The sequence below is a fragment of the Rathayibacter sp. AY1A5 genome (assembly GCF_002930875.1).
In the GTDB taxonomy this organism is placed as follows: domain Bacteria; phylum Actinomycetota; class Actinomycetes; order Actinomycetales; family Microbacteriaceae; genus Rathayibacter.
This window is the reverse complement of sequence record NZ_PSTM01000001.1, coordinates 1-54063: the sequence shown is the minus strand read 5'-3', so window position 1 is coordinate 54063 and position 54063 is coordinate 1. Positions and strand designations below refer to the sequence as shown.

Below are 54063 nucleotides of genomic sequence, written 5' to 3'. Positions count from 1 at the left end.
GGAGAGCTCGTCGATGCTGTCGGAGGAGGAGGCGGTCGCCACGGAGGCGGGGGCGAGGGCGAGGGTCGCGATCGTCATGACTGAGAAGCTACTCAGTCCGCCGCGCGCGCACCTGGGAATCCGGCGACCCGCTCAGGGGCGGCCGGTGAGCACGACGGTGTCCGATCCCTGCAGCCGCACCTCGACCGAGGCGATCTCGGACAGCGGGAGCCCGGTGGCGAGGCTGGGCTCCATCGTCGTCCCCGGCGCGCTCGTCCACGATCCGACGGCCTCGGTGCCGCCCGAGGTGTCCGTGACGTAGAGGACGTAGCCGGCCGAGCCCGCGTACTGCTCGGCCGTGTCGGCCCAGCTGCAGTCCATGTCGATCCGCGTGCCCCACTGCTGCGGCACGAACCGCACGGAGGCCTCGACGGGGACGCCCGGAGCCGCGGCGAGCGAGACGGTCGAGCCGACGGTCTCGACGGGGGCGAGGGACGGGCCGATCGCGAGCGGCAGGGCGACGGCGGCGGCGGCCGAGACGCCCGCGGCGGCGAGCACCAGGCCCGCGATGCGCAGCCGCGTCCGGCGGCGGACGGAGTCGGTGGCCGCGGCGAGGCGGGTCAGCAGTGCCGCCGGAGCCGGATCGCCGGCCGCCTCCGGCTCCTCGACCAGGCGCATCGCCTCGTCCTGGGGCAGGTGGGCCAGCAGGCCCGGCAGCGGGACGAACTCGGCGAGGGACTCGCGGCAGCCGGGGCAGGCGCGCAGGTGCAGCTCGTACTCGCGGCGGTCGGCGGCGGTCAGGGATCCGAGGAGGTACGCGGCGTCCCAGTCGCGGAAGGGGTCGTCGTGCCGGTCGTCGGAGGAGGGGTCGCGGTTCACAGCTCCGTCACCCCCCGCTCCTGCAGTGCGAGCTTGAGGGCCCGCATCCCGTAGTGCATCCGCGACTTGACGGTGCCCGGGGCGATCCCCAGCAGCGCGGCGATCTCGGTGACCGTGCGGCCGCCGTAGTAGGCGTGCACGATGACGGCGCGGTGGTCGTGGCTCAGTCCGCTGAGCGCGTCCGAGAGCAGCCAGGCGTCGAGCACCTGGTCGGTGCGGTCGGCGGTCGGGCGCTCGGGGACCTCGTCCGTGCCCAGCTCCCGGGCGTAGCGGGCGCTGCGGCGGTCGTCGATGACGAGGTTCCGGGCCACGGTGTAGAGCCAGGAGCGGACGGCGGCCTCGCCCTGGGCGAGGATCTCGGGGTGCTTCCAGGCGCGCAGCAGCGCCTCCTGCACGACGTCCTCCGCCATCTGGCGGTCGCCGGTCAGGCGCAGCACGAACCGCCAGAGCGCGCTGGCGTGCTCGTCGTGCAGCGCACGCAGCATCTGGGCCTGATCCTCGGACATCTCCACCTCTTCCTGCACCAACGTAACGGGGGCCCGAACGGTTCAGCCGGTTCGCGCGAGCGGCCGCACTCTGGTACTCCGGAGTCGATGACCTTCCCCGATGCCGACGACGCCGCCCGCGTGCGCTCCTTCCTCCGCGACAACCGCTCGCGGATGCTCGACGACGTCCGGCACCTCGTGATGATCGAGAGCCCCAGCGACTCCCTCGAGGCGCTCGGCGAGCTGCACGCCTTCCTGGTGCACTGGGTGGGAGAGCGGCTCGGGCACGACGCCGACGTGCAGCACCGGCGTGCGCAGGACGCGCCGACCGCGACCAGCTGGACCGTCCCGGCGAGCGGCGGCGCGAGACCGCACCGGGGCACGCGTCCGTTCGTGGCGCTGCTCGGCCACTACGACACGGTGTGGCCCCTGGGCACGACCCGCTCCTGGCCCTTCGCCGTCGACGGCGACCGCCTGAGCGGCCCGGGCAGCTACGACATGAAGGCCGGGCTGGTGCAGATGGTGTGGCTGGTGGCCGCGCTCCGCCACGCCGGCGTCCCGCATCCGGCCGTCCGCCTGGTGATGAGCGGGGACGAGGAGATCGGCAGCGCCGCCTCCCGCCCGTTCCTGGAGCGGCAGTGCGCGGGCGCCGACGCGGTCCTGGTGTTCGAGGGCGCGATCGGCGACGCGGTCAAGACGGCGCGCAAGGGCATCGGGCGCTTCGTGATCGACGTGGTCGGCGTCGAGGCGCACGCCGGGGTCGAACCGGAGAAGGGGGCGAGCGCGATCCACGAGCTCGGCTCGCTGATCCCGCGGGTGCTGGCGATCGCGCGGGAGGAGGAGGGCACCTCGGTCAACATCGGAGTGGTCTCCGGCGGCTCGCGGGTCAACGTGACGACGGCCCGCGTGCGCCTGGAGCTGGAGGCGCGGATCCGCGGATCCGCCGAGGCCGCCCGCGTCGAGGCCGAGCTCGACGCGCTCGCCGCCGCCGACCCGCGCATCCGGCTGGAGGTGCGCGGCTCCTGGGAGCGGCCCGTCTTCGAGCGGACCGCCTCCGTCGCCGCGCTCTACCGCAGGGCCGAGCGGGTCGCGAAGCGGATCGACGTCCCCCTCCGCGAGATCGCGGTCGGCGGGGCGAGCGACGGCAACCTCGTCGCCGCGCTGGGCCTGCCGGTCCTCGACGGGCTCGGCGCCCCGGGCGAGGGGGCGCACGCGCGCAGCGAGGCGATCGGCATCGAGGGCATGCTGGAGCGGACGGCGCTGGCCGCGCTGCTGGTCGCCAGCTTCGGCGACGAGCACTGACCGGCTGCAGAGGAAGGACGAGCGGATGACCCTGTACGAATCGCGCCCCGTGGGCGTCGTGATCGAGGCTCCGGCCGCGGAGGTGTACGCCTTCGTCTCCGACCCGGCGAACCTCCCGCGGTGGGCCGCGGGCCTCGCCTCCTCCGCGCTCGAGCAGGTCGACGGACGCTGGTTCGCCGACTCGCCGATGGGCCGGGTCGAGGTGCGCTTCGCCCCGCAGAACCCGTTCGGCGTCGCGGACCACGAGGTCACGCTCCCCGACGGGACGGTGGTGGACAATCCGCTCCGGGTGCTCGTGAACGGGGACGGCGCCGAAGTGGCCTTCACCGTGCGGCGGCGCCCCGGGATGAGCCTCGACGACTGGGACGAGGACTGCGCGCGGGTCGCGGACGACCTCGAATCGCTCCGGCTGCTGTTCGAGCGCGGGGCGCTGTAGGTTCGTCACAGCTCCGGCGCAGGGCCGGCACCCGTGAGAACGAGGACGCGATGACCTCCCCCGATCGTCCGAGCACCCGCCCCGCAAGCGGCATCGAGCTCAACGGCCTCGACACGATCCAGGAGTCGGAGCGGCACGGCCGCACTCGCGACCTCTTCTGGCCGTGGTTCGCCGCGAACGTGTCCGTGCTCGGGCTGAGCTACGGCTCCTTCCTCCTCGGCTTCGGCCTCTCCTTCGGGCAGGCGACGCTCGTCAGCGTGATCGGGATCGTCGTCTCGTTCCTCTTCTGCGGTCTGGTCGCCGTCGCCGGCAAGCGCGGCTCCGCCCCGACGATGGTGCTCAGCCGGGCGGCCTTCGGGGTCGACGGCAACCGCCTCGTCTCGGTGATCTCCTGGCTGCTCACGGTGGGCTGGGAGACGGTGCTGGCCTCCCTCGCGGTGCTCGCGACGGCGACGGTGTTCGAGGAGTTCGGCTGGGACGGGGGCGTGCTCACCAAGGTGGTCGCGCTGATCGTGGTCGCCGCGCTCATCGTGATCGCCGGGATCGCGGGCTTCCGCCTGATCATGCGGCTCCAGCTCGCGATCACCGTCGCGACCGCCGTGCTGACCGTGGTCTACGTCGTGCTCGTCCTCGACCGGATCGACCTCGCCGCCGTCGGCGCCCTGCCCGCGGGCTCGGCCGCCGCGGTCATCGGCGGGCTCGTGTTCATGATGACCGGCTTCGGGCTGGGCTGGGTGAACGCCGCGGCCGACTACTCCCGCTACCTCCCCCGCGGTGCCCGCACGAGCGGAGTGATCGCGTGGACGACGATCGGCGGAGCGGTCGCGCCCGTCGTGCTGGTGGTCGTCGGCCTGCTGCTGGCTGGCTCCTCGCAGGAGCTCTCGGACGCGATCGCCGCGGACCCGATCGGAGCGCTCGCCGGGATCCTGCCGACCTGGTTCCTGCTCCCCTTCATCGTCGTCGCGCTGCTCGGCCTGATAGGCGGGGCCGTGATGGACATCTACTCCTCGGGCCTGGCGCTGCTCAGCACGGGGCTCAAGGTCTCGCGGCCGGTGGCCGCCGGGATCGACGGCGTGCTGATGGTCCTCGGAGCGGTCTACGTCGTGTTCGTCGCGGGCGACTTCCTCGGCCCGTTCCAGGGCTTCCTGATCACCCTCGGCGTGCCGATCGCGGCCTGGCTCGGCGTCTTCCTCGCGGACCTCCTCCTCCGTCGGCGCGACTACGACCAGGAGGCTCTGTACGACTCCCGCGGCCGCTACGGCAGCGTCTCGGCGGTCCCCGTGGCCCTCGTGCTGATCGGCGCGGTCGTCGGCTGGGGCCTGGTGGTCAACTACTCCCCCGGGTTCGAGTGGGAGGGCTACCTCCTCGGCCCGCTCGGCGGCCGCGACGGCGACTGGGCCGGCGCCAACCTCGGCGTCCTCGTGGCGCTCGTGATCGGCTTCGCGGGAACGCTCGCCCTCTCGCGCGGGGCCGTCCGCCGCCAGGAGGCCTCGGCGTGAGCCTGCTCGTCGCGATCGACCTGCAGCACGTCTTCGCCGACGCCGAGTCGCCGTGGGGATCCGGCGGATTCGAGCGCGCGGCCGAGGGGACCCGTCGGCTCCTCCCGGCGTTCGGCGAGCGGGTCGTGACCACCCGCTTCGTCGCCCCGGAGCGGCCCGCCGGCGCGTGGATCCCCTACTACCGCGAGTGGCCGTTCGCGCTCGTCCCCGAGAGCGACCGGCTCTACGAGCTCGTGGCCGGGTTCGAGGGCCACCGCACGATCACCGCCACGACCTTCGGCAAGTGGGGGCCCGAGCTCGAGGCCGAGCTCGACGACTCCCGCGAGGTCGTGCTCACCGGCGTCTCGACCGACTGCTGCGTGCTCTCGACGGCGCTGGCGGCCGCGGACGCCGGAGTACGCGTCAGGGTCGCCGCGGACGCCTGCGCCGGCGCCTCCGAGGCCGACCACCAGCGCGCGCTCGACGCCATGTCCCTGTACGCGCCGCTGATCGAGATCACGACCGTGGACGCGGTGCTGGCGGACCTGCGCGACCGGGTCTGAGACCGCGGGCGGGACGCGAGCCGCTCGCGCCGGTCGGCCCCGCGCGTCGCGGGGCGACCCCGTCACCCGGCATGATGTCGGCATGTCCTCCACCGACGAGCGCGTCAGCCCGGCTTCCCGCACCCTGGTCATCGGCGAGGCGCTGATCGACATCGTCGAGCGCGACGGCAGCGCCACGGAGCACGTCGGCGGCTCCCCGGCCAACGTCGCCCTCACGCTCGCCCGACTCGGGCGACCCGCGACCCTCGTCACCGACATCGCCGACGACGAGCGCGGCCGCCGCATCAGCGCCCACCTCGAGGCCTCCGGAGTGGAGGTCCGGCACGGCGACTCGGAGCGCACCAGCACCGCTCGGGCGGTCCTCGCCGCGGACGGGTCGGCCCGCTACGTCTTCGACCTCTCCTGGAACCCGCCGGCGGCGGACCCGGAGGGCGCCTCCCACGTCCACACCGGCTCCATCGCGATCTTCCTCGAGCCGGGCGGATCCGCCGTGCTCGAGCTCCTCGAGGCTCTGCCCGCCGGAGTGACGGCGAGCGTCGACGCGAACATCCGCCCGGCTCTGGTCGGCGCGCACGCCGAGGCGCTCGCGCGCTTCGAGCGGATCGCCGCCGCGTGCGAGGTCGTGAAGCTCAGCGACGAGGACGCGGAGTGGCTCTACCCGACGATGCAGCTCGACGAGGTCCTCAGCCGGCTGCTCTCCCTCGGGTCGCAGCTCGCGGTCGTCACACGCGGCGCGGAGGGACTTCTGCTGGCCTCGGCCGTCACGCGGGTGACCGTGCCCGCCGCCCGGATCGTGGTGGCGGACACGATCGGCGCCGGCGACTCCGCGATGGGCGCGATCCTCGACGAGGCGTTCCGCCAGGGCCTCGGCGCCGCGAACGGGATGCTCCTCGACGGCCCCGCCCTTCACGCGATCGGCCGTCACGCCGCGCACGTCGCCGGCATCACGACCTCCCGCTCCGGCGCGAACCCGCCCACCCGCGACGAGCTCTGAGGGCCGGGGGCGGGCCTTCTGCAGGACGCCCCTGGTGCTCGCGTCGGGACGCGGAGATACTGGGCGCACCTCGACGGAAAGGCGTGCCGTGCCCACTTCACTGAGCCCCTACATCGGCTTCGACGGCTCCGCGCAGGAGGCGATGGAGTTCTACCGGGACGTCCTCGGCGGCGAGCTCAGCTCCAGCCGCTTCGGCGACTTCGGGATGAGCGCGGATCCGGCCGACCAGGACCGGATCATGCACGCCCAGCTCGTCACGCCGAGCGGGATGATCCTGATGGGCTCCGACTCCCCCTCCTCGAGCCCGGCCGAGAGCGGCGCCCGCATCACGATCGCGCTCTTCGGCGACGACGACGCCGAGCTGAGCGGCTACTGGGACGGCCTGGCCGAGGGCGGCACGGTCGTCGAGCCGCTGGTCGCCTCGCCCTGGGGCGACCGCTTCGGGATGCTGGTCGACCGCTACGGCGTCGGCTGGATGGTGAACATCGCCGCTCCGCCGGCCTGACGCTCCTCCCCAGCACGGGATCGGGGTACGCCTCCCCCGGGTGCGTCCACCCGTCCCGCCGGACGCCGCGGCGGGCGCAGAATGGAGGGGCCGCTCCCGCTCCGGGGGCCGTCCCACCTCTCACGAAGGCTGCAGATGACGATCACGCTCGGGTACAAGGCATCGGCGGAGCAGTTCGGCGCCCGGGAGCTCGTCGAGCTCGCGGTCGGCGCCGAGCGGCACGGCTTCGAGACCGCGGTCGTCTCGGACCACTTCCAGCCGTGGCGGCACACGGGCGGGCACGCGCCGTTCTCCCTCGCCTGGCTCGCCGCGGCCGGTGAGCGCACCTCCACCATCACCCTCGGCACCTCCGTGATGACCCCGCACTACCGCTACAACCCCGCCGTCATCGCCCAGGCGTTCGGCACGCTCGGCGTGCTCTACCCCGAGCGGATCATGCTCGGCGTCGGCACCGGCGAGGCGCTGAACGAGGTCGCCACCGGCTATCAGGGCGCGGGCGAGCAGACCTGGCCCGACTTCAAGGAGCGCTTCGCCCGCCTGCGCGAGGCCATGCGGCTGATGCGCGCGCTCTGGGCGGGCGACCGCGTCACCTTCGACGGCGAGTACTACTCCACGCACGAGGCGTCGATCTACGACAAGCCCGAGGGCGGCGTGCCGGTCTACATCGCGGCGGGCGGCCCCGTCGTCGCCAAGTACGCCGGCCGGGCGGGCGACGGCTTCATCTGCACGTCGGGCAAGGGCATGGAGCTCTACACCGAGAAGCTGCTCCCCGCCGTCGAGGAGGGCGCCGCGGCGGCCGATCGCGACTCCTCGACCATCGACCGCATGATCGAGATCAAGCTCTCCTACGATCCCGATCCGGCGCTCGCGCTCGAGAACACGCGCTTCTGGGCGCCGCTCTCGCTGTCGCCGGAGCAGAAGCACTCGCTGACCGATCCGGTCGACATGGAGCGCGCCGCCGACGAGCTGCCGATCGAGCAGGTCGCGAAGCGCTGGATCGTCGGCTCCGACCCCGAGGAGACGGTCGCGCAGATCAAGCCCTACGTCGACGCGGGTTTCACCCACCTGGTCTTCCACGCCCCGGGCGACGACCAGCAGCGCTTCTTCGACGCCTTCGAGCGCGACCTAGCCCCGCGGCTGCGCGCGCTCTGACCTCCGCCTCCGCCACGACCCCCTTCGGAAGGGCCGCTCCCGCATGACCACGGCCACCCTGCTCGCCCGGCTCGACCGCGGCGAGGCGCTGACGCGCGAGACCGCCGAGGAGCTCCTCGGCGCGCGCGGCGACGACCTCGACCTGCTGCTGGAGGCCGCCGGCCGCCTGCGCGACGACGGACTCGCCCGCCGCGGACGGCCCGGAGTCGTCACCTACTCGCGGAAGGTCTTCGTCCCGCTGACCAAGCTCTGCCGCGACCGGTGCCACTACTGCGTCTTCGTGGAGACACCGGGCGGGCTCGCGGCCAAGCGCGAGTCGACCTTCATGGAGCCGGAGGAGATCCTCGAGGTCGCCCGCGCCGGTGCCGCGCTGGGCTGCAAGGAGGCCCTGTTCACGCTCGGCGACCGCCCGGAGGACCGGTGGCCGGTCGCCCGCGCCTGGCTCGCCGAGCACGGCTACGCCTCGACGCTCGAGTACGTGCGCGCGATGGCCGTCCTGGTCATGAGCGAGACGGGCATGGTCACGCACCTGAACCCCGGCGTGATGTCGTGGGCCGAGCTGCAGCGGCTCCGCCCGGTCGCGCCCTCGATGGGCATGATGCTCGAGACGACCGCCGAGCGCCTCTGGTCCGAGAAGGGCGGCGTGCACTACGGCTCCCCGGACAAGGACCCGGCGCTGCGCCTGCGCGTGCTCGAGGACGCGGGACGCAGCCGCATCCCCTTCACCACCGGCGTGCTGCTGGGCATCGGCGAGAACGCGGCGGAGCGGGCGGACGCCCTCTTCGCGATCCGCGAGTCCCACGAGCGGTGGGGCCATGTGCAGGAGTGCATCGTCCAGAACTTCCGCGCGAAGCCGCGGACGGCCATGCAGAACGAGGTCGACCTCGAGCTGCAGGAGTACGTGGCCAACGTCGCGGTCGCGCGCCTCGTGCTGGGCGCCGAGGCGACGATCCAGGCGCCACCGAACCTCACCGACGAGCAGGAGCTCGGGCTGCTGCTGCGCGCCGGGGTCGACGACTGGGGCGGTGTCAGCCCGCTCACGGCGGATCACGTGAATCCGGAGCGCCCCTGGCCGAACATCGACGACCTCGCGCGGCTCACCGCGGCGGCCGGCTACCGGCTGCACGAGCGGCTGACCGCCCACCCGCAGTACCTCCGCGACTCGGCCACCTGGATCGATCCGCGGGTCGCTCCCTACGTCGAGGCGCTCGCCGACCGCGGGACCTGGCTCGCCGACGAGGCGGCAGCGGTCCTCCCCCAGCCCTACCGCGACTCGCTCGACGCCCTGCCCCGACCGGTCGCGCCCGCCCTCGGCGCCGTGCTCGCCCGGGCGGAGACGGACCCCGCCGGTCTCGAGGACGCCGACTACCTCGCCCTGCTCGCAGCCGACGGCGACGACCTCGACGCCCTCTCCGCTCTGGCGGACGACCTGCGGCACGACGCCGCCGGCGACGAGGTCTCGGTCGTCGTCAACCGCAACATCGACACCTCCCTCTGGGGAGACGGCGGGCTGACCGTCGAGCGGCTGGAGGAGCTCGCCGACGAGGCGGTCGCGCTCGGCGCCACCGAGCTCTGCCTCCAGGGCGCGATCGGACCGGAGCACCCGGGCGACGATCTGCTGCTGATCGTCCGCACGCTGAAGGAGCGGCAGCCCTCGCTGCACCTGCACGCCTACCGGCCCGGCGAGATCCTCGAGGTCGCCCGGCGCACGGGCCGAACCCTGCCCGCGATGCTCGACGCTCTGCGCGAGGCCGGCGTGGACTCCGTCCCGGGGACCGCAGCCCGCATCCTCGACGACGACGTCCGCGCCGTCCTGAGCGAGGGGACGGACCCGACCGTGGCCGAGTGGCGCGAGGCGATCACGGCCGCGCACCGCAGCGGCCTCCGCTCCACCTCGACCATGGTCTACGGACACGTCGAGACCCCCGAGCAGCAGCTCGCGCACCTGCGCACGCTCGCGGCGATCCAGGACGAGACCGGCGGCTTCACCGAGTTCATCGCGATGCCCTTCGTCACGGCGGAGGCGCCTCCGGCCGTGGTGCGCGCGAGCCGGGGCGGGCCGACCCTCCGCGAGACCCGCGCCGTGCACGCCGTCGCACGGCTCGTCCTCCACGGCCGGATCGCCCACGTGCAGACCGCCTGGACCAAGCTCGGACTGCACGCGGCGCAGGTCCTCCTCCGCGGCGGGGCGGACGACCTCGGCGGTCTGCTGCTCGACGGCGCCCTGCGGCCCGAGGCCGGAGCGGAGGCCTACCGCTCGCTCGACATCGCGACCGTCGCCCGGCTGAGCGGCGAGATCGGCCGCGGCTGGCGCCAGCGCACCACGACGTACGGCGTGGTCGCGCCGGAGAGGGCGCTGCGGGCGGAGCCCGTCGCAGCGGCGGGTCCGCAGCGGATGCGCCTCCCGGTCCGCGGGACCCGCCGGGCGTCATGACCCGCTCCGAGTACCTGCGGCGTCAGGCCGATCTGGTCCGGGAGGAGCGGATCGAGTCGGACAGCGCCGTCGTGCGGCTGCTGACCGCGGGCGCCGAGAGCCCGCGCGCGGTCCTGCTGCTGACCGGCGTCGGCCGGGGCGCGCGGAGCGACACCGGGCTGCTGCTGCCGATGCTGGCGCGGCGCCACCGCGTCGCCGCGCTCGAGCTCGCCGATCTCGGCGACCCCTGGCTCGACGGACCCGCCGCGGTCCGCGCCTCCCTGGACGCGCTCGGCGCCGAGGAGGCCGCCCTGATCGGCCACTCGCTCGGAGCCGCCGTGGCCCTCGCCGCGGGCGATCGGCGGGTGCGCGCCCTCGCCCTCGTGGCCGGATGGCTGCGCCCGACGGAGCGCCTCCTCCGCACGGCGCGCCTCTGGCCGATGCTGCCGCCCGACGCGCAGGAGGAGGCCGCTCGGCTCCTCGCCGTCCGCTCGGCCACCGCCTCCTCCCCGTGGGGCGCCGACGCCGCGCGGATGCTCGCCGCCTCCGCCCGGGCCGACGTCGCTGCGGCCGCCTCGGACTGCCGGGTTCCCGCCCTCGTGGTCGGCTGCTCCGCCGACGCCGTCGCCGGCGTCGAGGGCGCCGAGGCCCTGCTCGGCGCGATCGACGACGCCCGCTACGCCGTCCTCGACTCCGGTCACGCGGTGCTCGCCGAGCGGCCCGCCGAGCTCCTCGCCGTCCTCGAGCACTTCCTCGCCGATCCGCACCGCGACCCGGCGGGCAGCGTCCTGGCGAGGACGACGGTCTGATGGACGTCGACGTCGTCGTGATCGGCGCCGGGTTCGCCGGGCTCGGAGCCGCGGTCCGCCTGGAGCGCCGCGGCGGGACCTCGTTCGTCGTGCTGGAGCGCGCCGAGCGGATCGGCGGGACCTGGCGGGACAACGTCTACCCCGGGGTCTCCTGCGACATCCCCTCGCACCTCTACTCCTACTCCTTCGCCCCCGAGGCCGACTGGTCGGCGTTCTACGCCCCCGGGGCCGAGATCCAGGCCTACCTCGAGCGCGTCGTCGAGAAGGAGGGCCTGGCGCCCCGGCTCCGGCTGGGGACCGAGGTGCTCGAGGCGGTCTTCGACGAGGAGGCGCACCGCTGGCGGGTGCGCACCTCCCGGGGCGACTACTCCGCCGCGGTCCTCCTCGTCTGCGCGGGGCGCCTCTCCGAGCCCCGCCTCCCGGCCGTCCCGGGCCTGGATTCGTTCGCGGGTCCCGCCTTCCACTCCGCACGCTGGCGGGACGACGTCGATCTCGACGGGAAGCGCATCGGCATCGTCGGCTCGGGCGCCTCCGCCGTGCAGATCGTGCCGCACCTCGCCGAGCGCGCCGCCGAGGTGGTGCTCTTCCAGCGCTCGGCCCCGTACGTCGTCCCCCGCCGGAACCGCCCGTACCCGCCGGAGGAGCGCCGAGCCCTCTCCCGCGCGCCCGGGGCCCTGGCGAGGCTCCGCGAGGAGCTGTTCTGGTGCGCCGAGCTCGGCTTCGCCGGCCGCGTCGCCGTGCCCGAGGCCATCGATCGGCTGCGGGCGGAGGCGCTCGGCCACCTCGAGGCGCAGATCATCGATCCCGCGCTCCGCGCCGTGCTGACTCCGGACTACGAGATCGGCTGCAAGCGCGTGCTCCTCTCGGACGACTACTACCCCGCTCTCGCGCAGCCGCACGTCCGCGTCGTCCCCGGTCCGCTCCGGCGCATCGAGGAGGGCGCCGCGCTCGGCGACGACGGCGTCCCGCACAGGGTCGACGTGCTCGTCTTCGCGACCGGCTTCCACTCCACGCGGCCGCCCTTCGCCCGGCGCATCCGCGGCCGCGGCGGCGTCCTCCTCGCCGACCGCTGGGCCGACGGCATGGTCGCGTACGAGTCGACCGCGGTCCACGGCTTCCCGAGCCTCTTCGTCGTCAACGGCCCCAACGCGAGCCTCGGCCACAACTCCGCGGTGCACATGATCGAGACGCAGATCGCCTACGTGCTCGCCGCGCTCGACCACCTCGCGGTCTCCGGCGCCGACCGGCTCGAGGTCACCGCCGAGGCCGAGGCCGCCTCCGTCGCCCGCCTCGACGCCCTCAGCGCCGACACCGTCTGGACCAACGGCGGCTGCGAGAGCTGGTACCTGGACGACAACCGGCGACTCACCCTGCTCTGGCCCGACTTCGCCTTCGCCTTCCGCGAGGAGCTCGGCCGGTTCGACCCCTCGGCCTACACGACCTGACCGCGGCTCGCTATCGTGACCGCATGACCGACCGCGTGCTCGCTCCCGAACCGCCCGCCGACGGTGCGAAGCCGAAGGGACCGGCCTCGTACTTCCCGAGCATCGAGAAGACCTACGACCGTCCCGTCCAGGACTGGCTGGACCTCGCCGACGAGCGTCTGCGCTCCGAGCCGCACATGCAGGTCGTCACCTGGCTGAAGACCGAGCACGGCCTGGGCCACGGCCACGCCAACGCGATCGTCGCCTACGTCCGGGCCGCCCGCGCCTGACCGGTCCGCCCGTCGTCCGCACAGGCTAGGCCCGCCGGCCTCCCCGGACCACCCGTCGTCGGCGCCCGCGCCGTCCGGGGATAATCGGGGCATGCGCGAAGACGACGATGTCGATCTGGTGATCGACGCGTGGGCCGGGGCCCTGCCCGACCTCGATTTCGCGCCTCTGGACGTCGTCTCCCGCCTCCGCCGCCTCAGCCCGCGCGTGCAGGAGGTTCGGCGGCAGTCCTTCGCCGTCAGCGATCTCGCCCCGTGGGAGTTCGAGCTCCTCTCGCTGCTGCGGCAGCGCGGAGAGGGCGGGATGACGCCCTCGGCCCTGGCCACGCACCTCGCGCTGTCCAGCGGCAACCTGGCCAGCCGCGTCGACCGCCTCGGGGCTCGCGGGCTCGTGGTCCGCGAGCAGAACGCCGCCGACTCGCGCAGCAAGATCGTCTCGCTCACCCCGCGGGGCACGAAGCGGGTCGACGAGGCGATGCGGAATCTCGTCGCTGCCGAGGGCGAGGTGCTCGCCGACCTGGACGCCGCGCAGGTGTCGGTCCTCATCGAGTGCCTGCGGCGGATCAGCGACACCCTCGACCGACTGCAGTGACCCGCTACGCCCGACGAGCCTGAGAGGTCAAGCCCGTTCGGAGAGACGGGCACCGGACGTAGCGTGAAGCGTGCACGGTCGAGGCGTCAGCCACCCGTGCGGATGATCGCGAAAGCGGAGAGCACCATGACACAGATTTCTTCTATCCAACCCGCGCGATGGAGCCGGAACGGAGTCAGGATCGTCGTCGTCCCCGGGGCGGAGCTGCCCCGGTTCCGACTCGAGATCGACGCCCGACTGACCACCGCGCCCTCCCTCTTCCCCACCGGACCCTTCTCGACCGTCGAGGAGGCCGAGCGGGCCGCCGAGGTCGCCGCCGGCCTGCTGGGGGCGAAGATCCCGGCCTGAGCGAACACCGGTCGAGACGGCCGGATCAGCCCGCGAGCTCCGCGAGCGATCCGGTCGGGACCGCGATCCACCCCTCGGTTTCCGCCGCCTCCTGCAGTTCGGGAGGCACCGGCAGGGTCGCGCCTAGGGCGTGGGCGCGGGCGTTGAGAGCGGCGACGACGGCGTCGAATGCGTCGTCGGAGCGGCTCATCAGCGCGAGCGCGGGCGCCGGCACATCGAGCCAGGGCGCGGCCCGTCGCAGCGACTCCGCGGCGAGCGCCACGGCCTCCGGTCGCGTCTTGTACCCCGTGGTGTCCACTCCCCAGAGCCGCAGCGCCGCCGCCGGGTACGCCTCGACGAGCCGTCCGCGCCCGGAGCGGTCGACGTCCTCGCCGCTCGCGGCGAAGGCGTCGAGCAGCTCCGCGCAGCGCATCGCGGTCATCCCGAGCCGGTCGGTCGAGACGCTGAGCGGCCAGCGGCCGGTGACCTCGCGCGCCACCCGGTCCGTCTCGCGGTACGCGAGGCGGCGGCGCCAGTCGCGTCCCGCGAGCGTCCGCGGCGAGACCTCCCGTCGCGTGTGCGCGGAGACGAACGCCGCGAACTCCACCGGCCAGCCGAACGCGCAGTCGATCCCGATGACCGCCGCGTCCCGTGACGCCTCGACGATCGTCGCGTCCTCGGCGCCGAGTACGAGCGAGCGGACGACGGCCCGGCCGCCGGAGAACTCGAGGGCGGCGAGAGCGGTGCGCACCGGCTCCGCAGCGAGGTCGACACCGATCGTGAGCACGGGGACAGGGTAGGCGCTCCGGCGCTACGCTCGAGCGATGACGCCGCCCGCTCCCTCCTCCCGGGCGGAGTCGGCCCGCGTGCCGGTCGCGCTCCTCCGCCTCCTCGTGGCCGCCGCCGTTCTGGTGGCCGTGATCGCGACGGCCGTCGACACCGCCTCTCGGACGCCGCTGAACCCGTTCAACTTCTTCGGCTTCTTCACCATCCAGAGCAACATCGTGCTGGCCGTCGTGCTCGGAGCCACCGCCGTGCTCGCGCTCCGCCCCAGCCCCGCGCCCAGCGGGCTCCTACTGGTGCGGGGTGCCTTCACCGGGTACATCATCGTCGTCGGCCTCGTGTACAACACCCTCCTCACCGATGTGGCGGGCGGAGTGGCGCTGCCGTGGGCCAACACCGTCATGCACGTGCTGTTCCCCGTCTACGGACTGCTCGACTGGCTGCTGCTCGCGGATCGCCCTCCGCTGCCGTGGCGCAGGCTCTGGCTGGTCGTGGTCTACCCGATCGTCTGGCTCGTCGTGGTGCTGATCCGCGGAGCGACGGACGGCTGGGTGCCCTATCCGTTCCTGGATCCCGCGACCGGGTACGGGCAGGTGTCGGTGTTCGTCGTCGGGATCGCGGTCGCGTTCCTCGCGTCGGGGGCGCTGGTCTGGGCGATGAGCCGGCTGCGGATCGTGCCGGTGGCGGGAGGCTGAGAGGACGCTCGCCTTCCAGACGGTTCCGCCCGCCGGACGACCGGATCCGCTGCCGTCGCGCACATCCGGCCCGTTCTGGGGTCACCCGTTCGGGGTCATCCGGGGCGCCGCTCCCCTAGCGTCAGCACCGACGGCTCCCCCACCGTCCTCCCCCTCGAGAACGGTCCCCCATGAGCCTCTCCCTCTCCCGCCCGCCGACCCCGAGCCGCCGCGTCCGCGCCCTCGCCGTCGGAGCCGCGCTCGCCCTCGCCGCCGCGCTGCTCCCGGCGCAGGCCGCCGCCGCCGCCACTCCCGCCACCCTCTCGGTGCTGAGCCTCGGCGACTCCATCACCCAGGCCTACGGGACCTGCGGCTCCTTCGCGGACTGCCCCCGCAACAACTGGTCCACCGGCACCAGCTCCTCGGTGAACTCCTTCGCCTCGCGCCTGCGGACCGCGCGCCCCGGCACCACGGTCACGACCGCGAACTTCGCCACCACCGGCGACGTCGTCGCGCAGGTCCCCTCGCGGATCGACGCCGCGGTCGCCGCCGGCGTGCGGCCGGACGTCGTCACCCTGCTCATCGGCGGCAACGACCTCTGCTCTCCCGACAACCGCGTCGCCTCCGACGGCTACACGATGACGCCGGCGAGCACGTTCCGCACCGGAGCCTCCGCCGCGATCACGAAGATCCGCACCACGTGGCCCTCCGCCCGCATCGTCCTCTCGTCGATGCCGAACGTGGCCTCCGAGTGGTCGGTCGTGAAGACCGGAGTCGGCGCGCTCGTCTGGGCGGGCGGCGACCTCTGCCGGACCACGCGCGGCGTCAGCTCCACCGGCCGCAGGCTCAGCAGCACCGCCGCGGCCGCCTCCGCCGCTGCCGCGAAGACGCGGACGACGCAGTACAACACCGCGCTGCAGACGGCGTGCAGCGCCGCCGGTCAGCTCTGCGACTGGGACGGCGGAGCGCTCACCGCGACCCCCGTCACCAAGGGCCTGATCGGGACCACCGACTACTTCCACCCGAGCGTCGCGGGTCAGGCGAAGATCGCCTCGATCCAGTGGGCGGCGTCGAACTTCTCGAAGTAGCGGCCTCCGAAGCGGCCGCTCACGCGTCGAGCGGCCGCTCCCCCTCGCGGCGGCGACGCTGCTCCTCGGCGAGCCGCGCGTAGTGCGCCTCCTCGCGCTCGAGGTCGGCGAGCTGCTCCTCGGTGCTCTTCGGAGCGGGCCGCACCACCATCGTCGGCGGCGCCTGCTTCCGGCGGCGGGGCACTCGGCCGCCCGGCACGAAGGATCCGCCGTCGCCGCGCTTCCAGTCGTGCCCGAGCAGGAACCACAGCGAGACGCCGATGAGCGGGAGGAAGAAGATCAGCAGGATCCACACGATCTTGGGCAGGTTCTTGATGACGTTGTCCGGCTGCCGCACGACGTCGACCAGCGCGAGCACGGTCAGGACGATGATCACCAGCGAGAAGACGAACCCCATGCAGTCGAGGGTACGACGCCGCCGCGCGAGCAGAGTGCTACTCGGAGAGTCGCATCACGACTCCGGCGTCGAACACTCCGCGGTCCGCTCCTTTCCTCTCGCGCACCGCTTCGACCTCGCTCCAGGCCACTCCGAGCTCCGACGCGAGCGCATGCAGGACTTCCGCGACGTCCGCCAGCTCTTCGACGGACGGGGCAGCCAGGACCTCGTCGCATTCCTCCTTCAGCTTCGCCAGGAGCCAGGCCCGCCGCTCGCCGGCATCGACGGATCTGAAGCGCGCGTCGACACCGAGACCCCGGAGCAGTGCCGGTACACCGTCTCGGACGAGCTTCTCCCTCGTCATGTCAGCAGCCGGACGAGCTCTGATGCTGACGCGACGGACCCGCCCGCGTCGACGTCGGGGGCCCGGAGAGCGTCGACTGCACCACGGACATCGCTCCACGGAGGACGGTCTCCGGTCACATCGACGGCCGGGCCCCATCGAGTACCCTCCGCTGAAAGTGGACCGAGCACTTTCCCCCACCCCGACAACTCCACCCGATACCCGTTCGAACGCCTCTCCGGATTGTGACCTGGAAGAATGACGGCTGGCACCCCTGATGCCACGCACGTCGTCGCGATTCCATGTCCTCCGTGATGCACGACGGCAGCCAGCTCCGGAAACACTTCTTCGAGATCCCAGAGAGCCGCGACGTGGATGGCGTCCGGGACATGTCGATACGAATCCGCTGACGCCTGGTCTCCGGTCGCCACATAGATTTCTCCTTCCCAGTTCTCGAAAGCGTGCAGGAACTCCGAGTCGATTCCTCCTACCGTCCGATAGAACAGCAACCCGGATCCATGCAGACCCGCTTTGACCGGTCCGAGAACGCCAGTGAAAACCACTTCTCTCATACCGACGCGGCTCTCCATTACGTCAAGACTCGGCGCACTCGGTATTGCGATCAGCCCGCGTTCGAACAGTTCTCGAACATCTCGATCGACCAGGGGAAGCCCTCGCCGCCCAAGAGCCTCGTTGACCGCCATGAGCGGTCCGGTCCAGATCTCGGACACTCCCTCGCCCTGATAGCGGTAGCCGACGAGCTGATTGTCTTGGCATAGCGTGACGATCGGGATGGAGAGCGAAGCGCAAGCTACGATCATCGACAATCGGTTATCGTTGATCACCCGGTCCGGCCTGAACCGCTGGAGCACAGCGACGTCAGCAACGACTGCTTTATCGAACACGCCAGGATCTCCCCATTCTGCCCATGGGTCGATGTCTGCGACACCTTCGCGGTAATAGGCTGTCGTGAAGATTCCCGCCTTCGAGACCAATCGATCGTGCACCGCATTCTGCCGACCGAGTAGAACACAGTCCCAACCCGCGGAGTGAAAAGCCCGACCTATGGCTACCAGGCGCGTGACGTGGCCGTTCCCCCTTCCCCACGAGACATGCAGTACAACGGCGCGCTTCATGTCGCCCTCGCAAACCGAAAATTCTCAACGAGCGCGACGACAGTCGAATGCGATGCAGCGGCGACCAGGCCCACCTCTTCTCCCGCGAGAGCGAGTTCCCAGTCGGCGAGATCTGGAGTTGCGTTCGCTCGCGCGATCACCGTACGCAGGTGATGCGGAGGAAGAGAGCGCGTCAATGGCGCGACGACCTTTTCGTGCGCATTGCCGATGACAACGTAGCCATCGACATCGCTACCAAGGGCTAGGACGTCTCGCCATGATGAGATCTCGATCTCTTGCGCTATTCCTGCATAGCCCCGCAGGTCTAGGGCGCCGGGGATCATGTGGACGTGCATGTGATGACAGAGGCGCTCTCCAGGACGACTTCGCAGACAGTGACCGGTACGCCCGTGCTCGAACAGAACGTAGTCCCCGAACTCTGCACAGATGCGCTTACCGAGGTCGGCCTCCAATGCGTCGAGCCGCTCTGCCGCCTGCGCATCCATGTCTGCGGCCGATGGATAGTGCTCGGTTGTGTAGATGAGGAGGTGACCCTGCCGAAGGGGAGCTGGATCAGAACAGACCGCGAGTCCGTCTTCCTCCCACACTCGACGCGGATTCGACCTGCAGAAGACGCATTCGGGGTCCCAGGTGACCGACATTCTTCATCATTTCCTTTCGCTCGAACTCGATGAGATGGACTGGACTGCGGCAAGTGCTAGATCGACCTCATTTGTCGTAGTTCTCGGCCCGAAACTCACCCGGACAGTCCCGCCATCGCCTGTGCCGAGAGTCTCGTGGGCCAGAGGAGAGCAATGCAGTCCGGCGCGAACGAGAATGTCGAAGCGTTCTTCGAGGAGCGAAGCAGCAACACTCGGGGTCACACGGTTCATCCGGAACGACACCACTCCGACAGGTTCTTCGGCGCTGGGCGATTCGATGAGGGTGACCGCGCCACCACCACTGAGACCAGTAACGAATCGTTCTCGCAAATCGGTTGCTCGACGCCGCCTTCTGGCGATCTCGGCCCCGTCCAACAGCCTCAGAGCCGCGCCTAACCCGGCGATTCCGATCCCATTCTGTGTTCCCGCCTCTTGCGACCAGGGCAGCCAGCAGGGATGATCCCGACTTTCAGAACGTCCACCCGATCCGCCGGTGACGAAAGGCGACAACCGGACACCTTCTCGGACAACAGCGCCACCAACACCCAAAGGTCCCCCCAAACCCTTGTGCCCAGCGAACACCAGCACGTCCGCAAGACCCGCGTCGACATCAAGGTACCCAAGCGCCTGCGCCCCATCCACGGCGATGAAAACACCGGCCTCTCTGCAGATTTCAGAGATTTCACGGATCGGAAGCACTGAACCGGAGACGTTGGAGGCCCAGGTGACAATGACCCCGGCGACTCCGCCGGCAAGCAGTTGCTCCTGCAGTCGATCGAGATCGAACGGTCCGCTGGTCGAGGGCGGAATGATCTCATGCCTGACCGAACCCTCCTGCGCCGCTGCATGAAGTGGCCGAACCACTGAATTGTGTTCGAAAGCGGACGTCAGGACGCGGCCCCCGATCGAGCCCAGGTGGTGCACAACCGCATTGAGAGACATCGTTGCATTCAGCGAGAAGGTCACCCGCTCCGGATCGATGCATTTGACCAGATCTGCTAGCGACTCACGAGCTGCCCAGACTTGGCCCTCAGCCCAAGCGGATAGCCGGTGCCCCGACCTGCCTGGGCTTGTTCCACGTTCAGCATAGGATTTCATGGCGTCCACTACATGATGCTCCTTGGGAAAAGACGTGGCCGCAGAATCGAGATAAATCACTCCGCACCTCTTCGTGTGGGTCTTCGTCGGTTCGATGTGATGATGAACATATATCCCACAGCCATCCACGCCGACGACTGGCACGAAATGACACTCGCCGCGCCTGGCTCTGTGAGAGCTGGACAGCGGGCGAGCCTTGGCGCCACGTCTGCGCGTGCGCACGGTGTTCACGACCCGAGGGGTGCCACGCGCGCCACACTCTGGTCGCCGAAGGGCACAGCCTGCTACGGTCTCGCACATCGAATTGCGAAGTCACAAGCGAACTGACGTGAAGCGATCACTCCTTTACCGCGACATCGCGGAGTGCAGTCCGCGACGTACAATGAGGGCCGGCTCTGCGATGCCTCCAGGTACGCGAGAAAGGATGAAGGCATGTCAGGACCGTTGATCTTCCCGCAGAAAGCAGACGGTGTTTCTCCGGAGGTTTCAGTCGTCGTTCCGACCTATGACCGCCCTGACGAGTTGAGAAGAACTCTGACGACATTAGCGCAACAAGAGGCGTCGTTCACCTATGAGGTCATCGTCGCAGACGACGGCTCTTCGAGCGATACCGTTGCGGTCATCAAGGCCTTCGAACACGCGATTGACATCTCATACACTCGCCAACGAGACGACGGGTTCCGCCTGAGCGCGGTAAGGAATCTCGGCGCGCGAGCATCTCGGGGCAGAACACTGATCTTCCTCGATTGCGGCACTCTCGCGGGCGAGAACCTGATTCAGTCCCATGCGGCGAACGTGGAAGTCGGTAAACGCAGTACAGCAGGGCCGACCTACGGCTGGGACTTCTCTGGCGAAGATGCCCATGCATTCCGTTCTCTTGTCAGCGGCCCGGACTGGCGCACAAGACGCATGGAGATGGCTACGCGGCCCGGCTACGCTGATTACAGATCGGACAAGTGGTTGGATGTCGATGTCCGGCGGGTTCCGCTGGCGGTCCCCTGGCGTTTCTACTGGGGACGGAACATTGCAGTGGCGCGATCGGATTTCTTCTCCGCGGGCGGTTTCGACGAGCGCTTCTCAACTTATGGAGTCGAAGATGTGGAGTTCGGCTACAGGCTATGCCGGATGGGCCTTTCTCTTCACTGGATAGAGGACGCGTGGGGCGTAGAACTGCCGAGCATCTCCGAAAATACAGCCGAACAAGCAAGAAGCAATCGAGCTAACCTGGAACAGTGGGCCGATCGATGTGTCGATATGGAAATCGAGTTCTTCATCTGCAACAGGCCCCTGGCGCAATTGGAGCAGCCCGAGTGGGAGCGCGTCGCGAGGTGGGCTCGAGATTCAACGAACAGCCGAGCTGACCTGCAGATCCTTCGTCAGCATCCGAACGACACATCGATGCTTTTCGTCGGACTGATGTCTGAAGTAGCTCATTCACGGTCCGTCGTCGCGCTCGGGCCGGGTTTTCCCATTGCGTCCGAACATCCGAGCGGCTGGTCGACTGCACGGCGACCGGTCAATCTCAACGCGATCGGGATCCGATGCGGTTTCGCCGAACGCGAATTCGACATGGTGTACCTGAGCGATGCGATGGCGCCCCTGGCTGCAGTGTGGGGTGAGCATCTTCTGGCCACGGCCCGGAGGTGCGGGAAGGACCTGTTGCTGGGGCGCGGTCTCGCCGCGGCATTTCAATCAGCGGGGATAGGGTCGGACGGCTTTTAGGTGAGAGATATTCAGTGGCGCGCATCAGTTTCGGATCGCAACGACCCGGGCGACATCGAGGATCCACCTTCGTCCGCCCGCGCCAACTAGACCGGTCAGCGACTAAGGAGGAACCACTGTCTGGCGCTCGCGTCCCACAATCCGTCGCCCTGACCCTGCTGAGCAACGCGACCATCGGAGGCCTCACGAGCGTAGCCGTTCCCGTCTCCCTCGACTCGGCCGGTCACTCAAAGGGCGAGATCGCCGTGTTCTTTCTCGTCAACGCGGCCGCCGCCATCGTCTACAACACCCTGCTCGTCCCTACAGTTCGCCATCACGGGTACCCGCGCAGCGCATTGGTCCTGACCTGCGCAGCCGTCCCGGTCGCCCTCCTTGCACTCCGCGCGACCGCAGGTACATTCGTGCTCGTCATGCTGAGCGGCGTTCTCCTGCTCCTCGTCAGCACGATCGTCCCGCAGATCTTCGGCCGCGTCGCCGCGCAGCTGAGTGACGACGAACAGGTCGCCGCGGTCACGCGTCTTCGGCTGATGACGGTCGGCGGATACATCCTCGGCCTCGTCATCTACTCGGCCGTGTCCGCGCTCGGGCTCGATCCTCTCTTGATCGCCTCCGTGTTCGGCGGCATCACGATGATCGGTGCGACCTGCAGACCATTCGCTGGACGCGCGTTCCCGCGCGAGCACGATGGCGGAGAAGTCGGAACGCCTCGAGCGAGAAGCGGAGCGTTCTTCACTGCGCTTGTCCTCGTGGCGCTTCTCAAGTCGGCCGACACCCTTCGGGGGATCTATCTGCCGCTGTTCGCTGTCTCGTCCGGGCTCCGCCCTGCCGAGGTGCCTCCTTTGTTCCTGATATCGGCTCTACTGGAGTTGGCCGCGCTGCCTCTGCTCGGTCGGCTCAGCGCGGCCCGCGGCAGCGCCGTCACCCTCGTCGTGATCGCCCTCTTCGGGGTCGGATCGTTCTCGCTCCTGCTCCTCGCGACCACCTATCCGGTGCTGCTGCTGGCCCAGGTGCTCTACGCCGTAGTGGGCGTCGGCTTTCAGAGCACCGGCCTGGTCCTGCTCGGTCGAACGAGCAGGGGCGGAGTCGGCGCGGGCGCCAGCGCATACACGGCCGTGACGCAGGTCGGGACCGTCCTCGGAGCAGTGCTGCCGCTGATGGTCGAGGGCTACTCGTCCGGGATCTTCGTCATCGCGACCGTCCTGGTGGCGCTGGCCGGGATGCTGGCCGTCGCGCTGCGGGCGGTCGGCGGACGCTGGTGACGGCATCCGATCGCGCCAGCACACCGGCGACTCTTGCGCACCGGATGCTGACTTTCTCGCGAAGCGCTGAATCAGACCGATGCACGCGTCTCAGCCGTAGTTGCGCACCCCCGCCCGGCCCTTCCGCGCTCATGACACCATCGGATGATGACCGAGACGCCGCCCGCCCCCGCCTCGACACCGGTGAAGAAGCGCCTCACGGCCGCCCGTCTCGCCCTGATCGCCGGCCTCGTCCTCGCCGTCGCCGGCCTGGCCGCGCTCGCACTCGTGCCTCTGCAGTACGCGAACATCGACCGTCAGGGCTTCGACTACGTCTGCAGCGTCAGCCTCGGCGGTGTCCCGCCCGAAGCGGGAGAGCTCGTCCGCGGCTTCTGGTCGTGGTGGCCGCTCGGCGCAGCCTGTGAATGGAAGCTCCTCAACGGCACGACGGTCGTCGACCTCCCCGACTGGTCGACGACCGCCGTCGCGATCGTGGGCGCCGTCCTGCTCGTCGTCGGAGCGGCGCTCGCGATCGCGTCGCCGTTCCTCCGCCGCCGGAGCGCTCCGGCCGGGACCGCCTAGCGGTCGAAGAGGTTCCCGAGGTCGCCGAGACCCGGCAGCTGGAAGTCCGAGCCGAACTCGGACACCTGCTCCCCCAGCCCGGACACGTGCTCGCCCGCGCCGGAGACGAACTCGCCCGCGCCGCCCGTGATGTCGCCGAAGTCACCCAGGTCCCCGAATCCGCCGGCCAGGTTCTCGAAGTCCACGCCGAGACCGGACGCCTGCGCGAGCAGAGGACCGGCGACGCTGCTGATCACGGCACCGCCTGCGACCGCCGCGAGCAGTCCGCCCGCCGCGCCGAGCCCGATGCCCGCCGCCGCTCCGACGCCCGCGCCCGCGAGCGTACCGCGCGTCCCCGGCTTCGAGAACATCTTCTTGAGGAATCCCGGGTTGTTCGCCTCTCCCCGCGTCGCCGCACGCGCCAGGTCGTCGGGGGCGGAGGACCGCGACTGCTCGTTCGCGGGCAGCTCGTCGCGGAGCCGGGCCTCGACCTGGGTGCGCTGCGCCGGCGTCAGCTTCGCGAACGCGTCGCGGTGGACCTGCTCGAGCTGCTCCGGGTCGGCGGTGCGGAGGAGGTAGTCGTAGCGCGCGATCGCCGCGCGGTCCTCCTGCGTGACCACAGGCTGCTGCCCGGGGCGGGCGCCCTGGGGTCGCGCGGAGGGGCGCTGCGGCGAGCCGTACTGCTGGGGCGGCTGAGCCTGCCCGCTCCGCGAGTCGCCCGTCACCTTGTCGGCGGCGGTGCGCACCAGGTCGCGCCAATCGGTCGTCCCGCTCGAGGACGACCCCGAGCCGCTCTTCGAATCGAGCGCCTTCGACGCCATGCCGAGAACGCGCTTGAACATGCTCACAGAGAACCTTCCGTCGAGTACCAGCCTCGATCATGTCGAGTCAGCCTGAACGAAGGCCCGCGGGACGCCCTCAGAAGGCCGTGAGCGGTCGGGCGGTGGGCGTCGCTCCAATATGTCCTCTCCGGCCTCGCCTGATCGAGGAGCTCGCGCACGCACCGCGGGCGGAGGACGGCCCGCCACATCCAGCCGAGGAAGGGGGTCTCGAATTCCGACAGCGACCGCCTGCGGACGGCCGCCATGCGACCGGCTATCGCGAGCAGCGCGCTGAATCCCGCGAGTCGGCTTTTCGCGAACGCGTTCCGCTGAACGGAGAGGCTCAGGACGAGGACGGCCGAGAACCCGCGAAGGAGCTCCTCGGTCGTGCGTCCCTGCCGCCGAGGAGTCCCCACCCGGGCAGGACCACCGAGGACTCGAACCGTCGGCGCCTCGACCAGCACAGCTCGGAGTGCTGGGCCGGCGGCAGACCGTGGCGTCAGACGGAGCGACGGCGGCGGTCGTCCGATGGACTGATCCCGATCGCGGATCGTGGTGCCCCTGGAGGGACTCGAACCCCCAACCTGCTCCTTAGGACGGAGTCGCTCTTCCATTGAGCTACAGAGGCTGGCCGAGCCAGTGTACCCGCCGGGCCCCGCCGCCCGCGAAGCGCCGACCGGCCCCCATCACAGCGCCCGCGAAGCGCGCCTCGGCCCTCCCCGCGCCGACCGAGCGGCACCCGCCTCTTGACACAGCCTCGTTGAGGCTCCATGGTTAGCTACAATACCAACCAACCACCTAACCCAGCACCGAAGGAGCCCGCGTGGACGACTCCCGCCCGCTCTTCCTGCAGATCGCCGAGCAGATCGAGAACGACATCATCGACGGCGCGCTGCCGGAGGAGTCGCAGGTCCCGTCGACCAACGAGTTCGCCGCGTTCCACCGCATCAATCCGGCCACCGCCGGCAAGGGCGTGAACCTGCTCGTCGACGACGGGGTGCTCTACAAGAAGAGGGGGATCGGCATGTTCGTCGCCGAGGGGGCGCGCGACCGGCTGGTCGAGAAGCGCCGCACGCAGTTCCGCGACCAGTTCGTCGCTCCGCTGCTCGCCGAGGCCGCCAAGCTCGGCCTCAGCACCGAGCAGCTCGCCGACATGATCACAGAAGGGGGATCGCGATGAGCGCGGTCATCGAGGTCCACGACCTCACCAAGCACTACGGACGCATGCGCGCCGTCGACGGCATCGGCTTCGCGCTGGAGGAGAACCGCATCCACGGCCTCCTCGGCCGCAACGGCGCGGGCAAGACGACGCTGATGTCGCTGCTCACCGGCCAGGAGTTCGCCAGTTCGGGCGAGATCCGCGTCTTCGGGCAGTCGCCTGTGGAGAACGCCGCCGTCCTCTCCCGCACCTGCTTCATCAAGGAGAGCCAGAAGTACCCGGACGACTTCAAGGTGAAGCACGTCCTGCGCAGCGCTCCCTGGTTCTTCGACGGCTGGGACGAGGCGTTCGCCCGCGAGCTCGTCGAGGACTTCCGCCTCCCGGTCGACCGCAAGATCAAGAAGCTCTCCCGCGGACAGCTCTCGGCGATCGGAGTGATCGTCGGTCTCGCCTCCCGCGCCCCGCTCACGTTCTTCGACGAGCCGTACCTGGGGCTGGACGCCGTCGCCCGGCAGCTGTTCTACGACCGCCTCCTCCAGGACTTCGCCGAGCACCCGCGCACGGTCGTCCTCTCCACCCACCTCATCGACGAGGTCAGCAGCCTGCTCGAGCACGTCCTCGTCATCGATCAGGGCCGCCTCGTCGTCGACAGTGACGCGGAGGAGCTGCGGGGTGCTGCGGCAACGGTCATCGGACCCCGGCAGGCCGTCGAGTCGTTCACCGCCGGCCGCGAGGTCATCGCCCGCTCCGCTCTCGGCAGCCGCGCCTCTGCCACGCTCCCCCGCCTCGACGACGCCGGCCGCGCCTCCGCCGCCCGCCACGGGCTCGAGCTCGAGTCCGTCCCCCTCCAGCAGCTCGTCGTCCAGCTCACCACCGGGAAGGCCTCGGAATGACCGCCCTCACCGGCGCCCACACGCGCCACGACACCGCCGTCGGCCGCCTCGGCAGCATCGTCCGCCTGCACTTCGCGAACCCCGCCACGATCCTCTACACGCCGCTGATCATCACGGCCGTCATCCTGGCGGGCAACCTGGTCGTCTGGTGGCTGATCCTCCGCGGGCTCGACTCCGGCGAGCGCCTCGAGGCGCAGGAGGGGATGGCCTACTCCGGCGCGTCCTTCTTCCTCTTCGTCTACATGATGGTCGTGGCCGTCCAGTCGGTGAACGTCACCTTCGGCCTCGCCCTCGGCTACGGTGCCACCCGCCGCGACTTCTCCCTCGGCACGGCCCTCACCTTCGTCGCCCTCTCGGTCTTCTACACCGGCGTCTTCGTGGTCCTCGGGATCGTGGAGCGCGCGACCGACGGCTGGGGCTTCGGCGGCAGCTTCTTCCGCTCGATCTACTTCGGCGGGGACTCCGTGGGCGAGCAGGCCGTCGCGGTGCTCTGCGCCCTGCTCTTCTTCTTCTTCATCGGAGCGGCGACGGCGGCGGTCTACGTGCGCTGGCGCCAGCGCGGGATGCTGCTCTTCTTCGGGATCCTCGGCGCCCTCCTGCTGGCCGTGATCACCCTCCTCACCCTCACCGAGAACTGGCCCGCCGTCGGCTCCTTCTTCGGCAGCGTCGGATACGCGGGCGGCTACGCCCTCTCGCTCATCCCGACCGCGATCGCCGGAGTCGCGGGCTGGGCGATCCTCCGCCGCGCCACCCCGCGCAGCAGCTGACACCACCGCCACCGATCCGAGAGGACCGACCATGACCGCCCCCGCCCGCCGCTCCGCCTCCCCGCGGAGGATCCTCTCCGTCCTGAGGCTCCACCTCGCCCACCCCGGGACGGTCCTCGGCTGGCCGCTGCTCGTCCTGCTCGCCGTCCTCGCCGGCAACCTCGTGATCTGGTGGCTCGTCCTCCGCGGGATCGGGGCCGAGCGGGGCGGCGGCGACTCGGGCATCCTGCTCGTGGGGCCGGGGATGCTGATCGTCGTCTTCCTCTTCATCGGCTCCATCCAGGCCACGACCGCCACCTTCGGGCTGGCGCTGAGCTACGGAGCGACCCGGCGCGACCACGTCCTCGGCAGCGCCCTCGCCTTCGCGGCACTGTCCGTGCTCTGGTCCGCGATCGTCGTGGCCCTCGGGGTGCTCGAGGAGGCGACCGGGGGCTGGTGGCTGGGTGGCGCGCTCTTCCTCGCCTCCCCCCTCGACGGTCCGTGGCACGAGCGCTTCGTCGTCCTGCTCTGCTCGCTCCTCGCCGCCTTCGCCCTCGGGGGAGCAGCGGGAGCGGTCTTCCTCCGCTGGCGGGAGCGCGGAGTGACGGCCTTCCTCCTCGCCCTCGGAGCGGCGGCACTCGCGGTGGTCGTCGTCGTCGCTCTCGCCGGGGGCCGGCCGGTCGTGGCGGACGTCCTCGAGAGCGCGGGCACCGCCGGAGCCGCCGCTCTGCTCCTCGTCCCCGCCGCGCTCCTGACGGCGGTCGGGTCGCTGGTCCTCCGCCGGGCGACGCCGCGCGCCTGACCCCCTCCGGAGCCGGGCTTGCAAGGCCCTTCCGCCCCGGGCGTCCGGATGCCAGCGTGGGCACATGGCCGACTCCCCCGCTCCGTCCCTCCTGCCCGTCCCCGAGCACAGCTGGATCGCCCGACCCGCCGACGCCGAGCTGACGCAGGACACTCTCGACACCGTCGACGCCTGGTGGCGCGCCGCGAACTACCTCGCGGTCGGGCAGATCTACCTGCTCGCGAACCCGCTCCTGAAGACCCCGCTGAGCCGGGAGGACATCAAGCCCCGCCTGCTCGGCCACTGGGGCACCACCCCCGGCCTCAACCTGATCTACGCGCACCTGAACCGCGCGATCCGCGAGCGCCGCCAGCCGACCCTCTACATCACCGGTCCCGGCCACGGCGGACCGGGCATGGTCGCCAACGCCTACCTCGACGGCACCTACAGCGAGATCTACTCCCACATCGACGAGTCGGAGGAGGGGCTGCGCCGCCTCTTCCGCCAGTTCAGCTTCCCCGGGGGCATCCCCAGCCACGCCGCCCCCGAGACTCCGGGCAGCATCCACGAGGGCGGAGAGCTCGGCTACGCGCTGAGCCACGCGTACGGAGCGGCCTTCGACAACCCGGACCTCCTGGTCGCGGCGGTCGTCGGCGACGGCGAGGCTGAGACCGGCCCGCTCGCCACCAGCTGGCACTCCAACAAGTTCGTGAACCCGCTCACCGACGGCGTCGTCCTGCCGATCCTGCACCTCAACGGCTGGAAGATCGCGAACCCGACCGTCCTCGCCCGCATCCCGCAGGAGGAGCTCGACAGCCTCCTCCGCGGGTACGGCCACGAGCCGTTCCTCGTCGAGGGCGGCTTCGACGGCGAGGACCCGATGCGCGTGCACGAGCGGTTCGCCGACGTCCTGGACACGGTGCTCGACCGCATCGCGGCGATCAAGGAGCGCGCCGCCGCCGGCGACCTCTCACGCCCGGCCTGGCCGATGATCGTGCTGAAGACCCCGAAGGGCTGGACCTGTCCGACCGAGATCGACGGCGTCCAGGTGGAGGGCACCTACCGCTCGCACCAGGTCCCGCTGCCCAACGCGCGCGACACGGAGGCGCACACCCGGCTCCTCGAGGACTGGCTCCGCTCCTACCGGCCCGAGGAGCTCTTCACCGAGGAGGGCGGCGTGGTCGACCGCGTCCGCTCGCTGGCCCCCGAGGGCGAGCTGCGGATGAGCGCGACCCCGCACGCGAACGGCGGGCTGCTGCGGCAGACTCTCGACCTGCCCGACTTCCGCCGCTACGAGGTCGTCGTGGAGCAGCCGGGTGGCACCGTCGCGGAGGCGACGAAGGTGCTCGGCGAATGGCTCGCCGACGTCATCCGCGCCAACCCGACCAACTTCCGCCTCTTCGGGCCGGACGAGGTCGCGAGCAACCGGCTGCAGTCCGTCTACGCCGCCACCGACAAGCAGTGGGACGCCGAGCTCAGCCCCCTCGACGACCACCTGGCCCGCGCCGGGCGGGTCATGGAGGTGCTCTCGGAGCACCAGTGCCAGGGCTGGCTGGAGGGCTACCTGCTCACCGGCCGCCACGGGCTCTTCACCTGCTACGAGGCGTTCATCCACATCATCGACTCGATGTTCAACCAGCACGCGAAGTGGCTGGACGGCACCCGCGACATCGAGTGGCGCCGCCCGATCGCGAGCCTCAACTACCTGCTCTCGAGCCACGTCTGGCGCCAGGACCACAACGGCTTCAGCCACCAGGACCCGGGCTTCATCGACCACGTCGTCAACAAGAAGCCCGAGGTCGTGCGCGTCTACCTGCCCTTCGACGCGAACACGCTCCTCTCGACCTACGACCACTGCCTCCGGAGCGTGGACTACGTCAACGTGGTCGTCGCCGGCAAGCAGCCCTCGCCCCAGTGGCTCACGATGGCGGAGGCGGTCGCGCACTGCACGCGGGGCCTCGGCATCCTGGAGTGGGCGAGCAGCGAGCGGCAGGGCGAGTCCCCGGACGTCGTGCTCGCCTGCGCGGGCGACGTGCCGACCCTCGAGACCCTCGCGGCGGTGAGCATCCTCCGCGAGACGCTGCCGGACCTCGCGATCCGCACGGTCAACGTGGTCGATCTGATGCGCCTGATGTCGGAGTCGGAGCACCCGCACGGCCTCTCCGACCGCGAGTTCGACGCCATCTTCACTCCCGACCGCCCGATCGTGTTCGCCTACCACGGCTATCCGTGGCTCATCCACCGCCTGACCTACAAGCGGACCGGCCACGGCAACCTGCACGTGCGCGGGTACAAGGAGAACGGCACCACCACCACTCCCTTCGACATGGTGATGCTCAACGACCTCGACCGCTACTCGCTGGTGATCGACGTCATCGACCGGACCCCCGGCCTCGGCGCCCGCGCCGCCGGTCTCCGCCAGGAGATGCAGGACGCCCGCATCCGCGCCCGCGCCTACACCCGCGAGCACGGCGAGGACATCCCCGAGGTCGCGAACTGGACCTGGGCCGGCGAGCGCTCCGGCAACGCCAGCGCCAACACCGGCAACGACAACGAATGACGCGGCGCGAGGGACGACCTCAGCGGCGTTGTCGTCAGGCGCGATACCTCCGGTATCGCTTCCTCCTCCGCCTTGCCGAGCCCGCCCCTCGCACCGCGTCCACTCGAACGGCGGAACGTCGTCATCGGATATCCGCGGGGGCGATGCCGACTCCGCAGCGTCAGGCTGCGGGAGCCAGGTAGTCGTCCCAGTCGGGCTGCGTCCGCTCCGCGCCGCGCACGAGCCAGGAGCCGGCGCGCGGCATCCGGGGGACGGTGCGCAGACGCCATCCCATCTCGTGCGGGGTGCGGTCGCTCTTGACGTTGTTGCAGCGCTGGCAGCAGGCGACGAGGTTCTCCCACGTGTCCCGGCCCCCGCGCGACTTGGGCTGGATGTGGTCGATCGTCGCCGCGTGCTGACCGCAGTAGCCGCAGCGGTGGTTGTCCCGGCGGAGCACGCCCCGGCGCGACACCGGCACGCTCCGGCCGCTCGGGATGCGCACGTACCGGGTCAGCACGATCACCGAGGGCCGCACGTGGTCGCCGTGCGCGCTGTGCACCGGATTGCCCTCGTCCGCGGCGATCACGGTCGCCTTCTCCGTCATCAGCAGGACCAGGGCCCGCTTGAACGACACCACCGCGAGCGGCTCGTAGCCGGCGTTGAGAACCAGAGTGCGCATCAGTGACCTCCGTGCTGTCGCACGCCGTCACGCGAAGGCGCCGCGACCACGAGCAAGGGCGCCGTCGTGATGACGGCGCCCTGCGAGGCCGCGGCGGAGTGCCGCGCGATGACGTGGAGTCGTATCCGCGTGTCGGAGGAGTGCACCGCCGCGGTGAGGACCCGCGCGCGTATCGAATCGGCCGGCCGCACGCGCGAGCGCAGCCCCACGCTGTGGCGCCCGCTCCGCTCGGCCATCCCGGCACTCCGTCCCTCGACGAATCGATCCGCTCGCCACGCGAGCGGACTGGGGTTCAGGTTAACCCTTCACGCCCGGAACACCAGGGGTCGGTCCGGATTCGTCACGCGGCGTTCACACGGCGGGACGACGAGAGCCCGCGCCCTCCAGGAGGGGACGGGCTCTCGAGCGGATCGACCGGATCAGCCGTTGATGCGCACGATCCGGTAGTCGGAGGTCCACAGCGGCTGCACGCGGACGCTCGCGCCCTCGTAGGGTGCGTGCAGGATGTTGCCGTTGCCGGCGTAGAAGCCGTCGTGGCCGTCCATGATGACGAGGTCGCCGGGCTGCGCGTCGGCGAGCGAGACGGAGGTGCCCATGGCGCCCTGGCCCGCGGCCGAGTGCGGCATCGAGATGCCGTACTGGGCGAAGACGTACATCACGAAGCCGGAGCAGTCGAAGCCGCTCGGGTCGGCTCCACCGAAGACGTAGGGCACGCCCTGGTACTGCATCGCTGTGTCGAACACCGCCGAGAGGCTGTAGCTGGTGGTCGGGGCGGCGGCCGCGATCTCGCTGGCCGAGGCGCCGGAGTAGGAGTTGAACTCCTCGGCGGTCTCGGCGCGCGCCTCCGCGACGTCGCTCGTGTCGACGACGGGCTCGGCCACCACGACGGGCTCGGGCTCGGGTGCGGGCGGCGGGGGGGCCGCCTCGGCCGAGAAGCCGTCGCGGGCGATCGCGGCCTGCACCACTCCGCCGTCGACGGCGACGGTCTGCGCGGAGCCCTGGCGGAGGAGGTCGGCTCGCGATGCCGCGAACAGGCCGTCGTCCTGGCTGCCCGGAGTGAAGGCGTAGGCGGGGAGCGCCATCGTCGCGACCAGCGCGCCGGCGAAGCCGACCATCGCGACCTTGCCGACGACACGGCCTCGGCGCTTGCGCGGGGTCCCGGCCGGCGACGGCACGAAGTCGGTGATGTCCGCGCGGCGGGCAGGAGCTGCGGGAACGGCGCGACGGGAGACGGGTGCGTCCCCGTGGATCCGGGCGCGGATGACCGGGGGCCGGTTCTCGAAGGTCGCGTCGCCGGAGCGGTCGGGGTGGTTGGAGCGGAACCGGTCGGGTGAGCCGGCGTCCTCGTTCGGGGTGAGGGGGTTCTGGGGCAAGGGGGAGATCCTCCGACGTCCCCTCAGCCCAGGCAGCTGTCCCGTCTCATGCACGAAGCATCGGTGTGCACAGGATCCGAGACGGGTGTGGGGGCGTCGGATCCCGCGCCCTGGGACCGAGGCTCGGCCGCAGGGCTCCACAGAGCGTAAGCGACCGTTACCGATTTGTCACCTTCTCGGCGGGAAGAGACCGCTCTCCCGTTCGCCTCCGGTCACCGGATGCGGTAAGGGCCCGTACGGGCCGCTCCCAGGGAGACGCGGGTCAGACGACGAGGAAGATGTGCGCCGCGACCTCGTTCGGCAGCTCGATGCCCGCCTCGGCGCCGTCGATGCGAGCGAGCACGTAGCCGTTGAGGGCCGAGAACTCGCCCTCGGCACCGGGGACGACGCCGGCCTGCTTGAGCTGGAGAAGGAGCTCCGGATCGACCTGCGCCGGCTCGCCGAGGCGCCGGACGACGCCGCGGCGGGGCTCGCTCGACCCCGCGACGAAGCGCGGCAGGCTGATGACGCCGTCGGCGAAGCGGGAGGCGGGGGTGTCGCCGAGCTCGTCCAGGCCCGGGATCGGATTGCCGTAGGGTGACTCGGTCGGGTGGTCGAGCATCTCGAGGAGGCGGCGCTCGACCTGCTCGCTCATCACGTGCTCCCAGCGGCAGGCCTCCTCGTGCACGAACTCCCAGTCGAGCTTGATGACGTCGTGGAGGAGCCGCTCGGCGAGGCGGTGCTTGCGCATGACGTGGATCGCCTTGCGGCGGCCGTCGGAGGTGAGCTCGAGGTGGCGGTCGCCCGAGACGACGACGAGGCCGTCGCGCTCCATGCGACCGACGGTCTGCGACACGGTCGGCCCGGAGTGGCTGAGCCGCTCCGAGATGCGCGCGCGCAGCGGGATGATGTTCTCCTCCTCGAGCTCGAGGATGGTGCGCAGGTACATCTCGGTGGTGTCGATCAGATCCGTCATCTCAGCCTTCCCGTCTCGGCGCGCTCCACCCTAGTGGTCGCCACGACGCAGCATCGGCGCTGCGGCGCGACGCAGGCCTCCGTCGCTCGGAGGAGGGGTGCGGGCCGGGAACCCTAGTATTAACGCATGCCGGACCTCACCATTCCTCGCGAGCTGCTCCCCCACGACGGACGGTTCGGCTGCGGCCCGTCCAAGGTGCGGCACGACCAGCTCGCCCATCTCGCGACGCAGGGCGCGCACCTCCTCGGGACCTCGCACCGCCAGGCGCCCGTCAAGGACCTCGTCGGGCGCGTGCGCGAGCACCTCGCCACGCTGTTCCGCATCCCCGACGGCTACGAGGTCCTGCTGGGCAACGGCGGCTCGACCGCCTTCTGGGACGCCGCCGCCTTCTCCCTCATCGAGCGCCGCGCCGAGAACCTCACGTTCGGCGAGTTCGGCCAGAAGTTCGCGGCCGCCGCCTCCGCGCCGTTCCTCGAGCCGGCCCACGTCGTCTCCGCCCCCGCGGGGTCCCGGAGCGAGGTCGAGATCGTCGAGGGGATCGACGTGTACGCGTGGCCCCACAACGAGACGAGCACCGGAGTGATGGCCCCGGTCCGCCGGGTCCGCGGCGACGAGGGCGCGCTCACCGTCATCGACGCCACCAGCGCGGCGGGCGGCATCGACGTCGACATCGCCGAGGCCGACGTCTACTACTTCGCCCCGCAGAAGAACTTCGCCTCCGACGGCGGACTCTGGTTCGGTCTCTTCTCCCCCGCCGCCATCGAGCGGATCGAGCGCATCGCGGCGAGCGGCCGCTACATCCCCGAGTTCCTGAGCCTCAAGAACGCCGTCGACAACTCGCGCCTGAACCAGACGCTGAACACTCCGGCGCTCTCGACCCTCCTGCTGATGGAGTCGCAGCTCGAGTGGATGAACGCCTCGGGCGGCCTGGCCTGGGCGTCGGCGCGCACGGCCGAGTCCTCCTCCGCGATCTACGACTGGGCCGAGGCCTCGAGCCTCGCCACCCCGTTCGTCGAGGTGCCCGAGCACCGCTCCCAGGTCGTCGCGACCGTCGACTTCGACGCCTCCGTCGATGCCGCTCTCGTCGCGAAGATCCTCCGCGCGAACGGGATCGTCGACACGGAGCCGTACCGCAAGCTCGGCCGCAACCAGCTGCGCGTGGCGACGTTCGTCGCGATCGAGCCGGACGACGTCCGCTCGCTGCTCGGCTGCATCGACCACGTCCTCGAGCGCCTGGCGGTCTGAGGCACGCCATGCGGCTGTGGTTGCGCGAGGAGGAGCGGCGGCCCGCGCCGCCGCCCTACGCGAGCGACGACGCGACGGCTCTGCTGGTCGGGTGCGTCGTCTGGGCGGTCGCGCTCGTGGCCGTGCTCGTGGCGACGGCCGTCGGAGCCGTCATCGAGCCGGTCGTCCTGTCGACCGTCGTGATCGGACTGGTCCTCGGCACGATCGGGCTGTTCTACAGCCGCAACCGCCGCTAGACCGCGTCGGTCTCCATCCGGAGTCCGGTGCCGTCGGCCTCGGGCTCGAGACGGACGCGCAGGCCGGTGAACTCGCCGAGGCGCTCGACGTGGGTGCCGCCGCACGCGATCGCGGCGTCCCCCGCGGGGAGGGTGCAGCGCCAGGTCCGCCGCGTGCTGAGGAGGTCGTCGTCGCGCTCGATGCGCACCTCCGCGTCCGAGGCGATCCACTCGGCGAGGAGGGCGTTCACCCGCTCCTGCACCTCGAGGATCTCCGCCAGCAGGCGGGCGGTGTCCATCCCGCTGCGTCGGAGGGACTTGCCGAGGCGGTAGACGTCGGTGGAGCCGGACTCGCGGATCCGCGAGGTCTGGATCGCCGCCTGGTCGAAGTCCGGGTTCCCGAGAGCATCGGTGCGCGCCGGCTTCGACCAGAACGAGGCCAGAGCGGCGTTCAGGGCGAGGGAGGCGAGGTGGCAGGCGGTGTGCCCACGGGAGAGCTCGTGCCGGTGCTCCGCGTCGACCTCGACGTCGACCTCGTCGTCCACGTGGAGTGAGGAAGCGTCGTCGACGATGTGGACGACGACGAAGCTCCACTCCGGAGTGCCGAGCCGCGCCGGGAGCCGCGTGCCGACGTGCAGCTCGCCGCCCTGCCACGCCCCGATGCGGCAGTCGATGAGGGGATGCCGCTCCCCCGCCACGACCAGCGCGCCGCGGTCGGGCCCCTGGTCGGGCCAGGTCGGGTCGACGGGGTGAGCGGAGGTCGCATCGAGGACGACCGCCCAGCGGCCGTCCTGCAGCCGGCCCACGTGCTGCACGCGCCCGGAGGAGCGCACGGCGCCGTCGGGATAAGCGATGCGGGTGTCGGAGTCGATGCTCATCGGGCGGCGCCGGACCGGATCAGCGGCGACGGCGACGGCGACGGGTGGTCGGGGCGGGAGCGGGTTCGGGCTCGACGTCATCGGAATCCTCGTCGTCTGGGTCGTCGTCCGGGTCGTCGGAGTCGTCCTCGTCCGAGTCCTCGTCGTCCGAGTCGTGGTCGTCGGAATCGTCCTCCGAGTCGTCGTCGTCATCCGAGTCGTCGTCGTCGCCCGCGTCCTCGTCGGAGTCGTCGTCCGACTCGTCGTCGAGGTCGTCTTCCTCGGCGTCCTCGAGCTCGTCGTCGTCCGCGTCCTCGACCTCCTCGCCGAGCGCGTCCTGCGCGGTCTGGTAGTCGGCGAGACGCACGGACCACGGCACCCAGTCCGGAGCGAGGACCGCGCCCTCACCCGGCAGCAGCTCGACCTCCAGGACGTTCACGTCCTCGGTCTCGTCGATCCGGGAAAGCGTCGCCGTCCACAGCCAACCCGGGTACCCGCGCATGAGGTTCGCGAACTGCAGCGACACGACGTGCTCACCCTGCGCCAGAGTCGTGACCAGCTCGCCGATCGTCCCCTCGGGGGCGATCTCGGCGAGCGCGGCGCGAGCGACATCGAGAGACCTCGCGAGCACGGCGTCCGCCTCGTAGACGGGCTCGGGAGCCTCGTCCGCGGCGGCCTCGTCCGCCTCCCCCGTGGAAGCGTCGTCGTCGGCTGACGTCGCGTCCGCCGCCGGTGCGCCATCGGCCTCGGAAGGTTCGTCCATGACGAGGGCGGAATCCTCAGCAGAAGTCGCATCCTCAGCAGGAGCCGAGTCGTCAGCAGGAGCCAGGTCCTGAGCAGGAGCCGAGTCCTCAGGTGTTCCCGCGTCGTCAGCAGGAGTCGAGTTGTCAGCAGTGGCCGCGTTCTCAGCAGGAGCCGGCACTGCAGCAGAAGCCGTGCCCGAGCCGAAGACTCCCGCCTCCGCGGCGACGTCGTCGGCCGGAGGAGTCTCCTCCGCAGAGGCGGAGTCCTCGCCAGAAGCCTCGGTCACCGGGAGGGCCGCGTCGCTCTCACCCTCGCCGGAGGGAGCCTCGTCGACAGGAGCCGCCTGGTCAGCGTCGGTCTCCTCGTCGGCTCCGCGCGCGTCCTCAGCGGAGGAGTCAGAATCGGCGGGAGTCGCGTCAGGCTCGGCGCCGGAGTCGCTCTCTCCCGAGGACTGCTCCACGCGAGCGTCCTCCGGGGTCGGAGCGGCGACGGTCTCCTCGACCGGGCCCTGCTCGTCGGTCGTGCCGTCGGCGTCAGGCATCCAGCTCGTCCGCAACCCGGCGCAGGAGCGCCGCGATCGTGCGCCCGTGCGCCTTGTCGGGGTAGCGGCCGCGCTTGAGCCCCGCGCCGATCCCGTCGAGCAGCTTGACCGTGTCCTCCACGATCACGGACATGTCGTCCGCGGACTTCCGGTTGAGCTTCACCAGGCTCGGCGGGGCGTCGAGGACGCGCGCCGAGAGCGCCTGCGCCCCGCGCTTGCCGTCGGCGATGCCGAACTCGAGTCGGGTGCCGGCCTTGACCGCGGTCCCGGAGGGCAGCGCGGAAGCGTGCAGGAAGACCTCCTGGCCGTCATCAGTGCTGATGAAGCCGAAGCCCTTCTCCTCGTCGTAGAACTTGACCTTGCCGGTAGGCATGCAGACCCCTCCTGGAAATGAAGCAGCCATCAGTTTAGTCGACCGGGGCCGCCCTATCCTTGACGGGTGAAGCCACAGGAGCCGGCGGGCGTCGGACGCGCGGAGCGCACGCTCGCCTACATGTTCATCGCGATCATCGTCGTGACGGTCCTCGCGTTCCTCGCGATCCTGGTCGCCCCCGCGCTCGGTATCCGCGAGTACGCCGGCCCGTTCTGGCAGTTCGTCTTCGCCGTGCCGCTGGTGGGCCTGCCCATCGCGTTCCTCATGATGATCGCGATGCTCATCGTGGGGGTCCGGCGCCGCCGCGCGCAGTCCTGATCGGACGCGGTCTCCTCCTGCCGCACCGCCTTTCGTCAGGCGTTCCCCGCCGCCGAGCCGGCACCGAGCGCCCGGACAACCGACTCCCAGACTCCGTACAGCCGACGGCCAGATACTGTCCTGCATGGACGGACCCCGCATTCTCATCGTCGACGACGAGCCCAACATCAGAGACCTGCTCACCACGAGCCTCCGCTTCGCCGGCTTCGCCGTGCGTGCGGTCGGCAACGGGGCCCAGGCCATCTCGGCGGTCCTCGAGGAGGAGCCGGACCTGATCATCCTCGACGTGATGCTCCCCGACATGAACGGGTTCGGCGTGACCAAGCGCCTCCGCTCGGCCGGGTACACCTCCCCCATCCTCTTCCTCACGGCGAAGGACGACACCGAGGACAAGATCACGGGCCTCACCGTCGGCGGTGACGACTACGTCACGAAGCCGTTCAGCCTCGACGAGATCGTCGCGCGCATCAAGGCGATCCTCCGCCGCACCATGCACGCCGAGGAGGACGCGGTCATCCGGGCCGGCGAGCTGACGATGGACCAGGACACGCACGAGGTCCTCGTCGGCGACGAGCCGGTTGAGCTCAGCCCCACCGAGTTCAAGCTGCTCCGCTACCTGATGCTCAACCCGAACCGGGTGCTCAGCAAGGCGCAGATCCTCGACCACGTCTGGGAGTACGACTTCAACGGCGATGCGGGCATCGTCGAGTCCTACATCTCGTACCTGCGACGTAAGCTCGACACGCATTCGGAGGAATCGCTCATCCAGACCAAGCGAGGATTCGGATACATGCTGAAGGTCGCGAAGGCCTAGCCTCCGCCACCTCGGCGCCACCTCCCGCCGGAGGCGCGGCGCCCGCCGATCCCGAGGGAGTTCCACCGCCATGCACCAGGGTCTGGCCGAGCGGTGGAACTCCATCTCGTTGCGCACCAAGATCACCGCGGTCACGGTCCTCCTGCTCACGCTGGGACTCCTCGTCTCCGGGATCGGGACGATGACGATGCTGAAGCCGCAGCTCGTCGCCCAGCTCGACGCGCAGCTGGCCGACCAGGTCCAGCGGACGGCGAGCGACCTCTCCGTCAACGACCTCGCCGCGATCGACGAGTCCAAGGCCGACTTCGGCGCCGTCTACGACCAGTACGGCACGCTCGACAACACGAACGCGTCCGGCGCGGCCGACCCCGCCTTCCCGCAGACCTTCACCCTCGAGCAGGCGCTGCAGGGCGGCGACAAGCCGATGGAGATCTGGAGCTCCAACGGCAAGGTCGAGTACCACGTCATGTCGACGGTGTTCACGAGGGGCACCGAGTACCAGACGCTCCTGCTCGCGGTGTCGACCCGCAGCGTCGACGTCATCATGACGACGTACCTCACGATCTTCCTCGGCTTCGGAGTCGCGATCGTCGTGATCGGCGCACTCCTCACCCGGCTGCTGGTCACCACCACCTTCGCCCCGCTGCGCGAGGTCGAGCAGACCGCCGCCGCCATCGCCGACGGCGACTTCAGCCAGCGCCTGGACGGCACGACACCCAACACCGAGGTCGGACGCCTCAACCGCTCCCTGAACGCGATGCTCGGGCGGATCGACTCCGCCTTCCGCGACCGCGCCCGCACGATCGACCAGATGCGCCGCTTCGTCGGCGACGCCAGCCACGAGCTGCGCACCCCGCTGGTCTCCGTCCGCGGCTACGCCGAGCTGTACCGGATGGGCGCTCTGCAGACGCCCGAGGCCGTCGGCCAGGCGATGGAGCGCATCGAGAAGGAGGCGATCCGGATGGGCGGCCTGGTCGAGGACCTCCTCGAGCTCGCCCGCCTCGACGAGACGAAGCCTCTCGCACTCGCGCCCGTCGATCTGATGCCGCTCGCCCGCGACGCCGCGATGGACGCGATGGCCTCCTGGCCCGACCGCGACTTCGGCGTCGAGACCCGCGACGACACCCCCGTGGAGACGCCCGCGCTCGAGCCCGACGAGGCCGGCGCCTCCGCCACTCAGACCATGGAGCTGACGAACCCCGGGCTCACCGGCCCGATCGCCGCGGCAGGAGCGAGGCTCGCCCGATTCCGCCGGCGTCCGCGCCGGGTCAACGCCGAGGAGATCGCCGCCGGCACCGCCACCGCCCCCGAGGAGCCGGGCGTGCCCGCGATGGTGATGGCGGAGGAGAACAAGATCCGCCAGGTCCTGACGAACCTGATCGGCAACGCCGTCCGCTACACGCCCGAGGAAACTCCGATCGAGATCGGCGTCGCCGTCGACCGCTCCCGCCGCCTCGCCCTGCTGGAGGTCATCGACCACGGCGAGGGCATCCCGCCGCAGATCCGCGAGAAGATCTTCCAGCGCTTCTGGCGCGCGGACACGTCGCGGACCCGCGAGACCGGCGGCAGCGGCCTCGGACTGGCGATCGTGTCCTCGATCGTCGCCGCGCACAAGGGCCGCGTGGACGTCGTCGAGACGCCGGGCGGAGGCGCGACCTTCCGCGTCGCGCTGCCGTTGCTCACGGTCGGCCAGAACGGCGAGACCTCCCCCGCCTCGGTCTGATCCGCACCGCGGTCCGTCTTACCTCGGGGCCCCTTCGGTCCGAGGTCTCCCGTCGACGTCCGCGAGCGTCACGGATCGATCCGCCCGGGGCGACCGTGACCTCGCGCACCCGGAGTGCACGGCCGCGCGCGGCTCACTCTCTCCTCTTGGGTACCATCGGGCGGCGAGCCCGCCCGGACCGCTGGAGATGAGACCCGACGCTCGACGGGTGCCGCGTCGCCGGATCCTGCAGAGTCGCCGTCCGCATCCGTTCGGCCGACGACATCTCCGCCCCGACCCCGTACGTCGCGACCCGCACCGGCGCACCCCACGCGCTTCTGGTGCCGGTGTCCGCTGAGGAGACCGAGGCGGCGCGGAGGGCGGCGCCACCGCAGGAGGACCGCCGTTGTGGTCGCGGAGCGGATCCAGGACCACCTGCCGGTCCGGTCGCCTGCTGCTCGCTCAGATGCCTCCGGAAACGCCGAAGGCGGCTCCCCCGGAGGGGAACCGCCTTCTGCGTGGTGGGGGGACGGACTAGAAGTCCATGCCTCCGGTGGGGTCGCCGCCCGCGGCGACCGGGTTCTTCTCGGGCTTGTCGGCGACGACGGCCTCCGTGGTGAGGAAGAGACCGGCGATCGACGCCGCGTTCTGCAGAGCGGAGCGCGTGACCTTGACCGGGTCGATGATGCCCGCGGCGATGAGGTCGACGTACTCGCCGGTCGCGGCGTTGAGGCCGTGTCCGGTGGGCAGCTCGCGGACCTTCGCAGCGACGACGCCGGGCTCCATGCCCGCGTTGAGGGCGATCTGCTTGAGCGGGGCGTCGATGGCGACCTTGACGATGTTCGCGCCGGTCGCCTCGTCTCCGACGAGCTCGAGCTTCTCGAAGGCGAGCTTGCCGGCCTGGATGAGGGCGACGCCACCACCGGCGACGATGCCCTCCTCGACGGCGGCCTTCGCGTTGCGGACGGCGTCCTCGATGCGGTGCTTGCGCTCCTTGAGCTCGACCTCGGTCGCCGCTCCGGCCTTGATGACCGCGACGCCGCCGGCGAGCTTCGCGAGGCGCTCCTGGAGCTTCTCGCGGTCGTAGTCGCTGTCGGTGTTCTCGATCTCGCCGCGGATCTGCGCGACGCGGCCGGCGATGGCCTCGGCGTCGCCGGCACCCTCGACGATCGTGGTCTCGTCCTTGGTGATGACGACCTTGCGGGCCGAGCCGAGCAGGTCGAGGGTGACGTTCTCGAGCTTGAGGCCGACCTCCTCGGAGATGACCTGGCCGCCGGTGAGGATCGCGATGTCCTGGAGCTGCGCCTTGCGACGGTCGCCGAAGCCCGGGGCCTTGACGGCGACCGACTTGAAGATGCCGCGGATCTTGTTGACGACCAGGGTCGCCAGCGCCTCGCCGTCGACGTCCTCGGCGATGATCAGCAGCTGCTTGCCCGCCTGGATCACCTTGTCGACGACCGGGAGCAGGTCCTTGATGTTCGAGACCTTGGAGTTGACGATGAGGATGTAGGGGTCCTCGAACACCGCCTCCTGGCGGTCGGGGTCGGTCACGAAGTACTGCGACAGGTAGCCCTTGTCGAAGCGCATGCCCTCGGTGAGCTCGAGCTCGGTGCCGAAGGTGTTCGACTCCTCGACGGTGACGACTCCCTCCTTGCCGACCTTGTCGATCGCCTCGGCGATGATCGCGCCGATCTCGGGGTCCGCGGCGGAGATGGAGGCGGTCGCCGCGATCTCCTCCTTGGTCTCGATCGCCTTCGCGCCGGCGATGAGCTCGGCGGTGACGGCCTTGACGGCCTTCTCGATGCCCTTCTTGAGGCTGATCGGGTCGGCGCCGGCCGCGACGTTGCGCAGGCCCTCGCGGACGAGCGCCTGAGCGAGGACGGTCGCGGTGGTGGTTCCGTCGCCGGCGACGTCGTCGGTCTTCTTGGCGACCTCCTTGACGAGCTCGGCGCCGATCTTCTCGTACGGCTCGTCGAGCTCGATCTCCTTGGCGATGGAGACGCCGTCGTTCGTGATGGTGGGAGCGCCCCACTTCTTCTCGAGGACGACGTTGCGGCCGCGCGGGCCGAGGGTCACCTTGACCGCGTCGGCCAGAGTGTTGAGTCCACGCTCGAGGCCGCGGCGGGCTTCTTCGTCAAAAGCAATGATCTTGGCCATGTGTGTTTCTCGTCCCTCCCGGACGTCGTGAAATGTCTGTGCTGGCACTCGACCGGAGCGAGTGCCAAGGTCGATTCTGGCACTCGCGGTGGACGAGTGCAAGCGACCGGCACGCGCTCCGACACGAAGGAGCCGCCGCCCGCACGAGGCGGACGACGGCTCCCGGGAGGCTCGGCGGTCAGGCCGGGCGGACCGATTCGGCCTGGGGGCCCTTCGACCCCGTGCCGACCTCGAACGCGACCTGCTGCCCCTCCTCGAGGACCTTGTACCCCGACATGTCGATCGCGGAGTAGTGGACGAAGACGTCCTGTCCGCCGCCGTCGACCGTGATGAAGCCGTAGCCCTTCTCAGCGTTGAACCACTTGACGGTTCCGTTCGCCATCTCTGTACTCCCCAGTGCTGTGATGCCCGCGGCACGAGCGATGTGCTGGTGCCTGGTCAGGAATACTAATCCGGCTATCGGCCCCGGGAGGGGCTGGAAAGGGCCTCGCGGGGAAGAGTTGCCCGGGATTCAACACGGAGGAAACGTGCCCGTAACAGAGGGCCCCGATCAGCCCTGCTCGGAGGCGTAATCGGCCCCCAGGACCACGACGACGGAGCCCGTCTCGACGAAGTCCTGCGAGAGCAGGACGGTCCCCGTTCCGAGCGAGTCGACGAGACCGAGGGCCGCTCCCTCGAGCGCTGGGTCGGTGTAGTAGACGGTCGTGGCGGCGATGTCCTCGGTGTTCGCGTTCGCGACGGTCGGGACGCTCCATCCGGCCGTCGTCAGGGCGTCGCCGGCGCTGGCGGCGAGTCCGACGGTGGCGGTGCCGTTGAGGACGGCGACGGCGAGATCGGGATCGAGCGTCGCGGCTGCGGTCGGGGTCGCCTCCGCGGTCGCGGTCGGCGGAGTGAAGACATCCGTGAACTGCACCCGGTCGTCGATGACCAGCAGCCCGATGAAGCCGAGCAGGACGATGACTCCGGTGGCGAGGGCGGCCCAGGCGAGGGCGACGGCGCGGGCGTGAGGGGCCGGCGGCCGGCGGTGGGCGCCGACGCGCGCCTCCGTCGCCGGGACCTCGTCGAAGCGGTCTCTCGGGTGCGTGTTCGACATCGGGGGTACGGCCGGCCTTCCGTTGGTGGACTCGAGCAGCTCGTCTACTCGAGGCGCCCGAGGCGTCGCGAGGCGCGGGCGCCGGCGCGCTGGTCGCGGATGCGCTGCAGCCGCGTGACGAGCATCGGGTCGTGCGCGAGGGCGGCCGGAGAGGCGAGCACCGCGCTGAGCACCTGATAGTAGCGGGCGGCCGACAGTCCGAACTGGGAGCGGATCGCGTCGTCCTTGTCCCCGGAGCGGGCCGTCCACTCGCGCTCGAAGGCGAGCACCCGCAGCTCGCGCTCGGACAGACCGGTGCCCGGTCTCGGGTCCGTCGTCCTGCTCATCCGTCCAGGGTAGGCAGGCCCACGGCCGCCGCCGGGGAGGCGCTCCGAACACCTCGTGACCGTGTCGCGGCATGGAGGCGGGGAGTCTCCTCCACAGCCCGCGGAGGCGGAATGGAGCCGTCGCCCCGGGGGTTGGACCAGGTGGAGGGGCGCGACCGCCCCCGTACACTGACGAGGATTCCGAGGGAGACCCATGTCGTCGTATTCCGTGAACAAGTCCGACGCCGAGTGGCGCGAGGAGCTCGACCGCGACCAGTACGCGGTCCTGCGCGAAGCGGCCACCGAGCGCCCGTGGACCGGCGAGCTGCTCGACGAGCACCGCTCCGGCCTCTATACCTGTGCCGCCTGCAGCGCCGAGCTCTTCAAGAGCGGCACGAAGTTCGACTCCGGCTGCGGCTGGCCAAGCTTCTACGAGTCCGTGAACCCGGACGCGGTCCAGCTGATCGAGGACAGCACCCTCGGCATGGTCCGCACCGAGGTCCGCTGCGCGAACTGCGGATCCCACCTGGGACACGTCTTCCCCGACGGCTTCGGCACGCCCACCGGCGACCGCTACTGCATGAACTCGATCGCCCTGAACTTCCAGGCCGAGGGCGAGTGACCGTGTCCTCCTCCCCCGTGCTCGAGGCCGTCCTCTCGCGCCGATCGCGCTCGAAGGTGACGCCGGAGGCTCCGGGGCACGACGAGATCGCGGCGTTCGTCTCGGCGGCGTCGCGTCTCGCCGATCACAGCTCGCTGCGCCCGTGGCGGGTCATCGAGATCCGCGGCGCCGCCCGCGACCGGGTCGGCCGCAGCTTCGCGGTCGCCTCGGGGGCGAAGAAGGACCCGCGGAAGTACATCGAGAAGACGCACCGCGCCTCCCTGCTGCTGGCCGTCGTGGTCAGCGTCAAGAAGTCGAAGGTGCCGGCCTGGGAGCAGGAGGCCGTCGCCTCGGGCGTCGCCCACCTCCTGAGCCTGCTGCTCGACGAGGCGGGCTGGGGTGTCTTCTGGCGCACCGGCTCCTACACGCGCGACAAGGCCGTGCGGAAGGCGCATCGCCTCGAGAAGGGCGAGGAGCTGCTCGGCTGGCTCTACGTCGGCCGTCCCGACGGGAAGATCGGCGGCCCCAAGCGTCCCGCTCCCGCCGAGCGGCACCTCAGCATCCTCGAACCGTGAGACGCGGCGGGCCCCGATCCGGGCGGATCCGGGGCCCGCGATAGGGTGGCCGGGCGCGCGAGCGCACCTGCCGACGTGGCGCAATTGGTAGCGCACCCGACTTGTAATCGGGCGGTTACGGGTTCAAGTCCCGTCGTCGGCTCAGGAGAGAAGAAGGCCCCGACCGCTGTGTGCGGTCGGGGCCTTCTGTATGCGCGGGGCTCGTGCGCGTCCGGGGCTCAGCCCGCGGCGGCCGGAGTGGGCTCGGAGGAGGCCGGAGCCTCGGTGGAGACCGGGGCGTCGCCGGGAGCCGGGGTCTCGGTCGACGCGGGAGCCTCGGTCGACGCGGGCGTGTCGCTCGGCGCCGGGGTCTCGGAGGAGGTGGGCGCGGGAGTCGCCGACGAGTAGGAGTCGGCGGCGGCCGAGAGCACGAAGGAGCTGAAGGCGTCCGGGTCGGTCAGCGAGCCCGAGTAGGCCTCGCCATTGACCAGGACGGTCGGGGTGCCCGTGACCGCGGGCACGTCCGTGCCGGGCAGCGGACCCGACGTAGCGCGCTCGGTCGCGGCGCGGACCCAGCTCACGAAGCTCTGGTCGTCGATGCAGGTGTTCACGGCCGCCGTGTCCTCGACGCCCGCCTGCGAGGCGTAGTCCTTCAACTGGTCGTCCGAGAGTCCGTCGGTCCCCTCCGCCGGCTGGTTGGCGAACAGCAGGGAGTTGAAGTCGAAGAAGGAGTCGGGCGAGCGGTCCGCGACGCACGCGGCGGCGTTGGCCGAGCGCTCCGAGTACTTGGTGCCGTTGGAGCGGGTCGTGAGGATGGCGATCGGGTGGATCTCGACCGTCGCGGCACCGCTGGTCACCCACTCCTTGATCTGGTCGCCGTTGGTCTTCTCGAACTGGCCGCAGTAGGGGCAGAGGTAGTCGAGGTAGACCCGGATGTCGACCGTGCCGGCCGAGGTGTCGAGCGCGCTGGGGGTGGGCGTCCCGTCGGCGGCGACGGCGCCGCTCGTCTGCGCGACCATGTTCTCGCCGATGACGACACCGTCGCTCGCCATGTTCGCCGGGCCCGGACCCGCGGGGCGGATGCTCGAGGTGACGGCGAAGACCACGATCACGACGACCGCGATCACGACGGCGGCGAGCCCGCCCTGCAGGGCGAAGCGGCTCACGCGGTCGCGGCGCTTCTGCTGCTCGCGCAGGCGGCGCGCCTTCTCTCGGGCGGCCTCTCGTCGCTGGTTCTTCGAGAGACGGTCGTTGGCTCCGCCGGTGGTCATGACAAGAACGCTCCGAATGAGAGAGGGGGAAGAAGGGGGTCGCCGGGCGCGACTCGCCGGAATCCTACGCGCGAGCCCTGGGAAACCTCCAAACGACGGATACGCGGTGCCCGACCGACGACTGTCGGCCCCGTGGCATACTGTGACGGTTGGTCGGAGTCGCCCACGCGATGATGACCATCACTTCCATTCACTCGGATCGTCCGGCACGTACCTGCCGGTGAAGGAGCAAGAACAATGGCGTCCGTAACTTTCGACCACGCGTCCCGCGTCTACCCCGGGGCCACTCGTGCCTCCGTCGACAAGCTCAACCTCGAGGTGGGCGACGGCGAGTTCCTCGTCCTCGTCGGCCCCTCCGGCTGCGGCAAGTCCACCTCCCTGCGCATGCTCGCCGGCCTCGAGGAGGTCAACGAGGGCCGCATCCTCATCGGCGACCGCAACGTCACGGACGTTCCGCCGAAGGACCGCGACATCGCGATGGTCTTCCAGAACTACGCGCTGTACCCGCACATGTCGGTCGCCGAGAACATGGGCTTCGCGCTCAAGATCGCCGGCGTCAACAAGGACGAGCGCGCCGCGCGGGTCCTCGAGGCCGCGAAGATGCTCGACCTCGAGCCCTACCTGAACCGCAAGCCGAAGGCGCTCTCCGGTGGCCAGCGCCAGCGCGTCGCGATGGGCCGCGCCATCGTCCGCAAGCCCCAGGTCTTCCTCATGGACGAGCCGCTGTCGAACCTCGACGCCAAGCTCCGCGTGTCCACCCGCACCCAGATCGGCACGCTGCAGCGCCGCCTGGGCATCACCACGGTCTACGTCACCCACGACCAGACCGAGGCGCTCACCATGGGCGACCGCATCGCGGTCCTCAAGGACGGCCTCCTCCAGCAGGTCGGCTCGCCCCGCGACCTGTACGAGAACCCGAACAACGTCTTCGTGGCCGGCTTCATCGGCTCGCCCGCGATGAACCTCTTCCACGCGGACGTCACCGACGGCGGCGTCAAGTTCGGCGACACCGTCCTCCCGATCGCCCGCGAGGCGCTCGCGAAGACGAGCCAGAAGGTCGTCACGCTCGGCGTGCGCCCGGAGGACGTCACCGTCTCGACCCAGCCCGGCGGACTGCCGATCGAGGTCGACCTCATCGAGGAGCTCGGCTCGGACGGCTACCTCTACGGCCACACCGAGGTCGAGGGCCGCCGCACCGACATCGTCGCGCGCGTCGACGGCCGCGTGCACCCGACCGCGGGCGACCGCGTGTACGTGACCGCGAACCACCGCGTGCACATCTTCGACGCGGAGTCGGGCGAGCGCCTCTCCTGAGCCTCCTCCTGCACCGCACGCTGCCGCCGTCCCCTCCAGGGCGGCGGCAGCGTCGTCTGCGGCTCCCCCACCGTCCGACACGCGACACGAACGGCGCACCATGTCCGGCTCCCTGAACATCACCTCGGCCACCGTCGACCCGGCCCTGCTCGACCTGCCGTGGAACCTGCGGCTCGACGACTGGCCCGACGAGTACATCGCCGCCCTGCCGAAGGGCATCTCGCGGCACACGGTCCGTTTCGCCCACCTCTCCGGTCACGTCGTCGCCGTCAAGGAGACGACCGCCGAGATGTCGCGGCGCGAGTACGAGATGCTGAAGACGCTGCAGCGCCTCGACGTGCCGTGCGTGGTGCCGGGCGCGGTGATCACGAACCGCACCGACGACGAGGGCGAGGCCCTGCCCGCCGTGCTGGTCACCCGTCACCTCAAGTTCTCGCTCCCCTACCGGGCGCTCTTCTCGCAGACGCTGCGGCCGGACACGGCGACCCGTCTGGTCGACGCGCTGGCGCTCCTCCTGGTCCGCCTGCACGTGATCGGCTTCTTCTGGGGCGACGTGTCCCTCTCGAACACCCTCTTCCGGCGCGATGCCGGCGCCTTCGCCGCCTACCTGGTCGATGCGGAGACCGGGCAGCTCTACTCGGGCGGCCTCTCGAACGGCCAGCGCGAGAACGATCTGGAGATCGCCCGCGTCAACATCGCCGGCGAGCTGCTCGACCTCGAGGCCGGCGGTCGCGTCGACGACGACCTCGATCCGATCACGGTCTCCGACGGCATCGTCGCGGCGTACCGCAGCCTCTGGAAGGAGCTGACCGGTGCCGAGTCGTTCGCGACCTCGGAGCGCTGGCGGATCAACGACCGCGTGAACCGGCTGAACGAGCTGGGCTTCGACATCGAGGAGCTCGCGATCAAGACCGACGAGGCCGGGTCCACGGTGCGGATCCAGCCGAAGGTGGTCGACGCCGGCCACCACCAGCGGCGGCTGCTCCGTCTCACCGGGCTGGACGCGCAGGAGAACCAGGCGCGGCGCCTGCTCAACGACCTCGACTCGTACACGGCGACCTACGACAAGCAGGGCCTGGACGAGGAGATGGTGGCGCACGAGTGGCTGGCGCAGGTGTTCGAGCCGGTCATCCGCTCGATCCCCCGTGATCTCAAGGGCCGCCTGGAGCCGGCCGAGATGTTCCACCAGCTGCTCGAGCACCGATGGTTCATGTCGCAGCAGCAGGCGCGCGACGTCCCCCTGGCGGAGGCGGTCACCGCCTACGTGAACGACATCCTGCGTCACCGCCGCGACGAGGCGACGGTCATCGCTCCTCCCACCGAGGCGCTGACCCTCCCGAACCTCGTCCTCGACGAGTCCGGCGACGCCGAGCTCACCGACGAGGACGCCGACGTCGACTGGACGAAGAACGTCTGACCCCCCACCACCGCAAGAGGGCCCGCGCTGTCAGCACGGGCCCTCTTCGCATCCCCCCGGCTCGCTCGCCGCAGGCGGCGCACTCGGTCCGCTCGCCGCAGGCGGCGCACTCGGTCCGCTCGCCGCAGGCGGCGCCCCTGTCCGCTCGCCGAAGGCGGCGCCCCTGACATCCAGACCTGGAGCGCGGGTGCCGGCGCGGTGAGCTGCAAGGCGGAGGAGGAAGCGATACCGGCGGTATCGCGCCCGACGACAACGCCGCAGATCGCCGTGCCGGTGCCCGCGCGGTGAGCTGCAAGGCGGAGGAGGAAGCGATACCGGCGGTATCGCGCCCGACGACAACGCCGCAGATCGCCGTGCCGGCGCCCGCGCTACTCGGAGGCGGAGCGGAGTTTGGAGATCTCGTAGAGCGCGACCGACGCCGCGATCCCGGCGTTGAGGGATTCGGTGGCGGAGCTGATCGGAATGGAGACGACGGCGTCGCACTGCTCGGTGACGAGGCGGGAGAGGCCCTTGCCCTCGCTGCCGACGACGACGAGGAGCGGCCGGTCGGCGAGTTCGAGGCCGGGCAGCATCACGTCGCCGTCGCCGTCGAGTCCGATGACGAAGACGCCGGCGCGCTTGAAGTCCTTGATCATGGCGGTGAGGTTGGACGCCATCGCGACGGGGATGCGCGCGGCGGCTCCGGCGGAGGTCTTCCAGGCGGCGGAGTTGAGGCCCACGGAGCGGCGCTGCGGGACGATGACGCCCTGGCCGCCGAACGCGGCGACGGAGCGGATGATCGCTCCGAGGTTGCGCGGGTCGGTGATGCCGTCGAGGGCGACGAGGAGGGGGACCGCTCCGCGGGAGACGCTGCGCTCGAGCAGGTCGCTCGGGTGGGCGTACTCGTAGGGCGGCACCTTTAGCACGAGGCCCTGGTGCACGGAGTCGGGGCCGGCGAGGCGGTCGAGCTCCGGGCGCATGACCTCGAGCACGGGAAGGCCGCGGGCGGTGGCGATCTTGAGCGCCTCCTTGACCCGGTCGTCCATCTCGATGCGGGTCGCGAGGTAGAGGGTGGTGGCCGGGATGCTGGCGCGCAGCGCCTCGAGGACCGAGTTCCGGCCCGTCACCATCTCGAAGTCGTCGCCGCTCTTGGGCTTGCGCGACGGAGCGGGGCGCCCCTGTCCGCGGGCGGCCGCGGAGAGGGCTCCGCCGGGGCGGCCCTTGCCGCCTGCGGCGACGAAGCGCTCGCGCGCGAGCTTCGCCTTGCCTGCGGGGTGGTAGGGCCGGTCCTCGGCCTTGGGCGTGGGCTTCTTGCCCTCGAGGGCCTGACGGCCCTGACCGCCGGAACCGACGGCCTTGCCCTTGCTCTTCTTTCGGACCGCTCCGGGGCGGCCGGGCTTATTCGCCATCGAGACTCCAATGCGCACCCGTCTGGGTGTCTTCGATCGTGATTCCCGCCGCGGCGAGATCGGTTCGGATGCGGTCGGCGCTCGCCCAGTCGCGCTGCTCGCGCGCGGTCTGGCGTTCGGCGACCAGGCGGTCGACCAGCACGCTGAGCGCGCGGTACGAGGGTTCGTCGTCGGAGCGCGCCCACTCGGGCGCCTCCGGGTCGATGCCGAGCACGGCCGCCATCGCGAGCACCTGGGTGCGCAGGGCCGAGACGGAGCCGAGGTCCTCGGCGTCGAGGGCGGCGTTGCCGGCGCGCACGGTCTCGTGCAGGACGCCGATGGCCTGCGGGACGGACAGGTCGTCGTCCATCGCCTCGGCGAACTCCTCCGGGACCACCGGCTCGCCGAGCGCGGCGAACCGCGTGCCGTCGAGGCGGCGGCGGGAGCGCTCGAGGAAGCCCTCGATCCGCTCCAGCGCCGCTTCGGCCTCCTCGAGGGCCCCGTCGTGGAACTCGAGGGTGGAGCGGTAGTGGGCCGAGCCGAGGTAGTAGCGGACGACGAGCGGGCGGGCCGCCTCGAGCAGCTCGGAGGCGAACACCGAGTTGCCGAGCGACTTGCTCATCTTCTGGCCGATGACGGACACGAGACCGTTGTGCAGCCAGTAGCTGGCGAAGGCGTGGCCGGCGGCGCTGGACTGGGCGAGCTCGTTCTCGTGGTGGGGGAAGCGCAGGTCGAGCCCGCCGCCGTGGATGTCGAACTGGGTGCCGAGGTACTTCGTCGACATCGCGGAGCACTCGATGTGCCAGCCGGGGCGCCCGGCGCCCCACGGCGAGGCCCAGGCGGCCGACTCGGGCTCCTCCGCCTTGGCGCCCTTCCAGAGAGCGAAGTCGTGCGGGTCGCGCTTGCCGCGCGGGTCGGCGTCGGTCGCCGCCTCCATGCTCTCGAGGCGCTGGTGGGTGAGCGAGCCGTAGTCCGGCCAGGACCGCGTGTCGAAGTAGACGTCGCCGGAGTCGTCGGGCGCCGGGTAGGCGTGACCGCGCTCGATCAGGGTCTGGATGAGGGTGATCATCTCGGCGATGCTCGCGGTCGCGCGCGGCTCGTAGGTCGGCGGGAGGATGCCGAGGGCCGTGTACGCGGCGGTGAACTCGAGCTCGACGCGGTAGGCGAGCGCCCACCACTGCTCGACCGGCGCGCCCTCGGGCACCCGACGCCGCGCGTCCTCGGCGATGGCGAGGATCTTGTCGTCGATGTCGGTGACGTTGCGCACCAGGGTGACCTGGAAGCCGCGGTACGCCAGCCAGCGGCGCAGCTGGTCGTAGGCGAGGGCGGAGCGCAGGTGCCCGATGTGGGGCGAGGACTGAACGGTGGGTCCGCAGACGTACATCCCGACCTCGTTCTCGCGGAGGGGGACGAAATCGACGAGGGCCTGGGCCTTCGAGTCATGCAGTCGCAGAGTCACGCGGGCGAGTTTACCGGGCGGACCGCTCCCGGCCGGGTCGGCGGCTCCGCCCGGCGACTACCGGGCGACAGCGGGGGTGGGGAGGACGAGTGCCGTCGCGGTCGCGGCGACCCCCTCGCCCCGGCCGGTGAAGCCCAGCGCGTCCGAGGTGGTGGCGGCGACGCTGACCGGTGCGCCGAGCAGCTCCGAGAGCAGCCTCTGCGCCTCTTCGCGCCGCGGCGAGAACTTCGGGCGGTTGCCGATGAGCTGCACCGAGACGTTGCCGATGGCGAAGCCGGCGGCCTCCACCAGCTCGCGGGTCGCGCGGAGGAAGACCTCGCCGTGGGCGTCCGCGAAGCGCGGGTCGGTCGTGCCGAAGCGGGAGCCGATGTCGCCGAGACCCGCCGCCGCCAGGAGCGCGTCGCAGATCGCGTGGGCGACCGGGTCGCCGTCGCTGTGCCCGGACAGGCCCCGCTCCCCCGGCCAGTGGAGCCCGGCGAGCCAGAGCGGCGACGCGTCGTCGAACGCGTGCACGTCCGTGCCGATGCCGACGCGCGGCACGACGACGGCGGGCGGCGGTGCGAGCACCTGCTCGGCGCGGGCCAGGTCCCAGGGGGTGGTGATCTTGAAGGCGAGCGGGTCGCCGGCGACGACGATCGAGGGACCGCCGCGCGAGGCGATGAGCGCCGCGTCGTCGGTGAAGTCCTCCTCCGCCGAGGCGTAGGCCTCGTCGAGGAGCGCGCGCGGGAAGCCCTGCGGCGTCTGCACCGCGGCGAGCTCGGAGCGGTCCACCGTGCCGAGGATCCCGCCGTCGGCGCGGATGCGCTTGATCGTGTCAGTGACCGGCAGACCCGGGATCACTCCGCCGCCCGTCTCCCGGACCGCCGCGATCACCCGCTCGAACTGGTCGACGGGCGTGAGGGCGCGGGCGGCGTCGTGCACGAGCACCGTCTCGACGGCCGGGCCGAGCGCCCGGAGCCCTCGAGCGACCGACTCCTGGCGGCTGGCGCCTCCGGCGACGACGCTGACGGAGCCGTCCGGGGCTCCGGCGGCGTGCGTCAGAGCGGCCGTCTCCTCGAGGAGGGCGGCGGGAGCCACGACGACGATCTGGACCGGCTCCGCGAGCAGCAGCACCGTGCGCAGGCTGCGCTCGAGGATCGTCCTCCCCGCGCAGTCGACGTAGGCCTTGGGGCGCTCGCGGCCGAGCCTCGTGCCGCTGCCGGCGGCGACGACGACGACGGCCGCGGTCGGCGCGCCGGCCGGACCGTTCAGGATGCGAGGACCTCGTCGAGGAGCACGGAGGCGGCGTCCTCGTCGGTCTTCTCGGCCAGGGCGAGCTCGGAGACGAGGATCTGGCGGGCCTTGGCGAGCATGCTCTTCTCCCCCGCCGAGAGGCCGCGGTCGCGGTCGCGGCGGGTGAGGTCGCGGACGACCTCGGAGACCTTGACGACGTCTCCGGACCCGAGCTTCTCGAGGTTGGCCTTGTAGCGGCGCGACCAGTTGGTCGGCTCCTCGACGACCTCGGCGCGCAGGACCTCGAACACGCGCTCGACGCCCTCGCGGCCGATGACGTCGCGGACGCCGACCAGGTCGACGTTGTCGGCGGGCACCTCGATGACGAGGTCGCCCTGCGCGACGCGGAGCTTCAGGTACGTCTTCTCCTGGCCCTTGATCGTCCGGGTCTTCACCTCGGCGATCGTGGCGGCTCCGTGATGGGGGTAGACGACCGTCTCTCCGACCTCGAACTGCATGCGACGTCCTTTCAGCGGCGGACAGATTACCATGCGCGCCGAGCGGGAAGGGAGTCCGGACGGGCGGAGCCGCGGTGCTCGCTACGCTAGCCTGGTGTCGGCTCGTGCACAGTGAAGTCGCCCTGTCCGGGGCGAGCGGGGCCGACGATCTGGAGGTTCCTGTGAAGGCGCGTATCGCTGCATCCGTCGTTCTCGCGGTCGGCGTCGCCCTCGCTACCGCCGGCTGCAACCTCGTCGCCCCGCAGGCGACGCGCAAGATCTACGACCCGAGCGACGGAGTCGGCGCGACGATCGGCGATCTCGCCATCCGCAACGCGATGATCGTCTCGGACGACGGCGAGGCCGGCACCCTGATCGTGACGCTCGTGAACTCCACCGATGAGGCGCTGAGCGTCGAGGTGCAGTACGAGGGCTCCGCGGGCCGCACCAGCGACACCGTCGACGCCGTCCCCGGCCGTACCGAGGTCCGCCCCGACAGCACCGAGGCCGTCCAGATGGACGACATCGACACGATCCCCGGCGGCCTGCTCCCCGTCTACTTCCAGTACGGCTCCGAGCAGGGCAAGGAGCTCCTCGTCCCCGTCCTGACGAACGCCCTCGAGGCCTACTCGACGCTGACTCCCGCGCCCTCCGCGACGCCGACCGTCACCCCGACGGCCGACCCCGCCCGGACGCCCTTCGCGGCGACCGCCCCGATAGGAGAACACGCGTGACCAGCATCCTGCTCGTCGAGGACGAGAGCGCCCTCAGCGAGC

The 54063-nt window shown here is 70.9% G+C and carries 58 protein-coding genes and 2 tRNA genes (1 of these 60 only partly in view); 34 read left to right on the top strand and 26 right to left on the bottom strand.

The window, feature by feature from the left end; translation table 11 throughout:
• The 3 genes in view from C5B98_RS00310 to C5B98_RS00300 are tightly spaced (at most 54 nt apart) and all read right to left on the bottom strand, a layout consistent with a single transcriptional unit that may run on beyond the window.
• A protein-coding gene (locus C5B98_RS00310) for a DedA family protein (protein WP_104225072.1) crosses the window boundary here: on the bottom strand, positions 1-78 show its beginning. Its footprint begins 624 nt before the window's first position; the window shows 78 of its 702 coding nt (coding positions 1-78); its start codon is at positions 76-78; its stop codon lies beyond the left edge, outside the window.
• Positions 79-132: 54 nt separating this feature from the next.
• Positions 133-858 (bottom strand): anti-sigma factor, encoded by a 726-nt coding sequence (locus C5B98_RS00305; protein ID WP_104232863.1) that lies wholly within the window; start codon positions 856-858, stop codon positions 133-135.
• Complete coding sequence (locus C5B98_RS00300; protein ID WP_104327095.1) at positions 855-1364, bottom strand: sigma-70 family RNA polymerase sigma factor; 510 nt, start codon at positions 1362-1364, stop codon at positions 855-857. Before C5B98_RS00300 ends, C5B98_RS00305 begins: the two co-directional genes overlap by 4 nt.
• Before the next feature lie 87 nt (positions 1365-1451).
• Between C5B98_RS00300 and C5B98_RS00295 the strand changes: the two genes are divergently transcribed.
• The 13 genes from C5B98_RS00295 (at position 1452) to C5B98_RS00235 (ending at position 13646) form a co-directional block, all read left to right on the top strand.
• Positions 1452-2645, top strand: coding sequence for a M20/M25/M40 family metallo-hydrolase (locus C5B98_RS00295; protein WP_104225069.1), 1194 nt, complete (start codon positions 1452-1454; stop codon positions 2643-2645).
• A gap of 25 nt (positions 2646-2670) precedes the next feature.
• Positions 2671-3081 (top strand): SRPBCC family protein, encoded by a 411-nt coding sequence (locus tag C5B98_RS00290; protein WP_104249452.1) that lies wholly within the window; start codon positions 2671-2673, stop codon positions 3079-3081.
• A 50-nt stretch (positions 3082-3131) separates the two neighbouring features.
• Complete coding sequence (locus tag C5B98_RS00285) at positions 3132-4580, top strand: cytosine permease (protein ID WP_104327094.1); 1449 nt, start codon at positions 3132-3134, stop codon at positions 4578-4580.
• A complete protein-coding gene (locus C5B98_RS00280; RefSeq protein WP_104327093.1) occupies positions 4577-5122 on the top strand; it encodes a cysteine hydrolase family protein in 546 nt (181 codons plus the stop codon). Before C5B98_RS00285 ends, C5B98_RS00280 begins: the two co-directional genes overlap by 4 nt.
• Positions 5123-5204: 82 nt before the next feature.
• On the top strand, positions 5205-6116 hold the full coding sequence (locus C5B98_RS00275; protein ID WP_104232867.1) for a carbohydrate kinase: 912 nt from the start codon (positions 5205-5207) through the stop codon (positions 6114-6116).
• Between the two features lie 88 nt (positions 6117-6204).
• Positions 6205-6621, top strand: a complete 417-nt coding sequence (locus tag C5B98_RS00270) for a VOC family protein (protein WP_104246718.1) — start codon at positions 6205-6207, stop codon at positions 6619-6621.
• 135 nt (positions 6622-6756) lie between these two features.
• A complete protein-coding gene (gene fgd, locus C5B98_RS00265) occupies positions 6757-7773 on the top strand; it encodes a glucose-6-phosphate dehydrogenase (coenzyme-F420) (protein WP_181065414.1) in 1017 nt (338 codons plus the stop codon).
• 43 nt (positions 7774-7816) lie between these two features.
• Positions 7817-10207: a 7,8-didemethyl-8-hydroxy-5-deazariboflavin synthase CofG gene (gene cofG, locus C5B98_RS00260; protein WP_104327092.1), complete on the top strand. Its 2391-nt coding sequence runs from the start codon at positions 7817-7819 to the stop codon at positions 10205-10207.
• A complete protein-coding gene (locus tag C5B98_RS00255) occupies positions 10204-10995 on the top strand; it encodes an alpha/beta fold hydrolase (RefSeq protein ID WP_104327091.1) in 792 nt (263 codons plus the stop codon). The genes cofG and C5B98_RS00255 overlap by 4 nt, the downstream gene beginning before the upstream one ends.
• Positions 10995-12440 (top strand): NAD(P)/FAD-dependent oxidoreductase, encoded by a 1446-nt coding sequence (locus tag C5B98_RS00250; protein WP_104327090.1) that lies wholly within the window; start codon positions 10995-10997, stop codon positions 12438-12440. The genes C5B98_RS00255 and C5B98_RS00250 overlap by 1 nt, the downstream gene beginning before the upstream one ends.
• A 23-nt stretch (positions 12441-12463) precedes the next feature.
• On the top strand, positions 12464-12709 hold the full coding sequence (locus tag C5B98_RS00245) for a DUF4287 domain-containing protein (protein WP_104232872.1): 246 nt from the start codon (positions 12464-12466) through the stop codon (positions 12707-12709).
• A 91-nt stretch (positions 12710-12800) separates the two neighbouring features.
• Positions 12801-13298, top strand: a complete 498-nt coding sequence (locus C5B98_RS00240) for a MarR family winged helix-turn-helix transcriptional regulator (protein ID WP_104225059.1) — start codon at positions 12801-12803, stop codon at positions 13296-13298.
• A gap of 126 nt (positions 13299-13424) precedes the next feature.
• Entirely contained in the window at positions 13425-13646 is a 222-nt protein-coding gene (locus tag C5B98_RS00235) for a hypothetical protein (protein ID WP_146076845.1), read from the top strand.
• A gap of 25 nt (positions 13647-13671) precedes the next feature.
• Here the strand turns inward: C5B98_RS00235 and C5B98_RS00230 are convergent, their stop codons facing one another.
• Positions 13672-14412 (bottom strand): DUF429 domain-containing protein, encoded by a 741-nt coding sequence (locus C5B98_RS00230; RefSeq protein WP_104327088.1) that lies wholly within the window; start codon positions 14410-14412, stop codon positions 13672-13674.
• 37 nt (positions 14413-14449) lie between these two features.
• Here C5B98_RS00230 and C5B98_RS00225 point away from each other — a divergent pair, with 37 nt between their 5' ends.
• On the top strand, positions 14450-15103 hold the full coding sequence (locus tag C5B98_RS00225) for a Pr6Pr family membrane protein (RefSeq protein WP_104261112.1): 654 nt from the start codon (positions 14450-14452) through the stop codon (positions 15101-15103).
• A gap of 170 nt (positions 15104-15273) precedes the next feature.
• Positions 15274-16170, top strand: coding sequence for a GDSL-type esterase/lipase family protein (locus C5B98_RS00220; protein ID WP_104327087.1), 897 nt, complete (start codon positions 15274-15276; stop codon positions 16168-16170).
• 19 nt (positions 16171-16189) lie between these two features.
• On the opposite strand, the gene C5B98_RS00215 is transcribed toward C5B98_RS00220, so the two are convergent.
• From C5B98_RS00215 to C5B98_RS00195, 5 genes are all read right to left on the bottom strand, one after another.
• Positions 16190-16567, bottom strand: a complete 378-nt coding sequence (locus C5B98_RS00215) for a PLD nuclease N-terminal domain-containing protein (protein WP_104249441.1) — start codon at positions 16565-16567, stop codon at positions 16190-16192.
• Between the two features lie 37 nt (positions 16568-16604).
• Positions 16605-16910, bottom strand: a complete 306-nt coding sequence (locus C5B98_RS00210) for a nucleoside triphosphate pyrophosphohydrolase (RefSeq protein WP_104224621.1) — start codon at positions 16908-16910, stop codon at positions 16605-16607.
• Positions 16907-18025: a glycosyltransferase gene (locus C5B98_RS16540; protein ID WP_146076844.1), complete on the bottom strand. Its 1119-nt coding sequence runs from the start codon at positions 18023-18025 to the stop codon at positions 16907-16909. Before C5B98_RS16540 ends, C5B98_RS00210 begins: the two co-directional genes overlap by 4 nt.
• Positions 18022-18510, bottom strand: a complete 489-nt coding sequence (locus C5B98_RS16535; RefSeq protein ID WP_146082278.1) for a hypothetical protein — start codon at positions 18508-18510, stop codon at positions 18022-18024. Before C5B98_RS16535 ends, C5B98_RS16540 begins: the two co-directional genes overlap by 4 nt.
• A 162-nt stretch (positions 18511-18672) precedes the next feature.
• Positions 18673-19824 (bottom strand): aminotransferase class V-fold PLP-dependent enzyme, encoded by a 1152-nt coding sequence (locus C5B98_RS00195; RefSeq protein WP_181065413.1) that lies wholly within the window; start codon positions 19822-19824, stop codon positions 18673-18675.
• A gap of 372 nt (positions 19825-20196) precedes the next feature.
• Between C5B98_RS00195 and C5B98_RS00190 the strand changes: the two genes are divergently transcribed.
• The 3 genes from C5B98_RS00190 to C5B98_RS16745 all read left to right on the top strand — a co-directional run bounded on the left by C5B98_RS00190 (position 20197) and on the right by C5B98_RS16745 (position 23306).
• Positions 20197-21486, top strand: coding sequence for a glycosyltransferase (locus C5B98_RS00190; RefSeq protein ID WP_104327085.1), 1290 nt, complete (start codon positions 20197-20199; stop codon positions 21484-21486).
• Positions 21487-21731: 245 nt separating this feature from the next.
• On the top strand, positions 21732-22745 hold the full coding sequence (locus C5B98_RS00185; RefSeq protein ID WP_104226470.1) for a hypothetical protein: 1014 nt from the start codon (positions 21732-21734) through the stop codon (positions 22743-22745).
• A 147-nt stretch (positions 22746-22892) separates the two neighbouring features.
• Complete coding sequence (locus C5B98_RS16745; RefSeq protein WP_104339898.1) at positions 22893-23306, top strand: hypothetical protein; 414 nt, start codon at positions 22893-22895, stop codon at positions 23304-23306.
• On the opposite strand, the gene C5B98_RS00175 is transcribed toward C5B98_RS16745, so the two are convergent.
• Both C5B98_RS00175 and C5B98_RS00165 read right to left on the bottom strand, forming a co-directional pair.
• Complete coding sequence (locus C5B98_RS00175) at positions 23303-24127, bottom strand: hypothetical protein (RefSeq protein WP_258063393.1); 825 nt, start codon at positions 24125-24127, stop codon at positions 23303-23305. The two genes, C5B98_RS16745 and C5B98_RS00175, sit on opposite strands and share 4 nt — an antisense overlap.
• Positions 24128-24659: 532 nt before the next feature.
• A tRNA-Arg gene (locus tag C5B98_RS00165) sits at positions 24660-24734 on the bottom strand.
• A 195-nt stretch (positions 24735-24929) separates the two neighbouring features.
• Here C5B98_RS00165 and C5B98_RS00160 point away from each other — a divergent pair.
• The 5 genes from C5B98_RS00160 (at position 24930) to C5B98_RS00140 (ending at position 30245) form a co-directional block, all read left to right on the top strand.
• Positions 24930-25286, top strand: coding sequence for a GntR family transcriptional regulator (locus C5B98_RS00160; RefSeq protein ID WP_104224613.1), 357 nt, complete (start codon positions 24930-24932; stop codon positions 25284-25286).
• Positions 25283-26158 (top strand): ABC transporter ATP-binding protein, encoded by an 876-nt coding sequence (locus C5B98_RS00155; RefSeq protein ID WP_104224612.1) that lies wholly within the window; start codon positions 25283-25285, stop codon positions 26156-26158. The genes C5B98_RS00160 and C5B98_RS00155 overlap by 4 nt, the downstream gene beginning before the upstream one ends.
• Positions 26155-26925, top strand: coding sequence for an ABC transporter permease (locus C5B98_RS00150; protein ID WP_104224611.1), 771 nt, complete (start codon positions 26155-26157; stop codon positions 26923-26925). Before C5B98_RS00155 ends, C5B98_RS00150 begins: the two co-directional genes overlap by 4 nt.
• Positions 26926-26956: 31 nt before the next feature.
• Positions 26957-27706, top strand: coding sequence for a hypothetical protein (locus tag C5B98_RS00145; protein WP_104224610.1), 750 nt, complete (start codon positions 26957-26959; stop codon positions 27704-27706).
• Positions 27707-27770: 64 nt separating this feature from the next.
• Complete coding sequence (locus C5B98_RS00140; RefSeq protein WP_104224609.1) at positions 27771-30245, top strand: phosphoketolase; 2475 nt, start codon at positions 27771-27773, stop codon at positions 30243-30245.
• Positions 30246-30405: 160 nt separating this feature from the next.
• Here C5B98_RS00140 and C5B98_RS00135 read toward each other — a convergent pair whose 3' ends face one another.
• The 3 genes from C5B98_RS00135 to C5B98_RS00120 form a co-directional block, all read right to left on the bottom strand.
• Complete coding sequence (locus tag C5B98_RS00135; protein WP_104224608.1) at positions 30406-30903, bottom strand: HNH endonuclease; 498 nt, start codon at positions 30901-30903, stop codon at positions 30406-30408.
• Positions 30904-31322: 419 nt separating this feature from the next.
• The gene (locus tag C5B98_RS16740) at positions 31323-32276 is read right to left on the bottom strand and encodes a C40 family peptidase (RefSeq protein WP_258062354.1); all 954 of its coding nucleotides are present in this window, start codon (positions 32274-32276) and stop codon (positions 31323-31325) included.
• Between the two features lie 262 nt (positions 32277-32538).
• A complete protein-coding gene (locus tag C5B98_RS00120; RefSeq protein WP_104224606.1) occupies positions 32539-33231 on the bottom strand; it encodes a metal-dependent transcriptional regulator in 693 nt (230 codons plus the stop codon).
• 126 nt (positions 33232-33357) lie between these two features.
• Here C5B98_RS00120 and serC point away from each other — a divergent pair, with 126 nt between their 5' ends.
• Positions 33358-34476 (top strand): phosphoserine transaminase, encoded by a 1119-nt coding sequence (gene serC, locus C5B98_RS00115; RefSeq protein WP_104224605.1) that lies wholly within the window; start codon positions 33358-33360, stop codon positions 34474-34476.
• Positions 34477-34484: 8 nt separating this feature from the next.
• Positions 34485-34712, top strand: a complete 228-nt coding sequence (locus C5B98_RS00110; RefSeq protein ID WP_104224604.1) for a DUF2530 domain-containing protein — start codon at positions 34485-34487, stop codon at positions 34710-34712.
• Here the strand turns inward: C5B98_RS00110 and C5B98_RS00105 are convergent.
• The 3 genes from C5B98_RS00105 to C5B98_RS00095 are packed head-to-tail and all read right to left on the bottom strand — an operon-like array spanning position 34709 to position 37206.
• Positions 34709-35650 carry a metal-dependent hydrolase gene (locus C5B98_RS00105; RefSeq protein ID WP_258063391.1) on the bottom strand — a complete coding sequence of 314 codons (942 nt, stop codon included), beginning with the start codon at positions 35648-35650 and terminating at the stop codon, positions 34709-34711. The genes C5B98_RS00110 and C5B98_RS00105 overlap by 4 nt on opposite strands.
• Entirely contained in the window at positions 35589-36833 is a 1245-nt protein-coding gene (locus C5B98_RS17170; RefSeq protein ID WP_258063390.1) for a DUF3027 domain-containing protein, read from the bottom strand. The genes C5B98_RS00105 and C5B98_RS17170 overlap by 62 nt, the downstream gene beginning before the upstream one ends.
• A complete protein-coding gene (locus C5B98_RS00095) occupies positions 36826-37206 on the bottom strand; it encodes a cold-shock protein (protein ID WP_104224602.1) in 381 nt (126 codons plus the stop codon). The genes C5B98_RS17170 and C5B98_RS00095 overlap by 8 nt, the downstream gene beginning before the upstream one ends.
• A gap of 66 nt (positions 37207-37272) precedes the next feature.
• On the opposite strand from C5B98_RS00095, the gene C5B98_RS00090 reads away from it, so the two are divergent.
• The 3 genes from C5B98_RS00090 to C5B98_RS00080 all read left to right on the top strand — a co-directional run bounded on the left by C5B98_RS00090 (position 37273) and on the right by C5B98_RS00080 (position 40061).
• Positions 37273-37524 carry a hypothetical protein gene (locus C5B98_RS00090; protein ID WP_244229474.1) on the top strand — a complete coding sequence of 84 codons (252 nt, stop codon included), beginning with the start codon at positions 37273-37275 and terminating at the stop codon, positions 37522-37524.
• A gap of 124 nt (positions 37525-37648) precedes the next feature.
• The gene (locus tag C5B98_RS00085) at positions 37649-38338 is read left to right on the top strand and encodes a response regulator transcription factor (protein ID WP_055787731.1); all 690 of its coding nucleotides are present in this window, start codon (positions 37649-37651) and stop codon (positions 38336-38338) included.
• A gap of 70 nt (positions 38339-38408) precedes the next feature.
• Positions 38409-40061, top strand: coding sequence for a HAMP domain-containing sensor histidine kinase (locus C5B98_RS00080; protein WP_104327083.1), 1653 nt, complete (start codon positions 38409-38411; stop codon positions 40059-40061).
• A 513-nt stretch (positions 40062-40574) separates the two neighbouring features.
• On the opposite strand, the gene groL is transcribed toward C5B98_RS00080, so the two are convergent.
• The 4 genes from groL to C5B98_RS00060 all read right to left on the bottom strand — a co-directional run bounded on the left by groL (position 40575) and on the right by C5B98_RS00060 (position 43616).
• Positions 40575-42197: a chaperonin GroEL gene (groL, locus tag C5B98_RS00075; RefSeq protein ID WP_104224600.1), complete on the bottom strand. Its 1623-nt coding sequence runs from the start codon at positions 42195-42197 to the stop codon at positions 40575-40577.
• Between the two features lie 178 nt (positions 42198-42375).
• Entirely contained in the window at positions 42376-42579 is a 204-nt protein-coding gene (locus tag C5B98_RS00070) for a cold-shock protein (RefSeq protein ID WP_104224599.1), read from the bottom strand.
• Positions 42580-42747: 168 nt separating this feature from the next.
• Positions 42748-43290: a LytR C-terminal domain-containing protein gene (locus C5B98_RS00065; RefSeq protein ID WP_104224598.1), complete on the bottom strand. Its 543-nt coding sequence runs from the start codon at positions 43288-43290 to the stop codon at positions 42748-42750.
• 44 nt (positions 43291-43334) lie between these two features.
• The gene (locus tag C5B98_RS00060; RefSeq protein ID WP_104224597.1) at positions 43335-43616 is read right to left on the bottom strand and encodes a DUF3263 domain-containing protein; all 282 of its coding nucleotides are present in this window, start codon (positions 43614-43616) and stop codon (positions 43335-43337) included.
• Positions 43617-43809: 193 nt separating this feature from the next.
• Here C5B98_RS00060 and msrB point away from each other — a divergent pair, with 193 nt between their 5' ends.
• The 3 genes from msrB to C5B98_RS00045 all read left to right on the top strand — a co-directional run bounded on the left by msrB (position 43810) and on the right by C5B98_RS00045 (position 44913).
• Entirely contained in the window at positions 43810-44217 is a 408-nt protein-coding gene (gene msrB / locus C5B98_RS00055) for a peptide-methionine (R)-S-oxide reductase MsrB (protein ID WP_104224596.1), read from the top strand.
• Positions 44214-44771, top strand: coding sequence for a nitroreductase family protein (locus C5B98_RS00050; RefSeq protein WP_104327082.1), 558 nt, complete (start codon positions 44214-44216; stop codon positions 44769-44771). Before msrB ends, C5B98_RS00050 begins: the two co-directional genes overlap by 4 nt.
• 69 nt (positions 44772-44840) lie before the next feature.
• A tRNA-Thr gene (locus C5B98_RS00045) sits at positions 44841-44913 on the top strand.
• 76 nt (positions 44914-44989) lie between these two features.
• On the opposite strand, the gene C5B98_RS00040 is transcribed toward C5B98_RS00045, so the two are convergent.
• The gene (locus C5B98_RS00040) at positions 44990-46021 is read right to left on the bottom strand and encodes a thioredoxin domain-containing protein (RefSeq protein WP_104249377.1); all 1032 of its coding nucleotides are present in this window, start codon (positions 46019-46021) and stop codon (positions 44990-44992) included.
• Positions 46022-46258: 237 nt separating this feature from the next.
• Here C5B98_RS00040 and C5B98_RS00035 point away from each other — a divergent pair, with 237 nt between their 5' ends.
• Positions 46259-47335: an ABC transporter ATP-binding protein gene (locus C5B98_RS00035; protein ID WP_104224593.1), complete on the top strand. Its 1077-nt coding sequence runs from the start codon at positions 46259-46261 to the stop codon at positions 47333-47335.
• A 100-nt stretch (positions 47336-47435) separates the two neighbouring features.
• A complete protein-coding gene (locus C5B98_RS00030) occupies positions 47436-48752 on the top strand; it encodes a DUF4032 domain-containing protein (protein ID WP_104226481.1) in 1317 nt (438 codons plus the stop codon).
• A 368-nt stretch (positions 48753-49120) separates the two neighbouring features.
• Here the strand turns inward: C5B98_RS00030 and rlmB are convergent, their stop codons facing one another.
• The 4 genes from rlmB to C5B98_RS00010 are packed head-to-tail and all read right to left on the bottom strand — an operon-like array spanning position 49121 to position 53308.
• Positions 49121-50140 (bottom strand): 23S rRNA (guanosine(2251)-2'-O)-methyltransferase RlmB, encoded by a 1020-nt coding sequence (gene rlmB, locus C5B98_RS00025; protein ID WP_104224591.1) that lies wholly within the window; start codon positions 50138-50140, stop codon positions 49121-49123.
• Complete coding sequence (gene cysS, locus C5B98_RS00020) at positions 50130-51578, bottom strand: cysteine--tRNA ligase (RefSeq protein WP_104247688.1); 1449 nt, start codon at positions 51576-51578, stop codon at positions 50130-50132. The genes rlmB and cysS overlap by 11 nt, the downstream gene beginning before the upstream one ends.
• Before the next feature lie 57 nt (positions 51579-51635).
• Entirely contained in the window at positions 51636-52832 is a 1197-nt protein-coding gene (gene ispD, locus C5B98_RS00015; RefSeq protein ID WP_181065419.1) for a 2-C-methyl-D-erythritol 4-phosphate cytidylyltransferase, read from the bottom strand.
• Positions 52826-53308 (bottom strand): CarD family transcriptional regulator, encoded by a 483-nt coding sequence (locus C5B98_RS00010; RefSeq protein WP_104224589.1) that lies wholly within the window; start codon positions 53306-53308, stop codon positions 52826-52828. Before C5B98_RS00010 ends, ispD begins: the two co-directional genes overlap by 7 nt.
• Positions 53309-53469: 161 nt before the next feature.
• On the opposite strand from C5B98_RS00010, the gene C5B98_RS16735 reads away from it, so the two are divergent.
• A complete protein-coding gene (locus C5B98_RS16735) occupies positions 53470-54021 on the top strand; it encodes a hypothetical protein (protein WP_104355311.1) in 552 nt (183 codons plus the stop codon).
• Positions 54022-54063 lie beyond the last annotated feature (42 nt).

Bases quoted from the DNA above. Each gene is read 5' to 3' on its own strand.
- C5B98_RS00300 (WP_104327095.1), bottom strand. From the start codon at position 1,364: ATGTCCGAGGATCAGGCCCAGATGCTGCGTGCGCTGCACGACGAGCAC.
- C5B98_RS00295 (WP_104225069.1), top strand. From the start codon at position 1,452: ATGACCTTCCCCGATGCCGACGACGCCGCCCGCGTGCGCTCCTTCCTC.
- C5B98_RS00290 (WP_104249452.1), top strand. From the start codon at position 2,671: ATGACCCTGTACGAATCGCGCCCCGTGGGCGTCGTGATCGAGGCTCCG.
- C5B98_RS00285 (WP_104327094.1), top strand. From the start codon at position 3,132: ATGACCTCCCCCGATCGTCCGAGCACCCGCCCCGCAAGCGGCATCGAG.
- C5B98_RS00275 (WP_104232867.1), top strand. From the start codon at position 5,205: ATGTCCTCCACCGACGAGCGCGTCAGCCCGGCTTCCCGCACCCTGGTC.
- fgd (WP_181065414.1), top strand. From the start codon at position 6,757: ATGACGATCACGCTCGGGTACAAGGCATCGGCGGAGCAGTTCGGCGCC.
- cofG (WP_104327092.1), top strand. From the start codon at position 7,817: ATGACCACGGCCACCCTGCTCGCCCGGCTCGACCGCGGCGAGGCGCTG.
- C5B98_RS00255 (WP_104327091.1), top strand. From the start codon at position 10,204: ATGACCCGCTCCGAGTACCTGCGGCGTCAGGCCGATCTGGTCCGGGAG.
- C5B98_RS00250 (WP_104327090.1), top strand. From the start codon at position 10,995: ATGGACGTCGACGTCGTCGTGATCGGCGCCGGGTTCGCCGGGCTCGGA.
- C5B98_RS00245 (WP_104232872.1), top strand. From the start codon at position 12,464: ATGACCGACCGCGTGCTCGCTCCCGAACCGCCCGCCGACGGTGCGAAG.
- C5B98_RS00240 (WP_104225059.1), top strand. From the start codon at position 12,801: ATGCGCGAAGACGACGATGTCGATCTGGTGATCGACGCGTGGGCCGGG.
- C5B98_RS00235 (WP_146076845.1), top strand. From the start codon at position 13,425: ATGACACAGATTTCTTCTATCCAACCCGCGCGATGGAGCCGGAACGGA.
- C5B98_RS00225 (WP_104261112.1), top strand. From the start codon at position 14,450: ATGACGCCGCCCGCTCCCTCCTCCCGGGCGGAGTCGGCCCGCGTGCCG.
- C5B98_RS00220 (WP_104327087.1), top strand. From the start codon at position 15,274: ATGAGCCTCTCCCTCTCCCGCCCGCCGACCCCGAGCCGCCGCGTCCGC.
- C5B98_RS00215 (WP_104249441.1), bottom strand. From the start codon at position 16,567: ATGGGGTTCGTCTTCTCGCTGGTGATCATCGTCCTGACCGTGCTCGCG.
- C5B98_RS00210 (WP_104224621.1), bottom strand. From the start codon at position 16,910: ATGACGAGGGAGAAGCTCGTCCGAGACGGTGTACCGGCACTGCTCCGG.
- C5B98_RS16540 (WP_146076844.1), bottom strand. From the start codon at position 18,025: ATGAAGCGCGCCGTTGTACTGCATGTCTCGTGGGGAAGGGGGAACGGC.
- C5B98_RS16535 (WP_146082278.1), bottom strand. From the start codon at position 18,510: ATGGATGCGCAGGCGGCAGAGCGGCTCGACGCATTGGAGGCCGACCTC.
- C5B98_RS00190 (WP_104327085.1), top strand. From the start codon at position 20,197: ATGTCAGGACCGTTGATCTTCCCGCAGAAAGCAGACGGTGTTTCTCCG.
- C5B98_RS16745 (WP_104339898.1), top strand. From the start codon at position 22,893: ATGACCGAGACGCCGCCCGCCCCCGCCTCGACACCGGTGAAGAAGCGC.
- C5B98_RS00175 (WP_258063393.1), bottom strand. From the start codon at position 24,127: ATGTTCAAGCGCGTTCTCGGCATGGCGTCGAAGGCGCTCGATTCGAAG.
- C5B98_RS00155 (WP_104224612.1), top strand. From the start codon at position 25,283: ATGAGCGCGGTCATCGAGGTCCACGACCTCACCAAGCACTACGGACGC.
- C5B98_RS00150 (WP_104224611.1), top strand. From the start codon at position 26,155: ATGACCGCCCTCACCGGCGCCCACACGCGCCACGACACCGCCGTCGGC.
- C5B98_RS00145 (WP_104224610.1), top strand. From the start codon at position 26,957: ATGACCGCCCCCGCCCGCCGCTCCGCCTCCCCGCGGAGGATCCTCTCC.
- C5B98_RS00140 (WP_104224609.1), top strand. From the start codon at position 27,771: ATGGCCGACTCCCCCGCTCCGTCCCTCCTGCCCGTCCCCGAGCACAGC.
- C5B98_RS00135 (WP_104224608.1), bottom strand. From the start codon at position 30,903: ATGCGCACTCTGGTTCTCAACGCCGGCTACGAGCCGCTCGCGGTGGTG.
- C5B98_RS00120 (WP_104224606.1), bottom strand. From the start codon at position 33,231: ATGACGGATCTGATCGACACCACCGAGATGTACCTGCGCACCATCCTC.
- serC (WP_104224605.1), top strand. From the start codon at position 33,358: ATGCCGGACCTCACCATTCCTCGCGAGCTGCTCCCCCACGACGGACGG.
- C5B98_RS00110 (WP_104224604.1), top strand. From the start codon at position 34,485: ATGCGGCTGTGGTTGCGCGAGGAGGAGCGGCGGCCCGCGCCGCCGCCC.
- C5B98_RS00105 (WP_258063391.1), bottom strand. From the start codon at position 35,650: ATGACGTCGAGCCCGAACCCGCTCCCGCCCCGACCACCCGTCGCCGTC.
- C5B98_RS17170 (WP_258063390.1), bottom strand. From the start codon at position 36,833: ATGCCTGACGCCGACGGCACGACCGACGAGCAGGGCCCGGTCGAGGAG.
- C5B98_RS00095 (WP_104224602.1), bottom strand. From the start codon at position 37,206: ATGCCTACCGGCAAGGTCAAGTTCTACGACGAGGAGAAGGGCTTCGGC.
- C5B98_RS00085 (WP_055787731.1), top strand. From the start codon at position 37,649: ATGGACGGACCCCGCATTCTCATCGTCGACGACGAGCCCAACATCAGA.
- C5B98_RS00080 (WP_104327083.1), top strand. From the start codon at position 38,409: ATGCACCAGGGTCTGGCCGAGCGGTGGAACTCCATCTCGTTGCGCACC.
- groL (WP_104224600.1), bottom strand. From the start codon at position 42,197: ATGGCCAAGATCATTGCTTTTGACGAAGAAGCCCGCCGCGGCCTCGAG.
- C5B98_RS00070 (WP_104224599.1), bottom strand. From the start codon at position 42,579: ATGGCGAACGGAACCGTCAAGTGGTTCAACGCTGAGAAGGGCTACGGC.
- C5B98_RS00065 (WP_104224598.1), bottom strand. From the start codon at position 43,290: ATGTCGAACACGCACCCGAGAGACCGCTTCGACGAGGTCCCGGCGACG.
- C5B98_RS00060 (WP_104224597.1), bottom strand. From the start codon at position 43,616: ATGAGCAGGACGACGGACCCGAGACCGGGCACCGGTCTGTCCGAGCGC.
- msrB (WP_104224596.1), top strand. From the start codon at position 43,810: ATGTCGTCGTATTCCGTGAACAAGTCCGACGCCGAGTGGCGCGAGGAG.
- C5B98_RS00040 (WP_104249377.1), bottom strand. From the start codon at position 46,021: ATGACCACCGGCGGAGCCAACGACCGTCTCTCGAAGAACCAGCGACGA.
- C5B98_RS00035 (WP_104224593.1), top strand. From the start codon at position 46,259: ATGGCGTCCGTAACTTTCGACCACGCGTCCCGCGTCTACCCCGGGGCC.
- C5B98_RS00030 (WP_104226481.1), top strand. From the start codon at position 47,436: ATGTCCGGCTCCCTGAACATCACCTCGGCCACCGTCGACCCGGCCCTG.
- rlmB (WP_104224591.1), bottom strand. From the start codon at position 50,140: ATGGCGAATAAGCCCGGCCGCCCCGGAGCGGTCCGAAAGAAGAGCAAG.
- C5B98_RS00010 (WP_104224589.1), bottom strand. From the start codon at position 53,308: ATGCAGTTCGAGGTCGGAGAGACGGTCGTCTACCCCCATCACGGAGCC.